Below are 57671 nucleotides of genomic sequence, written 5' to 3'. Positions count from 1 at the left end.
TGGCTTCCGGGGGACTTCCCGTATGATTCGCATGAATTGTATGTGCTCCCGCATATTTAACGAACAATCGTTTTCCATCCTTTTGCACGATACCGAAGGAGAGATTCCCTGAATCCTGCTGATCGAATACGCGAAAGACCGTACCCAAGGGCCGTAACCAATCGAAAGAATGAGACTCTTTTAAGACAAAGGAAACACCATCGATCTCATGTTCAACCTGATCTGTCATCGGACTCCTCCTGTGGTGATATCATCATCCAATCTTGAGGGCTCTGTATAAAAGTAATTCAAATGCGCCTCATCATATCCCTGACCGTTGACTTCCAATGCGTTACGCTCGATGCCGTAGACTTCAAATCCATATCGCTCGTATAAACGTCGGGCTGATTTATTGGTTGTCACTACACTCAGATTAATCTGCTTGATACCTTCCAGATGCCTTCCCCGATCCAGCACCTCGCGAAGCAAGCGTGAAGCCAGCCCACTTCCCCGATATGGTGGAGCAACATAGACGCCCCAGATCATGCCTTTGTGCCTGAGCTTTAGGCCGTACTCTCTTTTGAAACCCATCATTCCCGCCAAGGTTCCTTCTTCTGTGTATGCTCCCAGAATATAATCATCCGGTTCATTATGTATGCGCTCCTGCACTTCACTCATGGGGAGTTGAATGGACAACTCGAACGAAGCCCCGAAGGCTTCAGGATGTGTTTTCAGTGCTTCCAGTCGCAAAGGCCAGTAAATGTCTGCTTCATCCCGCTGAATATTGCGAATGGTATAGTGCTCTTGCTTTCGGCCTTCATTCATTCTTCGACCACTCCCTGCATCTCATAAGGATAATCGATCTGAAGTTTTACATTCGCTGCCGCTTCCTGTCCTGCGAGCAACCCAACAACATAAATCCCCAGATCAATGGACGTGGCTACTCCACCGGCTGTAATTACATTTCCATCTTTTACAATCCGCTTCTGAATCACCTCAGTGACATATGGCTCAAGCAAATTATATGCACGGGGATGTGTTGTTGCTTTTTTGCCAGATAAAAAACCAGCTGCACCCAGCAGCAGAGAGCCTGTGCACACCGAAACCTTCAAAGGCACAGACTCAGCCTGTTTCAGCCAACCTACAAATGCCTCGTCATATCGAAGCTTGCGCGTTCCCATGCCCCCGGGGATAAACACGAGATCATATTCCGACAGGTCAGGCTTCACCCGATCCACCTTCAACGTTAGACCAGACTCATCCGTGACCTGATCTGTCATGGCACAAGTTTCCCACGTCGTTCCTTTGGTAGGTTCAAAGAAATTCAACCGATTGACCACATCATAAAACCCTGCAAAATCAAGGAAAGTCAGTCCATCAAACAAAACGAATGCAATTTTCATTTCATTGGTCACCTCCGCGTTTTAATTTGGAGCATCCTGATTATGTTTCTGATTCCGATCCCGTTCCATTGCTTCCTTCACCCGGTCACGCGCTGGCAGCTTGCTATTGATATGAAAGAGCAGACCCACAATCGCAAGAAGTAAAATAATGACGATGAGTTCAAATATGGCTAACCCCTCCCATTCGGAAATTAAGCAATCGTGACTCGTACCTTATCTCTATTTTAATCCACGGGCGATAATCCGCTCCAGCCACTTCCAGGGTAGCAGTGCTTTACCTATGATGAGCACACGCGAACCTTTTCCGAGCGCATATCGAAGTCTTGGTGCACGCATCCGTGCAATTCGGCCAATCAGATCAGCTACCTCCTGTGGATCAGGTGCCGTCTCGCTCGCATGTTGGGAATAACGAAGAACCGCATCCAGCTTATGTTTATATGGAGAGTCCTCGTTTCTGTGAATTTCCCCCAGACCTTTATTCCAGATCGGCGTGCGATAAGCGCCTGGCTCAACCAGTACCACCCGAACGCCGAACGAAGACATCTCATGCCGCAGACTTTCGGTGAATCCCTCCACAGCGAATTTGGAGGCAGCATAGGGCGCATATCCTGGAAAACCGGATAAACCGCTGACGCTGGACAAGTTAACAATTAACCCCTGCTTCTGTTCACGCATCACAGGCAGGACGGCACGTGTCACAGCGATTAATCCAAACAGATTCGTTTCCATCTGGCGCCGCCAATCGTCCATCGATACTTCCTCAATGAACCCACCCACCGCAAATCCCGCATTGTTCACCAGCATGTCGATTCGTCCATTGGTTTGAAGAACGGTCCCCACCGCTTTGTCCACTGATACAGCATCGGTTACATCCAGTTGTACATATTGCAAACGTTCAGATATCCCAGCCTGCTCAGCCAGCCTTGCCAATTCTTCTTTCCGACTCAGATCACGCATTGTAGCAACAACGCGATACCCCTGCTTGGCAAGGGTGATTGCGGTAAGCATACCGAAACCACTGGAGGTACCCGTAATTAAAGCCACCGGAGCGTTCACTCCTCCCTTGGTCTTCTTCACTGCATCAAGACCCGTGTTGGTTCGTCCCTGCCCGTCCTTAGTTAAATGTTCCTCTGCTGTCACGGTGTGTCCTTCTTTCCTCGGTAAATTACTTACTTCCCGTTCCTACCTATACCGCACGGCCCCTACTGCTTAATCCGCCACTCCATTATGCCGTCTCTCCACCCTGCGCAGCTTCGTAAGTCCCGGTTCAAACGTATACGGTACAAATCTGATCTCAGGTAAGGTGCATTCAAGCCGCTCTCCCAGCTTCATCAGTTCCAGCAGTACATTGGTCTCTACGTGAGCCATCACTGCGCTCCCGCCAAGCCGAAGGGATACCTCCATTGTTCCGTCCCCTTGCTGCACCACACGATAATGTTCAATATCCGGCGAAGCCGCAATGACCGAACGGGTAACGAAATCTGGAAAGACAGGTACCGACTCACCCGTATGTAGTTGTGTAAAATAAAGCGTGTCATCACAGCGGCCTTCAATCCGCTCAATGGCAGTAAACGGGGAACCACAGGCACATGGCAGCGCCGCCTCGGTCAGAATATCATTCAGCCGATACCGGATGATCGGCTGTGATGTTCTGGAGAAGTCCGTAATAATGGGCACAAACCGCCGGGTGGCGGGATCAATGTACTCTTTTTCAATATGCACGATGTCTTCATTCAAATGCAGTGTGCCATAACGACAGGTCGCACCCAGGAACCCTTCTGTACACTGATAGACTTGACTAACGGTTTGTCCGAACACCTGCTCCAGCACCTTGCGATCCAGGGGGTCCAGCACCTCGGCAACCGAGATGATTTTATCCGGTACAGCAGTCAGTTGGCCTGCCACATAGGCATCCGCCAACAGACGCAGCATGGATGGAGGAGCTACCCATACAGTAGGTTGGTATTCTTCCAACCGTCTCACCAAGGTCTCCACACGCTCTAGCAGATCAAAATACTGAAACTGCAATTTGCCACGCTGCACCGATTCATACAGATTACTGTTGGCACGCAGGAAAAACGCAATCTTGGCAGGTTTCCTCAGTCCACCGGGCAGCAACTTAGCCAGCACTGTGCCCGTCCACGCATCCTGCTCCCGATCACTCACCAGAAATATCCCCCGGTTCCCTGACGTGCCCGAAGACAGTCCAACCGTCACGCCTTGAATGGAAGGTTTGAAATCACGCGTTTCTTCACTTTCACCTGCAAGAGCCAGCGCTTCGTCCTTGGTAATACCCACCGTGTTCAGTGTATCGAAGTGCTCCATCATGATTGATTTGTTAATCAACGGAAAGCTTCTCCAGTCGGATGCGTCCACGTCACCCCACCACTTCCGGTAAAACGGAGATCGGGCACGGATCTGATGAACATGCCGAATAACCCTGCGCTCTTGCCAGCGCTCCAGTTGTTCTCGCGTTTTCCACGTTCTCAGCCCACGTGCGAGGGCATAATGAACCACAATACGAAAGGTATTACTCATCGTTCCTGCCCTCCTGTCCCCCAAGCGTCCAGTACATCTCGACAATGGCTTGGCACAATACGAATATGGGAAAACTGCTGATACAGCTGAACCAGCTTGTCAAAATTACGGTGGTATTCCTGTCGATCAGACATAATAATGCCCGCGAGCGCATGAGGTCTGCGCTGTTCACGAAAAGCCCGACTTGACCACACCGCATCCGCGCAGAGAAAATAATCATGTTCTTCTGTACGCAGCAGGAGTCCCATCATACCTTCCGCATGACCGGATACATCCACTCCAAGCAGACTTCCATCACCAAAGATGTCGTAGACCTCTTCAAAAGGGAAAGCTTCCCCCGCTCTTATCCATCGCTCAGGCTGACGCGTAACAGGCATTGATCTGGCCTTAAAATCCTCGGGCAACAACCCGGCAAGAAAACCTGCCCTTACAGCCGCAATTGGACCGAGTGAGCGCACAGCATCATAGGCTCTTGGCAGATAGATGAATTGTGCCTCCGGGAAATCTCGTACACCTGCGATGTGATCACCATGAAAATGCGAGAGGATGATATACCGAATATCCGAAGCTTTCAGTCCAATTCGAGCCAAAAAATGAACGGCACTATCCTCTTCACGATAGACCACAGGTGTAATATGACGATACAGTGCGTTAGGCAAATGAGCCGTTTCCTCGAAAAAGCGGGAACTATATCCCGTATCCAACAGGATCGGTCCATGTACGGGATGAATGATGCAGGCAAATCCTGCCGGGAAATGTACTGGACTCAATCGACCACCACGCAGCGTCAGAAACTCTGGATGTGTACAGTAACCCGCCGCACCCAAATATAATTCTACTGGAGTTGTCGTCAGCATGATTCTGCCCTCCACCAGTCTGCAAATTGTTGTAATCCCTCTTCAATGGACACCCGAGGGACGTACCCCAATTGCTCCCTTGCATCCGTAATATCCAATGTCTGTGGAATAGATAAGGAGCCGACTGTATACCGTGTCAACGCAGGTTCACCCAACGCAGGAATATAGCCATGAACTCGCTCTAGCAACGCTGCCACACCATATGCCATCCGATAAGGAATGTTTCGACAACGCAAGGGCATATCCAGCATGCCAAACAGGCTGCTCACCAACTCACTGAACGCCCTTGGATCGCCATTGGAGATATTGTAGGCTCTACCAAGTGCTTCTGTAGAGGCATCGCGGCACAATAATAAGGCATCCACCACATTATCCACACATGTCAGATCGATTAACGCCTGTCCACCACCGATCATGGGCACGCCCGACTTCGCATTCGCTGCGACAATCCTTGGAAATAACGTCTGATCATACGGACCAAAAATGGCTCGCGGTCGAATGATGATCGACGGAAGCCCCTTCGCATGCCCCTCCATTACAACCTGCTCAGCGAGAAGCTTCGTGGCTGCATAATGATTGGCTGGTTTGGGTGGCAACGGGTCATTCTCATGTACGTTATATCGTGGTATGTAGTTAAAATATATACTTGGAGTCGAGACATGTATGAATCGCTGTACTTTATTATGCAGGCAGCCATCCATGAGGTTTTGTGTGCCTTCTACATTACTGCTATAAAAGTCACGATATTTACCCCATGGCGATGATAGTGCCGCACAGTGAAACACCATATCCTGTCCTGCACACGCTTCGTTTATTACTCCCTCATCCCGTATATCTCCATTCAGGAATCGGATTCCTGCCAACTCAAGTTCTGCACCAACCTTTGGCTGTCGGCCCATGCCAGTGACTTCCCATCCCTCTTTGGCAAGCCGCATCGCGAGGTGCCTGCCCAGACATCCCGTAGCTCCTGTAACCAATGCTCTATTCATTGTTGTTCACCGTTCCATTCTATGTCATGAGTCAAAGCTTCAGTCAGCGAGCACTTCTGCGATCTTGCCAGACGCCATGCGGCTAGCACCACTCCGAATTGTTCAAATACAGGCTGGATATCCTGCCCTACATAGACCACATCCCTGGTTCCACGCCATGCTGCTATCCATGCACGGCGCTTTCCTTTGCCTAAGATCTGCTGTACTCCACTTCCCAGCATGGGAAGCATGAGCATGGCTTTGCTGCCCGGTGCGGGCGTAATCATTCTTCCTTCCTTGACCAACGTCTCCGGTTCAGTCAGTGCACGCACCAAGTCATCTCCAGGGTGAAACAGATGAATCCCACTCGTTGCCCTCGGATTACACTCAATTGCGTATACTTGCCCATCCGGACCTTCTATAAAATCAAACCCAATCTGTCCACTAAAACCCGTTGCCTCAACAAATTGTCTCACCCACGCAAGGGCACCTTCATGTTCTACCTGTTCAAAAAAAACACTCGCTCCCACGCTACCTGTACGATAGCGACTGTCGTAAGTGGCATGTGCAACCAGTTGCCCTTCATGCGCTATGCTGTATGTACACAACATCTGACCAGGAATGTAGGCCTGTGCAACCCAAGGCGAAACAGAGGATAATTCCCCTTCTTCCGGTGGGTCGTTACGGATATGTCGACGGCTCTTTTGGCTTACGTTTCCTTCCTGATCAATCCCTGTCCCAGCGTCATCGGTCATGAATGTTGGCATGCGAACTTTGGCTGCAAAGCGGGAATACACCGGTTTCCACACCCAATCTCCTACTTTTCCCAGAACAGACTGAGCTTCCATCCATTCCTCCCGACTATGGATCAGGCGTGTATCCGGAACCGAAAGACCGAGTGACCCTGCAAGCTGGATAAAATCATATTTATGGTGCAGCTCATGCAGCTGCTCCAGAGTTGTAACTAGAACACGGCAATATGCACGCAGTCTGTCTGCCCCTTGAGCAACATAGAAGACTTCTTCACACATTGGGATCAGCAGGTCAATCTGCCAATCCTGAACCAACCGTTCCAACTCCGCCAGATACGCACCTGTGTCATGACGTGGCGACGGGACCACAGCAGACTGTTCCACTGCACGAGATAATCTGGTTAGATGCCGTACGGCACTCTCCGCAACATACACTTGGTGACCTGCCCGATGAAGCATGCGTGCCAGATCTAGCGTTACGGGAGCCCTTCCGCCTGTAAGCAGCACACGGAGAGAAGCAGCTGTACGATGTCCTGTTTCCCCAGATCTAGTAGTCAAAAATGAGTCCTCCCAATGATAATCCGGCAGCCGTGCCAATCATCAACACCCGATCTCCACGCTGAATACGCTGTTGTCTAATCGCTTCATGCAGACCCATCGGGATCGATGCCGCAATGGTATTGCCGTGATTTCGTGTGATGTCCATAAACCGATCTTCAGCAATGCCAAGCTTCTTGCGAATCAGTCTCATCGCCATGGCACTTCCCTGATGGGGAATAACCAATTGGAAATCCTCCATCTGACACCCAGTCGCCTGCAGCATATCACTGATGAATCCAGGCAGAAGTCTGGAAGCCATGCGGAAGATCGCCTGTCCATCCATATGAAAAAGGTAGGGCTCAGGCTGATCCGCCTTATAATTCGAAGCATGCAGCCGTGTACCTCCACCTGCAATCTCCGAGAAGCGAGCACCTCGGCTGTAGGTTTGAAGGGAAGCATGTACAATCTGCGACGAAGATCCTTCAGGCGAACGTTCAATAATGACGGCGGCCGCTCCATCTCCGAACAGGGCCGCACTTTCTTTATCAGACCAATTTAGTCCGGCTGAGGCAATCTCGGTGGCTACGAGCAATACTCGCTGGTAACGTCCAGCATCTACCATATAGGAGATCACATCGAGTCCGTTCAGGAAACTCAGGCAGGTTGCATCCATATCAAAAGCAGGTACGCCTGAATCTTGCTGCCCCATGGCCTGCTGGATAAATACCGCCGTACTTGGCAACGGTTGTTCCTTCGTGCCACTGGTACACACCAGACAGTCGATATCACTGAATTGTAATCCTGCATCCACCAGTGCAGCTTCCGCAGCCCGCGCGCCCATGAAAGAAGAGGTTTCTTCACCCGAAGCATAATGGCGCACACCTACACCTGTGGCTTTGCTGACCCAGCCCGCAGGCACGTCCAAGCGGCGATCCAGTTCCTCATCGGTGACTTCCTGTTCAGGCAGGTACTTCCCTGTTCCTGCGATCCTTACTCTTCTAAGTTGCATTTCCCCAACCTCTTTCTGTTCATCTGACTGATATATTTAAGTTCAGCTAATTGTATTTACACTTACACTGCGATGACAGAACAACTTTCCGATCGCTGTTATCCCCAGATTTTTTTGATTCCTTTCTTAAAAGGGAAATTCCGGGGATAAGCATATGCTTCCGATGCAGCTTTCTTTCAGAAAGCTTTTAGGCGAACGCTCCGCTTCTTCAAGTTATTTCTGCCCTCTCCGTTATCGTGTAATGTTTAGTTGAACATATATAACAAAAGGGCAGATGCCTCTGCCCTTCCTGTTGTGTTTTCTTTTGTATAAAGTGTCATTTCTTCTTATTCAGAATCTCGGCAAGTGCAGCATCCAGCGTACCGTATGTGAACGCGAATCCTTCTCTCTCCATTCGCTCGGGAATCACCCAACGACTTTTGAGAACCAGTTCCGTCTCGGTCTGAATGAAGCGTGCGCCCAGTTCAAGCATCCAGCGAGGAGAAGGCAGGCCGATCCGAACACCCATCTGTTCTCTCAGACGCGCCATTAGCTCGCGATTCGTCACCGGATGCGGAGAGGAAGCATTGAACACACCATTCAAGTGTGGATGCTCTTGCAGATAGATCACCATGCGAAACAGATCCTCGATATGAATCCAGCTGAACTGCTGCGTTCCTGCCCCTTGCGATCCTCCCAGTCCAAAACGGACGAGGTTCGTCATGGGCACCATCACACCACCCTCGCCCAGCACAATCGCAATCCGCAGTGCAATCTGACGCGTAGACGGCAGACTGAATTCAAAGAAAGCCTGTTCCCATGCCTTGGCAACGTCGACCGAGAATCCGGAGCCAATCTCGCCCTCTTTTTCCGTCATGGGACGATCTTCAGCATGTCTGTATATCGTTGCTGTACTCGAATTAATCCATAGTTCAGGAGGATGATTACAAGCCAGAATGGCTTCGCCGAGAATGCGCGTGGTACGGGTTCTGGATTCCAGAATGACTTTGCGATTCTCATCCGTATAACGGCAGTTCACCGATTTACCTGCCAGGTTAATCAACAATTCTGCTTCTTCCAGTGCCTCTATGATTCCCGCACGATCCTCCCAGGCAATATGACCGGGCTGACGCGAGATAATTATCACCTCATACCCCAGCTTTCTGAACCTTTGGGCAAAATCCTGTCCGACAAATCCCGTTCCACCAGCTAATACAACCTTCTTCACGGTATCCCCTCATTTCCCATACTGGGTAAAGAATTCGTAAGGTATAGATTGGAATGCTTCTATGCATGCAAAATGCAGATATTAGATTAACACCGCCGGTGACCCGTTGGTTTGATTTAATTCGCACCCAGGGCTGCGTACAAGCGATCCCGCTCTTCGATAGCCCATGCGTTTACAGGGTTTTGTTCCAGCTGATATCGGAGTTCATCATAAAAATCATGGATCATGAATCCGTCCGGCAAGTTCCCAAGCATCGCTGAAAAGTTGTACTCGGGCAGTGTTCTCTTTCCTTCACTGATCTGCTTCAACCAATCCATCCACTTTGCAAGAGTAAGCACTTCCTCCTGCCATAACTCAGCCTGTAACCCAAGCGCATCCTGAAGTTGCTCGTACGCCAATGGATCGGCGAAGACGCGGCAGGCCTGAACAGCCAGTTCGTACAACTCGGTCACTGCACGGCGTACCTCATGCTCAAGTTCGACCTCCAAGCCTCCCATGTAATCCTGAACCTGAATGCTCTGTCCATCATCGTATAATAGCGGTGTCTGGGCCAACAGGCGTACAATCTCTTCCATCTCGTGCATTGAAACTCGCTTCTGCTCATAGAGAGCAGGTAATTGATATGCTGTAATGATCATTCACTCCTACATCGTTCTTCTATTAATGACCTATATTATAACATGGTTTGGCAATCATCTATCAGGATAACTTGACTATCCACTACAAGTTGTAGTAGTTTATACGTACTACGTAGTGTAGTAATACGATCGTTATGGACGCATAACGATGTTAAGGAGTGTTCACTGTGAACCAGATTCAAAAATTATCCGAAACAGAAATGGAGTTAATGGTTGTTATATGGTCATGCGCCCCACCGGTCACCTCGACAGAACTATTAGACATATTTGCCGAGAAGGGGAAAGCGTGGAAAGCGCAGACCATGTCTACCTTTCTGTCACGGTTGGTGGATAAAGGCGCACTTACCGTCACGAGACGTGGACGGACCAATGATTATGTACCTCTTCTACAGCCCGAAGATTACAAACTACAGGAAACGCAACATGTTCTTGATGGACTGTATCAAGGTTCAGTCAAGAATTTGGTTTCGGCCATGTATGATGGCGACAAGCTTTCAGACGATGACATTTCAGAACTGAAAAAATGGCTTTCGGAAAAGTAGGTGCAGATGATGAACATCTTTTTTGAAATTCTGTGCAGCCTGACCGTGGCGGGAAGTATCGTTTCTGTTTGTATTTTGGCACTACGACTTATACCCATATCTGTTTTTCCGACCAAGTGGCTCTACAGACTCAGTAAACTGGCTCTCTTGTTTTATCTGTTCCCGGTATCTCTTGGCCTTTCATGGCTTTTGGATATTGCATTCCAAACGACATCAACTATACCGGGTACGAAGAATGCAGCAGCTTCGGGCGTACTTGCAGGAACGTTTATCCCGGAACAAACCATTTCGGTAACCACTGCCTGGTTCTTGTTATGCGGATGGGGCATTGGAGTCATCAGTTTTTCTGCATGGCAGGTGTACTGTTATCGGAGATTTCTGAATGAATTATCTCGTACACGCACCCCAGTCCTCCGTCATAGTGAGGCAGCTATACAGCTACCATTAATCAAAGAGGCTTTGGGTCTGAAAAGCAATATCACGCTTGCTCACAGCACCCTAGTACGTAGCCCTATACTGGTTGGCTTGTTTAAACCAACGATATATCTGCCACCCGAAAATACGGTGAAAATGGACATCAGCATGGTAATTCATCATGAGTTGGTACATCTGAAACATAAAGATCTGTGGGTCAAGGCTGTGACCTTGGGGGTTAGTGCCCTGCACTGGTTCAATCCCCTGATTCATACGATTCGCCGGGACATTCATACCTGGAGCGAGTTGGCCTGTGATGAAGATGTGGTGAAAGAGATGTCCCATGAAGAGCGAAGACGATATGGTGAAACGATTTTAAATGTGATGGCGGGAACAAAGAAAATGCCTGCTCAATTTTGTTCGTCCCTATCGGGTGAAGGCAAACAATTAAAAAGGAGATTGATGATTATGTTTAATGTAAAGAAACTGAAAAAGAAACATTGGATGATAAGTATGGGAGCCCTCCTGCTTATTACAGGAGTAAGTACGTCCACCGCAGTATGGGCATCAAACCATACGGTTAAAGTAGAGGCTGAAGCTTCTGAAACTGTGCCTGTTCCTTCTACTGATGGATCTTCTGTAATCGTAGCTTCTCCCAACAAGGTCGGAATTTCCGAAGCTGTAACTGCTCCTTCCACTTCCGAAACTCCTGAAATCGTGGCTCTCCCTGAGGATGAAGTTTCCGAAGCTGTGCCAGTTCCGTCTGCTACTGTACCTTCTACTACTGAACCTTCTGAGGCTAAAGTTGTAGAATCAGCCACTGTTCCCTTTACGGGTGAATCTCCTGAAATCGTAGCCGTTCCTTCGAATACCCAATCCCCCGAAATGGTAGCTCTCCCTGGGGATAAGGTTTCAGTAACTGTACCTGCTCCTTCAGAGAAATAACCTATACACTAAGGAGCAATAACATCCTTATATGCAAACAGGACGAAGCATAGATCTCCAGCTTCGTCCTGTTTTCGTTTCCTGTCATGTGCATTAGATAATTGTTTTGATCGTAGCAAAATATTCACGGATCATGTTGACGGGTTTCAGATAACCCGGTGACGGGGCCGATATGCCATATTCTGCCGCATAACCGTTCTTGGCAGCGATATACTTGGAGCGGAACATATGATAGTCACTGGTGACAATCATGATCTCAGGGTGTTCTAACCCGGATTCAAGAATGATTTTTTTGGAAAAGGCCAAATTCTCCTGTGTACTTGTGGAGCGATCTTCCATAATGACTTGGGCAGGGTTAATCCCCTGTTCAATCAGATAGTTTTTCATGGCGAGCGCTTCGGGAATCGATTCCCCCGTTCCCTGCCCACCCGATACAATGACGGGTGTCTGAGGGTGACTGCGAATGTAGTCCAAACTTGCATCCAACCTTTGTTTTAGGGTCATTGACAATTCCGTTCCACGGATGCCTGAACCCAGAATAATGACATAGTCCGCTTCTTCCGGATCATTCGCACCAAGCTGTGTGAATACAAGGGCTTCGATAATGACAAAAGAGACGACAGCAACGCTAATTCCGGTAAGGATAATCCGTTTCAGAATAACATGCTTCTGATAGTCAATCCGTCTTAGAACGATAAAAGCCACCGTGATCATTCCAAAAAACATGACTGGGAATCTTTGGCCCCAGAAGGCCAGGAACGCCACAAAACATGCCAACAGGACAAGATCAATGATCAGTCCATTTTTTTGTAAGAACTTTTTTATCAAATCCGTAGACACTCCTTCTTGTACCCGCTATTCCGCAAATCACTTATTATTCAAGCTGTTATTATCGTTAGTTTCGGCCATTGTTCCTGCCAGCACTTCTTCTGTACTCTCTGATTATAATAGTCAGCATCCGTGAAGAATGCACTTTTGCGGACTATAAGGTGATACAAATCATGCAAACCATGCGGAGCACAGATGTTCACCCGGTCCTCTTCATCTAATTGTACGCCTATAGCAGTTACAACTTCTGGCCAATAGCGAAGAGCATCTTCAGTAGAATGATAAGGAACTGTGCCATTGCGCAGATGCATTCTCGCCTGATTTTTGACCGACCACTTTGAATTGCCCGTCTCCTCACGAAGCTGTTGTTCGAGCTGTATGTCTCGCTCCTCACGCAAGTCTTGCGCATCATAATAGACAACATCAATATCGCTGTGAAGTTCACGAAGATCATATCCATGCAGAACATCCCAGATATAATTACGAATATATCCTGCACCTATGTAACTTTGAGGTAAATGAAGACTACGAACTCTCCGCAGGTCATGTATTAATTGCTCGTGTTTGATGATCGTCTGAATGAATAAGTCCTCATGTAACATATCTGCCTCCTGCAGTTTACCTCATTGTCCTCTTATAGAGATAAACTCTCGTTCCAATATATCATGTTTACCTGGCTGCAATAAAATGAACAACGCTTGAACATCCTCTGTAACTACTTCGAATCTCTGATCAATCACATCCAAATAACCCATAAACAACTTCGGTTATCCGAATGTTTATGGGTTACAATGATCGAGTTTGAAACGGTTAAAATTTATTTAATTGGTATCCAAATTTGTGGCGGTTGATTGGGGCCCGGGTATACTTCCAGCTCCGGCATATATGCGTGCTCATAAGGGTTGGATGGAAACCATTCCGAAATAATCTGTTTCCATAGAAGCTGCATACTCTCCGGCATCGGGCCTTTTACTTCAAATACGCTCCATTTGGAAGCGGGCATGGTGAAGCTTGATAATCCTTCCGGTACTTCACCATCGTAAGTTGTAGCAATCCAGTATTGCATCTGTTTCTCCTGTATTTCGCTCTGATCCACAACAACGCCAAGTAATCCTGGAATATCCCCGTTGTTCAGTTCAAATAAACGATCCTCTGTGCCGCTCGTCCACGCTTCCTGCCACATCTTCCCGATGCCTTGCAGATGTTCTTGATCTGCATAGGAGAAAGTTTGCTCTACTCCGACCAACGTAAATTCGGGATGTTCAACGATTTTATATTTCATCGGCTCTGCTCCTTTTAGACTCACTTGAATCACCAGACGATTATACGATTGGACAGTGTTACTATTCTTTCGAGCCTCACTGGGTGCGATCCCATGTTGTCTGCGAAATGCTTTGGAGAAAGATTCCGGTGTGTCGTAACCGTATTTAAACGCCAGATCAATGATTTTGTGATCACTTTGCAGAAGCTCATGTGCCGCCAGTGTCAATCGTCTGCGTTTTATGTACTCAGCTACAGTAACATCAGTTAATAAGGCAAAGGTACGTTGAAAGTGAAAAGGAGAGATATGGGCCTGCGCTGCAATCTGCTCCATCGTCATATTTTCGAGCAAGTGGTCTTCCATATATTGAATAGCGACCTGTAATGAGTTGATCCAGTTCATGTGATAATCACTCCTTGATGTCTAATATAACGGATAAACACCCCAATAACCTGTCATACTGTGCTTTCATTTGTCCGGTTTAAGCGCAGGCGATGTAGTTCATATAACACCTGCTCACAGAATTTGACAATGTAAACGATTTACTATAGCCTACGAGTATAATGATCGTTCTATCTTATTTTGAAGGGAGAGTATCACTGATCATGAGCAGCAAAAAGGAAATGCTTTTGAACGTGGCTGAAGAATTGTTCTACCTTCACGGTTTCCATTCCGTCGGTTTAAAGCGGATTATCACGGATGCCGGGATTGCGATTATGACGCTATACAATCATTTTGAGTCGAAGGATGATCTCATCGTCCAGGTGCTCCTACGGCGCGAACAGCGTTATTTGGAACAGCTCAGGCAATATGCAGACAATAAAGCACAACCCATGTTCCTCAATCTGGCTGAAGGACATGCAACTTGGCTGAAGGAACACGAATCAAGAGGTTGCTTATTTCTACGTGCCAAAGAAGAATTCGGAGGTTATACAGATCATATCATCGTCCAAACAGTGAATGCGCATAAAAGACATATGCGAACGTTAATCCAAACATTGGCGCCTGCTGCAAGTGATCGAGATCTATTGCGCTTCTCCCTGCTACTGGAGGGTTCCACGGCACTTGCTGAGACAGAAAATGTAAATGACGTCTGCCGTGAACTGATCCATATGACGCAAACCAGTTTCAAATAAAGCTATTCCGGGTGAGTTAATATTTCAACTCACTTTTTTATTTCATAAGAAATATAATGATCGTTCTATCTAAAAGGCGGTGGATTAAATGAAAAAAATTATCTTTCCAGGCATTGCACTAATCGCTGTATGTTATGCATTTGGGCGATTCAGTTATGGACTGTTTATGCCGGAAATTTCGGAAGCCTTACAATTAAATGATGCAGCCTCTGGCGCGATTAACTCAGGAACGTATATTGCCTACTGTCTGTCCCTTCTAACTGCACCACTGTTGATTAATCGCAAGGGACATCATTATGTCATTCAATTGGCAGGAATCAGCGCAGTGATCGGATTAACCGGCATTGCCCTGGCTCAGAATGCATGGGTTCTTACATTTAGTATATTTCTAGCAGGTTTGAGTACAGGCTGGGCCTCTCCAGCCCTCGGTAACACGGTTAATGCCGAGCTTGCTCCCGAGCTACAAGCAAGAGGCAACAGCTGGATTAACACAGGGACCAGCTTCGGGATTGTAATATCAGGTCCACTCTACTGGCTGTTCACGGATTACTGGCGTCTAACCTACATCCTGTTTGCTGTAATCGGTGTTGTGGTTCTTTTGTGGAACAGACGTGTTATTCCGGCAACCAAGACACTGCCTTGTACCAAGTCTCTCTGGACATGTATGAAACCTACCAGACCAGGGTCCGCCCTGCTCATGGCTTGTCTGTTGACAGGTTTCAGTTCTGCAATCTACTGGACTTTTGCCCGGAACTTCCTCACAGACGAGAAAGGGGCCTCCGATTCGGAAGCCGTGTTGTTCTGGATTGTGATGGGGGTTATGGGGATACTCGGTGGATGCGCCGGTCGCATTATTGAACGGTTCGAGATTGGGTGGTCCTACCGAATGGGCATACTTTTATTGGCGATCTCACTGGGGGTAATCCTTCTTCCATCCATGACTGCCAGTCTCATCTCTGCGATCATATTTGGCAGCACGTATATTTTCCTGACCAGTGTATTTATCGTTTGGGCGACGAGACTATTCAGTCCAAATGTGTCCATCGGAATTAGCCTTGCCTTTCTCGCGCTGGGTGTTGGGCAATTCCTTGGCTCATCCATGGCAGGTTATACGATCGAAGTGTTTTCCAATACAACGGCATTTCTGGCCTTTGCTGTACTCGGCCTGTTTGGATTGTTAATTCGGGCGAAATGAATGACAGAACAACCTTCTGATCCTGTTATTTTACCCGGCGAACACTTCCGGTCACTCCATGTTGAAGCTGTACGTCTGTAAAAGTAACCGTGGTCCCTTGCCCAATGGGGGATTGGGCTACAATACCAACTTTGATCTCTTCCGGGCAGTCGAGTCCGAAATAACGAACCAGCTTCCACTTCTCTCCATCCTGAGAATAATGGAAAGCAAAGCTCTTGCCTGCCCGGGCTACACGTAAATAAGGCTTGTTAACGTCTACGGGTGCTGATACACAATCATCCGAGTTACCACGAGTAACAACACTAAGAATAGACGGCTGTTCTTCAAAATATTCGAAGCAGACTTTAGCCCAATTCGTATCGTCCACCCTCACCATCAGGCAGCCTGAGTCATACTGTTCTTTCATGTCCACCTGTACTCGAGTGACGATGCTGAAATCTCCCTTGACTATCGTATGTAAAAATGGAGCTGAAGCTTTCACCGGCTCACCTCCCGGATCAATGAAAAAGTCACTGATCGGCGAAACAGTTATCGTTACTTTGCCGTCATCAATGGACCAATCTGCTGGCTCGTTCAGCCATCTCAGGTTGGCGGATAATGTTTGACCTGAACAATGTTCGAATAGATTCGTCATGTGGCACACCCTTTGTGTTGGAGTATAAGTTCTCTAATTTCTCTATTTGTATTCGGTATATGTCATGGTTAATCCTGTAGGTTTTACATCAAGTTCCCATCCTTGATATCAGTTGAAAGAAATCGTCATTATTAACAAGGTAATTTTATCCAAAATATGATAAACTGGACAAACGAGATTACTTCAATAATTTGAATCACAACAGGAGGTCATCGTATGTTTGGTGTTAATGTGAAAAAAGTAGAAGATCAACTGGTCATCCGCTGGCAGTTCTCCAAAATTGAAATTCCCCTCACACATATCACATCGGTCACCCTGGATGATACGTACGGTGGAAGCGAACCATCTGCCATTCGGCTCGGTCCAGTCAATGGCACAAGCGAGAGGATTCTGATCCGTACAGTGAATCAATCGTATATTTTATTCACTTCGAGCGTGACTTTATATCCCAATATCCAAGCTATGTTACACCCGTCAAACTAGATTGTTGCTCGAACCAGATTTTCATGTTTCTCGGAAGAGGGCCCCATGTACATATGCACACCAACAAATGAAGCGTTAGTATTCGCTGTAAGAATTAATGCGAATACTAATGCTTCATTGATTCCAATTTAAGTTGAAAGTGGGGTTCTTATAGCCAACTCCACTTCGGTAACTGATCGAGCGTAATAACCTTTGCGCTATGGTACACTTCCTTCAAAAATGCCACATCATTATGCGTCCCGTCTCTCAGGAATCCACCTGTCCAGGTACAGAACCAACTCCAGTGTACATCCTGTTCCTTCATCTGCTTGGGGTCCGGAATGGAGCCATTCTCGGCCAGTGCAATGATTTTTCTATCCTTCACAAGCTCACGCAGGTTGGCGTAACGCGCAGCCAACGGGCTGTGGTCTCCTGCTTCCGGGTATACATCCACACTGACAATATCCACGACATCATCACCCGGATACCATTCCGGTTTTTCCGAGTTCCAGACCCAGATGAGATTGTTCAGCTGATGTTCTTGAACCAATCGATCATACAACAAACAATATAGCTGTTTGGCAGGTTCGGGGCCTTTCGCTCCCCACCAGAACCACCCACCTTCTGCTTCATGAAGCGGTCGAAATAATACAGGTACACCCGCATCCTTCAACTCTTGCAAGTGAACTGCAATCGCATCGATATCCCGGATCAATAACTGATATGCTTCCGATTCAGTATCAGCAAGCGCATAGGCCAGATCATAGGTTGTGGCATCCGTATAGAACCCCCGCCACCACTCTTTACCTGGTTCATTGATCAGATCCGTCGGTGCGTTCCAGTGCCAGCATAACGTCACAATCCCGCCTTGTCTGTGCCAGTCCATCACATCCCGAATCTCCTGGGAGACCGCACCACGCTCTGTTCTTGAAGGGGAATATTCCATGAGATCAAAGCCAATCACAGCTGGCTTTCGGCCTGTATTTTCATTAACCCAGTTAAGATTGCTGTAATCCTGCTGGCCTGATAACATTCCTTTTCGATAACGCTCGACCAGGAACGCCATCAGCTCTTTTGCTTCAGCTGACGCTGCTTTATTCACCGGAACTCTGCTGATCTCACGCACTGTCATCTCTACACCTCCAATTGGATTTACCATGTTAACCCACTACACCAGAACGTTCAATGCTCTCAACGAAATAGCGCTGAACAAACAGATACAGAATAATCAGCGGTGCAATAGCCAGCAAAATGCCTGTATCCACGATCATCGCCACATAGTTCGGATCAGCCTTGATGCCCGAGTTAGAACCAAAGCCCATCAGTTGCGGAATCAACTGGTTCGCCTGTGCAGGCAAGGAAGCCACCTTCAGGGAGATCAGTGGACTTTCACTCATGAATAACGCCGAATAAAACGTGTCATTGTACTGCCAGACAAACGAGAACAAAATGACCGTAATCAGCGGCGAGATTGCATTGGGCAGCATGATACGGGCAAAAGTTTTGAATCCACCTGCGCCGTCAATCAGTGCAGCCTCCTCGATCTCCTTCGGCATGCCCTTGAAGAACTGACGGAAAATATAGATGAACAGCCCCGCCTTCAGCCCTCCCGCCGTAGCAGCCGTAATCATTGAAGGCCAGTACGTATTGAGCAGGTTAATGCCGTTCTTCCCCGTGAACAACTGGATAATGCCCATAAAGTCAAAGCTACGGAAATGCAGATACATCGGTACCATAAGCGTACTTGTCGGCACCAGAATCGTCAAAATCACCAGCACAAAGAGCACATTACTACCCGGAAACGAAAACCGGGCGAAGCCGTATCCGGCAAGTGCACAGGATATGGCTGTCAGAAGCGTTGTGATGGTAACGAACAATAACGTGTTCGCCAGCAAAGGCAGATAATCCATCACTTGCGCCGCTAGCCGGATATTATCCAGCGTAAAATGCTGAGGAATCATATAGATCGTCGGATTGTAGATATCCTGCTTATCCTTGAACGCAACTGACACTTTGAGAAATAACGGATATAAAATAATAAATGAAATGCCGATGACCAGTGCATATCTGAATATGGAATAGAGAAGGTCCGATGTCTTGTTTCGCACCCGCTGCATGTGGTAATTCTGTTTGGGAACCACCACCATGCGATCTGTTCCTGACGCAGCCATAATCTGAAGCCTCCCTCAACGTTAACCGTCAGTTGTAATGAACCCGCCGTGACAACACCCAGCCCACTACGATCAGTACAAGGCCAATCACCAAGGTATATAACCAGGACATCGCCGAGCTTAAGCCAAAGTTCTGGGTTTTGAATGCGGTCTGATAGATAGCTTGTGTGACCGGACTTCCGGCAAAGGAATCAATAATGGTATAGATGACATTTGTCAGAATCAACGGACTGACCATGGGAAATGTAATCTTCCAGAATGATTCATAGGCTGTCGCCCCTTCGATCTTTGCAACCTCATACATCGATCCCGGTACCGATTGCAGCGCGGCGAGGAAGATCAGAATCTGGACACCAGAGCTGCTAATAATCTCATAGATCCGCATGATGGCTTCTACAATGTAATCCACATAGGCCATCGGCAATCCCACATCCGCCAGCATACGCACAATGGATACCACATTGAACGAAGCCCCGCCATCAGCAGATGCATCGACCGCACTTGCATCTCCCATCAGATTGATTAATCCCGCAGACTCAGCTGCTGCAACTGCACTGGAAGCCAGAATAACCGGCAAAAAGAAGATTGCACGCGCCATCGTTCTGCCTCTGAACTTCTGGTTAAGCAGTGTCGCCGTGAACAAACTGAAAAACAGTATCATCGGCACATTCAGCAGCATTGCTCCAACCGAATCAACCAGAATCCGGTTGAACGTCGCGTCAACCAGAAGCGCATCCTTGAAATTTTTAAATCCGACGTATTCCAGGACGTATCCGCCCGGAGCAACAGACAGGTTACTCAGGCTGAACCTGATGGATTGCAGGAGTGGCGTGGCAAAGAGGAAGATGAAACCGATCAGCCACGGCGATATAAATGCAAGTCCAAGCAGCGCTCTCCGTGACTTCAGCGATAATCGAATAGTTCTCATCGGTTCACTCCTTCCACCACATAGTCCGTCCCGCCAACCGTTGTCCCATCCACGGTTACTGCATCCGCATTGTAATTCACAAGGATGGATGTACCCCCAGTATAGGTGATCCGGACCACGCCATCCTGAATGCGTTCATGCTTCAGGATCTGCTCATTCTCCAGTTCTCCCAGCACTTCATTAGCCTGCTTATACAAAGCAACAGCATCATCCACCCAATAGCCATACTCGGTTGCGTATGCCGAATCATAATTCGTCAGCTTCAGCTTGGATGATGGTTCATAGGTCCATTGAAAATACGGAGCTGCCCCAAGTTCCAGACTGCGCAGTAACTGTTTGCGGAGATCCTGATCCCCCGACGTGTTCATCGGAGATGCTGCGTAGTTCATGTACCCATGAATGACCATCGCATAAAAAGGAACTTCTTCATCGGTAATATTGAACCGACTCGACCCTTCGGGTACATTCACAACATGTTGTGCACTTCCCCAAGCGTAGCTATTTGCTGCGGATACCATCAGGTTCGGATAGGACTGTGCCAACTTGCCAAGTTGCTCCTTCACAATGTTCTTCGCCGTCTCCCGATGAATCACCCGACTATCCCGATAATCTGAAGTCAGGACTTGCCCGAGATCACGAAGGGATAATCCGCCAAGGTCCAGTTGATTGAATTTGTCAGCAAACTCACTCACTACATAAGGCAGCTTGGCCGCTGAGAGCAAATAATAGCTGTCCCTACTCTGATCCATGCGATTAAGTGCAGGATTGTACGGATACAGTTCTGCTGTCTCCTTTGTGACAAAACGCGCTGCATCCGAGGAAGGAGCAAAGCGCATATCATCGTGATAAATGTGCTGGAAAGCCACATCCGGGAACAGAGATCCACCCGACTGCTCCAGCTTGGTGGACAACGCCTGCAATTCGGAACGACTGCCCACTTCACTGTCCAACTTCACCTGGGTTGGCGTATGATGACTGATGCCACCTCCAAACCATCCCTGATACCGCATTTGTACGCGGTTCACACCATCCTGCTGTAACTTTGCTGCCATTTCTGTAGCCTGTTCGTACGTGGTCATGGCTAAAGTGGTCCGATAGGGTACACTCAGAAACGAAGCCTTTTTGTCCACTGCACCAAGCACATCCACATAGAACGGCAACTCCGTCTGTTCTGTGAGCGGCTTCAATACATCCTGCTCGATCAACTGCTGCTGATACAGACGGGCCATACCCGAGTAACTGGCATCTTCTCCATGAAGGAAATGATAACGGACCTGAATATCTCCACGGAAAGGCTCATCGCTAAGTAGCTGAATCTCCTGCATTTTCTGCGAGGTGTACATCTCCAATTCATCCTCACCCCGCAGGGAGAAGGTCGCGTGTACATGGTTGTAGCTATTCTGTCTGCCTCCAATATCTGCGGAGATACTGGCAATGCCATCCCCTTTTTCAATGACTGCAAACCAGGCATTCTCCCCGTTCTTCAGACCAAACACAGGCATATACGCGGATTCACTAACCTGAGGACGACTGAGCGAATTATCATTGGGGTCTGCGCCGTATACGCGCTGTACATACTGTTCTTCCTGGGTTTTCCCGTTGTTCAGGTGGATCAGACTGCCTGAACCGTCAGGTACGAGCATGTAGCCCTTACCCTTCGTATCCGCAGCACCAAAATAAGCGAGCAAATCAATATTCCGAATGCGGTATTGCCCACTTTCCTCTATCTGGCTCAGAGGCACGGTCACAACAAGTGCTCCCTGCTCCAGTCGGTATTCCACAGGAATCACGAAGCTGGGTTTATCCGATACACCTCCGCCTTCGACACCATTCTCCTGATTGTCAAAAGCCAGATCGTCCGCCGTGTAACCCGCCGTCTCAAAGGCTGCCAACATCTTGTTCAGCACAAGTTGCTTCGAGATCTGTCCATCCAGCCGCTCCAGAATATCCGGATTGTTCTTGGTTGGATAATAACGGGCAGATGTGTATCTTGCGACAGTAGCGTCCAGTTTGGAAAGCACTTTCTCCTCCAGGCGCTGCTTGCTAATCAACTTCGGCAGTGCGTCAATGCCAAGCGACGTATCACCAAGCGTATAGTTCACCCGAATCCCCTGATCGATCTGCCCCACAGTGAATTGCTTGTTGCTGATGCTGGAACTGAAATTCGGGAAGTTCTCCAGTGTTCCCATCGCATCCCGGAAAGACACGTTCAGCTGGGAGGACAGCACTTCTTTTTCATATGCGGAAGCGAGACTATCCCCATCCCGTTCTTTCGGGTTGCTATACCAGATCTCTCCACTTTTTCCGTCACGTACTGCAATTTCTGTTGTCTCCTCGTTGTAGTACAGGGCCAATCCCTGATCTTCGGCGACCAGTTGCATACCAGGCACCCCCTGCGAAGAGTCGTCAAGGAATTGCAACGGTTCCTCCGTGACGGGCATGGCTTGGGTTGTTGTATCCAGATAAGCCGCAGCTTCCACGGCTGGAACCCCCCTGTTGTTTATATACAGCAGCCCCGCTGCAATCATGATTACAGCTGCACCACCAGCCAGCACCGTATATAGTCGTTGCCTTTTGTTCACGGATGCCGCCTCCTTTAGGTCCGGAAAATCAACTCACGGTAGATGTTATAACCGAATTCGTACAACTGTTGGAGCATGCTGAAGACGAGGGCACCAAGGAATACGATAATGCCCATCACAATGAGCGTTAGCACCATCGTAATGATTGTTTTAATCACGGTGTACTGATGAACCGTCATCATGCCAATGAACAAAAGCAACACAAACCAGAAGAACGCGATGCTATTAAAAAGATAATAAAAAGCAGTCTCCTCCTGCACCATGAAGCGGCTGATCACGATCATCGGGGCATAGATCAGAATAACCGGAATGAGCGAGTATCCTGTCGCCAGAACGATTTCTCTGAATTTCCCTTCCCCTTCCATCAAGGTCGTTACAGCCCAATTGGCTGTGCACCATAGAAAGAATGGCACTGCAACCGTGGCAATCTCGATGATGCTGTTAATCGTACGAGGATCGATGTAATTGACGAGAAATCCTGCGTACTGCTTTTGCAAAATCATCATGACAATGGTAAGCGCCAATGCTGCAAAAGCAACAAACAGCCGTCCCCGGTTTTCTGACTTGAGGTCCCAGAATGCATCAATGGGGTGAAAAATGAGATGCAGCGGAAACTTAATGAAATCCTGCTTCACGATCAACCTGCCTCCTCCGTCTCCATTTAACCGCCACCCGGGTCAGGATCAGAATGACAATCAGCGCGATCGCAGCGGTCAGGAATGTACCAAAATGTTCCTTCATCATCTCCCGCCGATGCCTCTTGAACGCCACAGAATAACTCTTGCGATCCATCCCAAGTTCGAAGTAACCTAGCGCTTCCTCGTTTTTCTTCTCCATTAATAAGGACTTGCCGATACCAATATAGGCGATGTCATAGTTGGCATTCAGCTTAAGCACTTCTCTCCATATATTCACGGCCTCCGTGTCCTCGCCCCGATAGTGGAGGGCCACCGCTTCATTCACACGGGCACCAAAACGGGTTGGCTCATAGATAACAAGGTTGTTCTTGCCCCGATCCAGAACCAAGTGGTGCTCACCCGATTGTTCAATCGCGACAGGTGTTTTGAGCGTGCCCACCTGATTTCCTTTGCCACCGTATATGTAGAGCAGATGACCTTCATCGTCGTACGTGAACACCCGGTTTTGTGTCGCATCCAATACACTGTACATGCCGTTACCCAGCACTTTTACATCAATCAGTTTGGAGGGACCCGGATTGTTGCGGAACCGGATATCGCCTTTAACATCGTAATAACCAAACCGCTTCAGCACATCTTCACCAGACGGATTCAGCCGTTTGATCGGTTCATTTGAGCCGGGATCGATATTCGTTGCATACACAAATCCTTTGTGGTCGATATCCGCATTGGAGAACTCCGTTGGGACAAACAGGACCATCTGTGCGCGCTGGGCTTTGGTCGATAACATGCGCCAGATATATTCGCCGTAGTCCCGCTCCACTTTGTTCGTACCGACATATCCGATAAATTTCCCACTCTCGTCAAACTGCATAATCCCTTCGTAGACCCCTTGCGCCACAACGTACACTCGGCCTACATGGTCCACCGTTAGTTTCAAAGGCTGGAACTGGAATTGGGTCGACAGAATATCCGACTCAGGCTTCGTGATCGTATGAATCAGCGCTCCTTCTCCATCCAGGACAACCACACGACTGTTGCCCGTATCGGCAACATAGATGTGTTCTTCTTCATCCACAAACAATCCGCCCGGAAGGTTGAAGGTCTCCTTGCTACCATCCATCATGAATCCATCGATGACGCGCAGCAGCTTAAAACTGGTGTCCAATACGATAATTCGGCTGTTGCCGCTATCCAAAATATAGATCAACCCGGAGGGAGAAACGTTCACATCACCGGGGTCTTTGAACTCACTAATGCCAAGGTCACGACCTGATAGGGTACGCTCGGGCAGATAGGCATCCGGTGAGGGAACAGCCTCTTTCCAATAGTTGTAATTGTAACTCTCATACGGCGCCGGGGAGGCCGCCGCAGGCACGGCATTCACCAGCAGCAGAGATACTGCCGCCAGGAGAACAAGCCATCTTTTCACTGTGCGTGCCATATCGTTCCCCCTTAATCCTTCATGCCCGAGCTCGCCATTGTCTCAATGATTCGGCTCTGAGAGAAAATAAATAGCGTGATCGGCACACTCATCAAAATCAGTGCTACCGCAGCACCCGCTCCTGCCCGGGATATGCCGCCCTGAATAATCTGACCCGCTGCATAATGCAGGGTCTTGAGCTGCTCACTGTAGATGTATCCATTCCCATCACTGCCCCACAACATCTGGAACAGCAGAATGATCAATGTAAGCCAGGCTGGCTTCACATTGGGCATCACAATGGACCAGAAGATCCGGTATTCACTGGCACCATCAATCTTGGCTGCTTCCAGCAGCGCATCCGGGATCTGCTCCATGAACTGTTTCATCAGATACAACCCGAGTGAATAGGCAAATGCCGGAATAATGACGGCCCAGTAGGTATCGATCCATCCGAGCCATGACATGATCATATAGTTCGGAATGGCTGTCACCGCTGGTGTGAACATCAGTGAGAGTACGACCACCTGGAACATGAATACTTTGCCTGGAAACTTGTGTTTGGCAAGTGGGTAGGCCGCTGCGGAAGCTAGCAGCACATGGCCTACAATTCCGATACCTGTAATAAATACCGTGTTGAATATATAACGTGAGAACGGCACCCACGAGTCACTCAGCAGATTCAGCAGATCCGTAAAGTTGCTGAACGTGGGATTTCTGACAAACAACGTTGGTGGAAAGGTGAAGATTTCATCTAAAGGTTTGAATGCATTGTTGATCGCATAGATCAACGGCAGTACCATGAAAGCACCGAATACGAGCAGAAGGGCAAACAGGGAGAGGCTTCCCGATAGCGAGCGATTCACCCGCTTTTTGCCTGTCGCAATTGCAGCCATAGCTATTCTCCCACCCTTCGAAGCAGTTTCTGTACCAGCAAGTTGGTGCCCACCATAATCATGAACAGCACGGTGGCAATCGCCGATGCGTAGCCCATCTCAAATCGTGTTGTGCCAAAGTCGATCAAATGGGTCACCACAGTCTCTGCTGCATAGTTCACGCTTGGGAACCCGGCCAGCGCGATCGACACATCGGCCACGGCAAACGAGGTTGTCAGCTGAATGACTGCGCCGAACATCAACTGTGGACGCATCGAAGGCAGGGTAATGTACCATAGTTCCTGCCAGCGATTTTTGATCCCATCTACCGCTCCTGCTTCATATAACGTCCGGTCTACAGTCTGCAAACCGGCGATAAACGCCAGAAATCCGGTTCCCAGACTCAGCCACAGCTGCACGAGAATGAGGATGGGCATAATGTAAGCTTCTGTCTTCAGCCATTGGATCGGCTCCAGCAGAAAACCCCATTTGATCAAGAGCCCATTAGCAATACCATAACGATCTCCCGAGAAAATCATCAGCCAGATAAAATACACATTGCCCGAAATGGAGGGCGCGTAGAAGATCAGCGTCATGAACGCTCTCCATTTCGGAGTTAACTCATTAATGATCCACGCGAAGACAAAACAGGCAATATAACTGATCGGCCCGGTAATGATGGCAAACAGCAGCGTATTCTTGATCGCAATCAGGAATACATCATCCTCCAGAAACAGGCGGGTATAGTTCTGCCAGCCAATAAAACGTGGAAATTCCAGCATGTTAAAGTAGGTGAAGCTGAGTATGATCGAGATGACAACCGGAATCACGGTAAACATGAGGAACAGGAGCATATAAGGTGCAAGCAGAACATAGGAATGTTTGCTGGCCTTCATTTCCTGGAGTTTCCAGCTCCACCACGATTTCATGCCCATCCTTGACGCTTTCTCAGGAGGACTGTTTTGTCCGTCTCGGAGTGATATTTGTGGCACGATTAACCCTCCCTCTGCTTACGGAAGACCAAATTCATTACGTTTGACGCGAATCTCGTCCTGAATATATTGGGTATAATCCATGATGGATTCCCTGGCTTCCACTTGGCCAACAACGGTTTTGTAAAATGCATTAAACAGATGGCGGCCTGTAAAATAACCACCGGGTACTTCAGGAATGCCCTTCACCGTTTCGAATTGTGCCTTGAGATTGGCGTAATCCTCCGCAGGCCAAGGTAGGGAATCCAGTGCCTTGATGTTGGCCGTTGGATAACGGGCAGCCGCACCCATCAGTCCTTCCATCTCCCGTCCGAATTCCGCCTGAATCGGTGTACTGGTCCACCACTTCATGAACTCCCAGGCCGCGTCCTGATCCTTGGCACTCTCCAGCATCATGACAGCGCTGCCTCCACCCGGGACGTCCCGATTCAAGGTACCATCTGCCTGAACGGTTCCCGGGACAGGAACGAATCCCCATAGTCCGCGAATCTCCGGTGCAAATACAGACAACTGGTTGTACATGGTGTAATCCGTTAGTCCAATAGGCATCTGTCCTGTCCGGAAACGGTTGGCAAAATCATATTCCCGCTCCAGCTTGTAATCGGTATAGAATTCGGTCCACTGCTTGAAGGTCTCGATTCCGATCCGGGAATCCAGATCCGATTCCTTGTCATCGTTACGATAGAAGGCGCCGCCGTTCTGGAGCAGCATCGTTGCATACTGCGAGTTCGGCGGAATATTGACACCCTGCATATTCGCCTGGGTCACAACCGGCATGCCGAATTCCATGTGATTCTTGCTCAGAATCGCGAGTAAAGCCTCGACATCCTCCCAGTTCTGAGGCACTTCAAGTCCGAGTTCTTCGAGCACGTCTTTACGATAAAACAGCATGTTAAAGGTCTGTGTTTCCGGTAGGGCATATACGCCAGAATCATAGGCATACGGTACAATTGCACTTTCCCTGAACTCCTGTTCCACGGTGCTATAATCACTGAATTGCGTCAGATCTACAGCCGAGTTCCGCATCGCAAAGTTCACCGGCAGATCATTACCGATCTGCATCGCTACATCCGGTCCTTCACCAGACAAAGTCGCTGGCAGCAAGGTTCCCATGTTGACCAGCTTCAGATTCACGTTAATGCCACTGTCTGGTGTGAAGGTCTTGTCAATCATCGCCTTCATCGTATTCGCCTGGTCTCGTCCGCTACCAATCCAGACCGTTACCGTGCGCTGATCTTCCGATGTCGCTACATTGCCGATCTGGTTATAATCAATGAAGAACGAATGATAGAATATCTTCGCTTCATGACCGAGCTTCGCGAGTGGCCCCATACCCGTTCCGGGAATATCTTGGTCGATCGAAGTGACGTACAGTGCGTCGATCTCAAGGGGTTGCTCTCGTGCCTGCTGCACCCATGTTCCGAGACCACCCGTGTTGGTTTTATAAGCCGCAAGCCGTCTTGGAATGGTATCCGGCTTGTCAATCATCTCGTCCAGTTGCAACGCCATGGTCTTGATCAGTGCTTCCTGATCGCTAGACTGTCCTGACAGAAGACGAAGCTGTGCGGCCACGTCTTTGAGTCGTTTACTTTCCCCGCTGAACACTTCCAGCAGGTTCGGAATCTGTTTTTCCACCCGATAATCCCGGAATTCATCAGGCTTCGTGCCTGTAATCATCAGAATACGTCGGTACATGGAGTTCAAGTTGTACAGACTGTCCTCCACATTGCGGATAAGAGATGCAAAATCTCCGAGGCTGTTCTCCAGCCGCAGCATATGTTTTCCTTTGTCCAAGTGAAACTTGTATGCTTCCTTGCCGCCCATGACGTCAATGCGATAATCACTCTGATAACGGAAAGGGGCTTTGGCCATCTCTGCAAACGGAACTTCACCATCAATGGTGAGCTTGCGTGTGGAGTAGATGCCTTTGACAAAATTCTGCTGTCCGGTAAAACCGATATGATACAGTCCACTCTCCGGCACATCCACTTCCCATTCGATCCATTGTCCTGGCAGACGCCAGTTAAAGCCGCCAATCGTATTAATGCGTACCTGGGAAGCGCTGTAAGGAGATACAGCAGAACTTGACCTTTCGCTGGTCGGGTATAACGTAGGTGAAGATTTGGCAATCGCGGCTTCTCCTTCAATGCGAATAAGTACATCCTTCGGCTGCCCGGAGGAATCCGACTGTTGTGCACCTGCAGTTTCCGCGTAAGGAACAGCTGTCTTCTCATTGAAAAGACGAATGGACCGAATCACCATGGGTTCACGCGATGATTTTAGTGTTAGCGTGTGTTCCCCTTTTTCCAAATAAAACTTGAATGGAGTCTGTTCGTACCCGTCTGAGTCCTGAAACGTTTCTTCCATCCAGCGTGGTTGCTCCACTTGTCTCGGGCGAAGGTCATTACCTTGATTGTCCTGCTCAACAACATCTTTCTCATTGGCCCACACCCGGTCAAACTGCAAATAGGCAGCTTCCGCAAAAGGGAGTTCACCATCAATGTACAATGCACGCTCAATGGCCGAACTCTTGCCTTCAACGGGATAATAGGTGGCGGACAGGTTATACAGCCCGGTCTCCGGCACGTTAATGGTCCAATCGACTTGTCCGGTCTCTCCGGTATGGAGAGATACACCATCCATTCCCTCATAATTAGTCAGTTTGCGGACGTCCTCACCTTCGGCTTTTATGTAATCTGCTGCTTCAATGGTGATGTCCACATTCGGCTGTGTAGCCTGATCCGTTCCGGATCGATACTGTTCGTATCCCTTTTTCTGCCGGGTCTGCTGCAAGACTGCATCCACTTCAATGGCAGGCAGACTGCCAGGCGGAGTGTTTGCACTCTTTCCATCAGCGCCGGAAGTTACATATAGAATGATACAGGCTGCCGCCACGATGATTACTGTGGACAATATCCATGTCATACGTTGTAGAATTCCAGCCATCCTACGAGTCCTCCTCATCAAGGCTGATGCCAGCAATGCCGATTTGGTGGTTCAGGAAAAAGGGACTTCGTGCAACATTGCCGACACGAGCCCCTGCCTGAATCGTTTGCTGGTGATAAGTGTGATTATTGTTTGCCGAGTTTATCAATGGCAGCTTGTGCCTGTGCTTTGTATTTCTCGGCTGTTGCTGTCACGGAAGCGTTGTTTTTGATGATATCATTCACGTAATCTCCAAATGGGTAACCCGTGTAAGCATCATCCAGTAAAATGCGGCCCGTTCCAGCGATGTGCTCGCGAATGATCGCAATATCCTTCTCATCGGTATAACGACTCTCCAAATAATCTTGACCTGGATACTCTTCGATCTGCGGGATGTCGAAGGTCTCTTCATAGATTTGGTAGACGATCTTCGGATCCTCCACACCTTTCGGAATGAACTTCGCCGATGCCGCGTTGTTTGCATACGTTACCTCTTTGCTACCCTGTGGCCCATTCGGAATCGGCACAACGCCGACAGCAAAGGTGAGATCGCCCAACTGCCATTCAGCAGCAGTGAACAGAGCTACGTCTCCATCCTTGAACGTATTGCTTTCCTCCCAATTGGTTTTGTCGCCGGTTTTGACCTTCACGACATTTTCCACGTTATACAGGCGTTTGACGAATTCAGCAGCTTCAATCGTTTTCGGATCGGATAATCCTTCTTTGCTATTTGTATCATCCACGATGGTTCCACCGTTGGCTGCAGTAAAATGACGAACGACATCAAGGGCCCAGCCAGAAAATCCGTATACATCTGTTTTGCCGTCGTTATTGGTATCTTTGGTTGCCTGTTTGGCAAGTTCCATGAATTTGTCCCAATCCCATTTGCCTTGGTTATACAGTTCCTGCGGATCAGGCAAAGATAATTTTTTGAACAAGTCACGGTTATAGTGAAGTCCCAGACCAATGCTGGTCGGAGATTCGAAGGCATATTCGTTGCCTGCAATGGCAGGAAATTTTGCAATCAGATTAGCCTCTTGGTTGATGTTATTCTCAGGTGTAGTGAATTCGGAGATGGGCAACAGTTGCCCTTTGAGGATGGCGGGTAGTGCGGATTTGTACTCCATCTGAACGATGTCGGCGAACGGTTCGCCAGCCAGTGCAGACGTTGTGAATTTGTTCATGTATTCTTCAAAAGGTACGTTAACAAACTCCAGTTTTACGTTGTATTTCTTCTCGACCTCTGCAATTTTATCAAGTCTGGCCTTATCGGAGGCCGTCTCTCCCGCCGGTTTCAAGTCCCACCAGGCCGCGACCTTGATGACACGCCCACCCAGATCAGGCACATTCGCCATAACTTCTTCCGCTACGTCTTCTTTCTCTGTTTCAGCGACTTCGGTGCTGTTGCCTGAATTCGTTGTTCCCTCTGCATCAGTCCCCGTCTGCGTTGTCCCCCCACCACTGCAAGCGGATACAAAAAGAATCACAGCCAATAACATCAGAGGTAGAACATTCCATCTTCTCATCATGATTTTAACAACCTCCCCGAATGTGTATGCCAATCATGGTCCACTCTAAATCATTAACCCCGCTCATCAACCAATCGAAAATAAAAGACCACCACCATTTGTTATTTTCTTGTTTGTTTTTGACAAACAAAATTTAACACAGCAAAATGTAAGCGTCAACATTTTTGTTGTTAACATTTTCTAATTATTCTGATAAAATGCTTATAAAGCTATATTTTAGCTGTATTACAGCTTATTCAATATCCTGGACTCTAAGTACACACTTATTAAAACCATGTTATAACTTTGTTTATTTTGTTATTTTTATAAAATAACAAAATAATAATTAAGCAGACAAAATTCGTCATTCTATCTGAAAATATGCTTACCGTCATGTTGAACGTTCATCCTAAAATACTGTACATCACTAACATTTTGAATTCTCTGTCCGTTATTAGATTAAGAGAAATACATCATGTTATACTAGAATCAGTTGGATATCGCTCCAAATAAGGAATACGGCAGAACTACGAGTGTAAGGATGGTATGATGAAGACAAAGGTAACAATTCAGGAGATTGCACATTTTACGGGTTTGTCGAAATTCGCGGTGTCACGAGCTTTGTCTGGAAAATCGGGAGTTAGCGATCAAACGAGGGATGTCATTCTCAAGGCCGCTGGCAAACTTGGATATTTCAAAGATAACAGCATGTTGTCTGGTGACCTGTATAACAACCATGAACTTCAGGAACCGAAGAACACACGTTCAAGCGGAACGATCTTGATTTTGTTCCCCAATGTTCGGTATCAAAATCAAGACTCCGTATACTGGGGACCCGTCTTTAACGGGATTTCTTCCAAGCTGAACCAAAAAGGGATTAATATTCTGACCTTGACGGAACCCTCAGCAGACCAGCTATTTACCCTGCTCAACCCGGATGCCATTCGAGGAATCATTACCGTTGGCTCTATCTCTACCCCGATTCTGCTTGAAATCAAACGGCTCAGTATTCCGGTTGTGATGGTGGATCATCTGGACCCTGTTTTTCACAGTGACAGCATATTCACCGATAACTTTGCATCCATGCGAGAGATCATGCTCTATTTGCTCCGCAAGGGCTTCAAAACATTCCAGTTTGTTGGCAATATCGGGGATGCTCATAGCTTCTATGAACGCTGGATTGCGTATACTTCTGTGCTCATGGGTCATGGGATGGAAATACATCAGATTCCCGAGTTGAGTAATCAGGCATTGGATGAGTTCCGCCAGACGTTCACTTCGGTGATCAGTGAGGATAACCTGCCTGAAGTTTTTGTATGTGCGAATGATTTCTATGGGCTATACACCATAGAAGCCCTTGAGAGTATGGGTATTCGTGTACCCGATCAGTGTGTTGTCACGGGATTTGATAATCTATACGACAATATCCCATTACTTGCCACAGTTAATGTGAACAAGGAGTTGCTCGGTGCGCGTGCAGTGGATCAGATGTTATGGCGCATTGCGAACCCAGAGAGCAGCGTAGAGAAAAAGCTGATTCTTGCTGACGTTATTATTCGTGAACAGTTCAGCCGGCATAGCGGCTAATAAGGTAGGATACATGGTGGTACATATGTGAGATGGAATAACACTTATGCCACACAGAACAGCAAGCCAAATACCCCTTTAACCGTGTAATCATACGGCTTTTGGGTTATTTGGCTTGATTATTTTATGTTGGGCCGTTCTACGTATCCGTGCGCACATCATCCCAGTCCTGATCCAGGTAACAGATCAGCCAGTTCAATGCACGGTGACGTTCATAGGCCACCCCACCATTCAAACCAGCGGGAGGCGTTCTGTCATTTACCCGACTATCCACACACACCCAGTTGTAACGGTAGATCAGATCTGCTTCATCCAGAATCTCACTCTTGTTACGCAGGGATGCATCCGTGAGAAAGTCCGTAAAGCTATCCTTCTGCTGTAAATAACCGACATCCTTCCCTACGTTACACAACTCCGTTGGTGCGCCCAGTTCCTTCACGTAACCAAGCGCCCACAACATCACGTGGTACGCTTCATATCCCCAGGAGAACGATATGATCTCCTGCTGCTCTGCTCCGTGCTGATCGATAAACCTCTTCTCTACGGGTGAGAAAAAGGATTCAGCCTCATACTTGTCAATTACTTCCTGAACCAACGCTGCCGTATCTTCCGCACTTTCGCCTGCTCCCAGACACTCACCTTTAAGAGCGGCAAGACATAGGGCAACCGCACGGCGCGCGACCTCCGCTTCACTCCGAATCGTCGTGTGCTCGTCTCCGGCTCTTGCGGGCAAGTTCGCATTAAACGGAACCCCTTGTTCGGTTAAGCGTTGCTCTGACCGCACTTTACGTTGAATTGCAGACTCGGACTGGGGTGTATCGCCATCCAGGAAGCTGGTGTGTGCTGTCACGGTGTAATCCTCCACCTCAGAATCTCCATTTACATCCAGCAATAGCTGGCCTTGTGCATTGAGCAGAGATCCACCTCCCCAGAAGATAACAGCATCCAGAGAGTCCGCCAATCGCAATAACTCGCCGAAGAATTCTTCCGATATGTCCTCTTCCGTCTCAATACCAACCACCATATTCAATGTGGAACATTTGATCAGTACCTTTTCCTGGAGCGAAGCATTGCGCCCTTCAATCTGACTCAAAAAACCAAGCATCCCTTGAATCATTGTCGTAAATTCCTCAGGATGTGTCTGGCTGGTCATGATATTAAAGCCTTTGGTTTTCTTACTGAGCCATTTTTTCTGCGTCACTTGAATATGGGTCTTGTCTTCCCGGCGTTCAATCGTACCCTCAGGATAAATGGATAGAATCACTGCAAACAGCTGATCCAGGTCAAATTGAGAGCTATATATCGCACAATTTCTCATGAAGTTCACCCTCTCTATATATAGTTCAACTAATGAATATTTACACTGGCACTCCGATGGCAGAATAACTTTCCGATCGCTGTTATCCCCAGATTTTTTTATTCCTTTTTTTTTGGAAAGGGGAAATCCGATGATAGCGTATGCTTCCGATGTAGCTTTCTTTTAGAAAGCTTTTAGGCGAACGCTCCGCTTCTTCAAGTTATTTCTGCCCTCTCCGTTATCGTGTAAATGTTCAGTTGAACATATATGACTAATCCTTATACGGATCGAATTCATTACCTCCGGCCATGGCGACACCAACGGGACGCAGCACATGGTTGATTTTCAGCGTATTGGCATGTGCGTTCAGTACGTCTTGCAGTTTTTTGTACACAAACGGACTTTCGTCTGTGCCCGCTCCCCGGAGCTCAACGCCATAGGCACGAATTGCTTCATGCATCTGTGCTTCACTAATCTCACCGCCCATGCGTGTGCGCAGCTTGTAGTTCATTTTGCCAGCCGCCTGCGTTCGGCTCATCGTACGCCCTGCTCCGTGCACAGTGCTGCGGAATGATTCGGTATTCTCTTCGCTGTGGATCCCCTCCACAATTACCGAGATATCTCCCATGCTTCCACCGACAAAACCGAGCTGCCCGGGTGCCAGCGGCGTTGCGCCTTTGCGGACCACGACTACCTCTTCACCCATGTGCTGTTCTTTCCAGGCAAAGTTGTGATGGTTATGAACGGCATATTCAGCACTTGCCCCGAGAATTCCAAGCACCTGTTCAATGACATAGTCTCGTCCTGCATAGGCATACCGGCCCGCCAAAGTCATTGCGTCCCAATACATATCACCCATTTCGCTATTTAGGTCAAACAATGTAGGCGGCTGATCCATCGATTCACCAGGAGCTTTGCCACTGAACTCGCGTCCTGCAGCGAGGTTAAGGAATCCACTCGCCACTTTGTGACCGAACCCGCGACTGCCAAAATGATTCGCGATCCATACCTTTCCCGTTGTCTCTTCTACAAAAATATCCACAAAATGATTGCCACTGCCTACAGTTCCAAGCTGGTTGCGTGCGAGTGTCTTCAGCTTATGTTGTAATCCCGGTTCAATGGTATCAAACAGCTTCCAGCTCGCGTCGTCGAACAGCTCATGATCCACGGGTGTTGGATTATTGCGGCCCACACCGAAAGATATGGTCGAATTGATGTCATCCATAATCTTTACAATCTGATCCCGAATATCGTCCCACATCAGATTTGTGCGCACAGCCTTGTTGCCACAGGCAATATCGTATCCGACACCTGACGGACTGATCATATTCCGGTAAGCGACAACACCACCGATGGGTTGCGAGTAGCCTTTGTGATGGTCGGCCATCAGAGCCACACCCAGTACATCTCCATGTTGCGAGCAAGTCACCGCCTGACTTACGGCGTTCTCCAGCGGCTCCCCCCAGACTTTAATGTTATCCACGATTCTCATACTCTATATAAACCTCCTGTCTTATCAAACACTTTGTATATATTACCAAAATTTATGCCATATGGGCAGTAAATCAATTCCTGCTGGATGATACACATTGCCATTTCGATTGCAGTATCCTCTACCAATCGCTGTACGTTATTGTGTAACTTTAGATTAGTTTTTTTTCACAGATTGTATTTTATACCAAACAAAATGACATATATATATTGCAAAAAGACTCAAATAATATTATCATGAAGCTCATAAGAAATATTTACCACATTATTTTCAATCTCTATGAAGGAGAGGTCAATCATGAAATGGTTTAAAACAAATGGCAATCAGGATGAGCGTATCGTCAATCTGAAAAACAAGGTGTATAAGGAAGCTTACACTTTAATCATGTGGATCTGCGGCATCTCCATCCTGATCAAAAGCTTTCTCAGTTGGGAGACTTACTCCATGCTGACGGAAGTGATCGTACTTCTCGCAGGAAGTATCTATTTCGGAATTCGTTCCGTCATGCTGGGCATTTATTCGGATGAAGTTGAGGTCCATGACCAGACGAGCAAAATTTCATATAGCCTGCGCAACATAATTACGGGTCTTGTTATCGGTTTTTCTATGGCCTTGTTCCTGGGCATCCGAAGTTCTGTTTTGTTTGCCGAAACGGCGAATGAGAAGTGGTGGTTTTTCTTCCTCGTTTTTATTATTTCACTGCTGCTTTATATTCCGCTCTTTGCAGGATTCAATGTCATCGTTCATCACTTCGCAAACAAGGCGAGTCAAAAAGCCGCTCGAAAAGATCAGTGGGATTCATAGAAAGGATACAAGGGTGAATGGGCATGAAAAATATACGATTAAAAGTCGCCCGGGTCGAAAAGGATCTATCGCAGGACGATCTGGCACGGATCGTTGGTGTATCGAGGCAAACCATTGGTCTCATTGAACTGGGAAAGTATAATCCGTCCCTCAGCTTATGTATTGCCATATGCAAGGCACTCTCAAGAACACTGAATGACCTGTTCTGGGACGAAGAGCAGACATAAGCCGGATGGTTCCATTACGAAATCATTTATTATCACGCACATGATGCAGGAGGCATTATTTTGATCTATTTCAGGAAAAGAAAAATGGGTGCTTTACTTGCTCTGACTACCGCCATACTGGCATGTTCGCTCTATCCAACAGGGCTTGCAGGTGCTGCAGCATCAGCTACCATGGAGACCATTCAGGGGCAAGTAACTCAGGTACAATCCGCAAAAACATCGGATGAGAAAATTGCAGAATGGAACGAATGGGCTAGAGATCACACATATCGACTGGATAGCATCCAGCCTGTGTAGACAGGTCAGGAGCCCGATTCCTTCTCGGATCTGGAGATGCTGAAACCTCTACTCTATGACAAGCGAATTGTGTTTCTGGGTGAAAGCTCCCATGGGGTTGCCGAATTTAATCTGGCGAAGACCCGGCTGATCCAGTTTTTGCATCAGGAAATGGGATACAACATTCTTGCCTTTGAAAGCGGTCTTTCCAACACATCGCTTGCTAATACCATGGTAAAACAGCAACTTCCCGAACAAACGATGAAAAACTCCATCTTCGGCGTCTGGTGGTCCAAGGAAATCATGCCTTTATTCGATTATCTCAAAACGAGCGCACAGACTGAACGACCCCTGATTCTAACCGGTTTCGATATGCAACTGCAATTCCCACTGTTGGACGGTAACTGGCTGAAGGATAAAGAGCTCGCCAAGCGACTCGCACAAACGGAACAAAAGATGTCCAATTTCTCTGCCGGAACGGATCTGAAAGCCTATCGCGCTGAGAAAAATGAAATTATCAAGGTATACAAAGATGTCCTTCAATCCCTGAAATCCAAATCTAACCAGGCCTATCTGCAAATAGAATACCCGGATCAACCGAAACTTTCCATGCTGCTGGAGCGAAGCCTCAGTGATCGAATTCGTGTAGCAAGGGAATATGTCGATCTTTCGATCCGTGCAACGGCTGAAATGAATGAAGGAAAATATGAGTCGTTTTTTGATTCCATGGAGTGGCGTGATCAGGCGATGCATGACAATCTCATGTGGCTCGCTACCGAAGTGTATCCCAACGAAAAATTTATTGTATGGGGACATAACGATCACATAAGAAAGGCGCATAGCGAAGTCATGGGCTCGCCCTATCCCATAACCATGATGGGAGAAAAACTTTCGGAAGAAATGAAAAAATCAAGTTATGTTTTGGGATTGTATGCATCCAGCGGTCAAACGGCCGATAATTCCGGCGGACTTCATGCCGTTGAGCCGGCAAAACCCGGTTCCATTGAAGGCATCATGTCAGCAACGAATACACCCTACAGTTTTCTGGACCTGCGGTATCAGAACAGGGAAACAGGCAACTCATGGATGTTCGAACCACGATTTGCATACAGCTGGGGCATGATCCTGAGAGTTTTGTCCCACGCGATCAGTATGACGGCATTTTAATGATTGATGATGTTCATCCACCGCAATATATTCGATCATCCTCATCCGGCTCCAAAGAACAAAGCAAGGAATAAATACAAAAAGAGAGCTGCCAGCTCTCTTTTTTTTGTTTTCCAACTCACGTGTCTCTATTTACCTTGGTCGACTGCACCATAACTCCACGTCGATGTGTTAGCTAATAACAATCGCTGTTTTCGGTCACGAAAACAGGAAGAATAGTCAATTAAGATGCTTCCGGTAACCCTGAACCTTCTCATCCTTGAAACCTAACTTCTCATAAAATATATGTGCTTCCTTACGCTGATCACCAGACACCAGAATCATGTAACCACAACCCATATCTTTGGCAATCCGCTCAATCTGGAGCATTAACCTCTGCCCAATGCCCTGCCTGCGTACCTGATCCGATACAATCACATTCTCCACAACCATGAACGGTTTGCATGGACCCACCAGATCCATACACTCAATCCCCATAACGGACCCGACCAGCCTGTCATTGTAAAATGCTCCAAGCACATGATAATGACCATTCTGTTGTATGTAATGAAACATCTTTTTCATCTGTTGCTCATTGGTAGGCGTTCCCATCAACTCATTGTATAGCTGGCTTAGTGCCGGTAAATCTTCAAGTTTGATTCCTTTAATGGTAATCATCATAACCCTCCTGATTTTTCCTATTTCGCATGCTTTGTCTTAAGTAAGGTCCTTTTTAAAATAATAATGACTGTGTCCAGTCGGTGCATTCTCGATCGTTGTGATCAATTGGTAGCCATGTTTCTTGTAAAATTCCGGTGCTTGATAGGAGAAAGTGTTCAACATGACAAAATCACAAGATTTCTCTCGTGCAATTCGCTCAACTTCAAGCAACAACTGTGAACCATATCCCCGATGCCGTTGTTCAGAATCCACCCAAAGAATATCAACCTCCAGCCAGTTCCAGCAAAGTGTACTAAGCACACCTGCAACAATCTCGCCAGTCTCATTTTTGATATTGAAATTCAATTCTTCGTACCGATGCCTTAATTCCTCGCTCACATGTGCAGCATTATATGCGACTAATTGCTGGCGAACATACTCTGAATCCTTTGAAGTACTTGGATTGATATTGATTTGGGACATCCTCTTCTCCCCCTATCATCATTACTCACAGCCTCATTCATTTCTTGCATATTTTAACATAAAGTTATCCTTTACAAAAATAAAAAAACGTACCTTCCATAGCGGAAGGCACGTTGATGTAACTTGCATTTGTTCACATATGCTGTTTTAAAATACGCTACTCTATTTCTCTCAGATCAACGTACACGTGACCTACACCAACTTTGCCCAGAAGGTCCGTAACCTTCAACTCTATCCGAATTGGCTCACTACTCGTCCCCAGTGCAGTAATGTATAGTTTCTGTCCATCCATTCTGACATCTGCCAATTGTGGATCAGGGGAGTCAGCCAGTAGGATGAGGGTCGACCTAGCGTCATCTTCATCCTCAAACATAAAGGACAGGTCGATCTCAATCTCATCTCCATGAACATAAGCGATATTACCCGCAGGTGCCTCCACCAGCACAGGGGCAGCATCATCAAAATTATACATGTACACACGTTGCAGCAACGTGTGATGCATTGTGAAGTCAGGCTCTTCTCTCAGGGGGATGGAATTGTTCCTCACATCCAAGTATTGCAGATCAGATAGTCCGGCAATTCCAGCTGGCAGATGAACAAGCTCATTACTGTTCAGATCTAGTTTTTGCAGGGAGTTCAGCCCTGTCACATCGGAAATACCCGCATTTCTTGCATACAATCCTCCATTAGTCTGAATGAGAGCTGCCGCCAATTCATCTTTGGTCAGCGGATCATCCACATCATTTTGCAACCAATTGCGTTGTGAAGCCGTAGTTCATGGGTCTTCCTATATTCCTATATTCCTACCTTCCTGTCTGTAGCAACTTATAGTTTACTAGAATATAATTCAATCCCGATAACAGCGTAACTCCTGTTGCCAGCCATAATAAAATCACATCAACCCGCACCTCAGTTAGCAAACTAAACGGAACATGGTTCAACAAAATCGCAATGATGGCTGCCACCTGAAGCACCATTTTGATTTTTCCATACCGATCGGCTGCGAGAGCAATGCCCTGCTCTGTTGCTACCATTCGTAACGCTGTAATCACAATTTCACGTCCTATAATGATTACAGCAATCCATGAACTGATCATATTCTCCTGAACCATCATGACGAGCGCTACCGCAATCAACAGTTTATCCGCCAGTGGATCGAGCAGCTTTCCCAGATTCGTGATCTGATTATATTTCCTCGCCACATATCCATCCAATTTATCCGTACCTGCTGCTACTGCAAATATAATTAGTGCAATCATCACGTTTTGCTGATTGAGAAAACAGATCATAAACAATGGAATCAACGCGATTCTAGCCAACGTGATTTTATTTGCCAGATTCATTAGATATCTCCACTCCTCACATCCATGTTGGCTAACTGACCTTTTTTCCATTTTCGAATTCGGGTCCGAAAAGATTTAAAAGGGGCTACCGAATTAATCTGGATCCACTTCACCATAGCCCACCCAGGCTTGGTACCCGTCCACTGTCTCATCCCTTGTACAAATAACTCCTCTTCGCTAAGGGAGTTAATCCAGTTCTGCCATTGTTGTTCTGTCTCCCGAAACAAAGAGCGCAGCTCCTCCAGCGTATAACCTGAATACTTTTCGTAAAATGATTCATTTAACGGCCCCAATTGGTTCCATTTATACCCTGGTGCAGGCATATGACATTCATGTCCCAACTGTTCCTTTCGCTCCCAATCCATCACCAGGTTCATCCATCCCAGCTGGTAGGCGACCATCTGGGCAGGGGTTTTATCCACACCTTCAACCCACTTATCTTTGTCACTGTTATGGATGTCATTGAATTCTCCCTCAAATAATACATAGGTGCGTCGAATCGTCTCACTTAATTCTTTCTTCGAGGCATATAGAATTCCAGGCACGCTGCTCCACTCCCCTCGTTCCACAGTTTTACACGAATCAGAAGCATGGACTCTATCATCATTTCGACTCAATTCCATAATCATCCTTTTTTTAGTTCGCTCTATTCATTTCTGTAAGACAAAGGGCAGTCTGTAAACAATACAGCTGCCCTTTACTCAACCTATTTTGCTATATCAGCATACTCCTGAACCCAATTCTACAAGGCTTCCTTAATCACCCGTTTATAGTACCACACAGACAACAGGCCAAAAATCGAATATAACAATGTATAAACTATCATGACAATGACCGTAGGTGTCGCCAGCTCCGTACCAAAGAAAAACCAACCTGATTTCACGGCAAAGTAACTATGACTCAATCCCACCACAAGCGGAATACCGAAGTTAAACAACTGCTTGATCTGAATTCCCCTCAACAGATTGCCTTGCGTAAATCCAAGTTTACGAAGAATGGTATAATTACCCTTCTCCTCTTCGCTCTCGTTCATTTGTTTAAAGTACAGGATACATCCCGATGTAATCAAGAACGTCAAACCAAGGAAACCAACAATGAACATAATCAGTCCCATATTATTACGTTGGTTATTTCTGAACTCAATCTGGGAGAAGCTCGGTGCTTCCAACTGCAGCTCCTTATATACGGCATATGCCTCTTCAGCCTGCCCCTCTTTCAGAATACGTACACCATAGTAGTCAGCCCACTCGGATTTTTGCAGCTCGGGATCGAGATCCTGTCTCAGCTGTTGGTATACCGTTTCATCTACTACCGCTACAGGCGTGCCCCTAGTATAATACGCAGGAAGAACTCCCTGTTTGGTGGTTCCGATCAGTTGTTGGTCCAACGTTCGCTTCAACCCATGCAAGACGATTGGACCTGTCTCCTGAATGTAAATCAACTGCTTAATAGCATTTCCATATCCCATGAAGATCACTTCACCTGGTTGCAGATCTATGTTATCTACCATGTTGTCACTCAACACACTGCTGAACAGGTACTGTTCCGTCATGGACTCATCCATCACTTCATGAGCATCAATTTCAATATAAATAGGCTGTCTATGATTCTCCTCATATGGAATCTGTTTATGTTCCAACTCCGTTACAAAGCGATTTTTCACCTCAACCTGAGCAAATGAAAAATCCTCCGGCAAGCTTTCCTTCGCCTGAGCCTCTGCCGAATAATACGAAATGTAACTGAGTGACAGCATACCAATAGCAAGCGCCGACACGGTTGTAATAATCGTGAGCAACAATGCATTAGATTTCATGCGGAACATGATTGAAGATAAAGACAACACCTCATGAATAGTAAGGTATCCGTTTTTACTTTTGCGAATCAGATTAAAAATAAAACTTACCGAACCCTTATAGAACAGGTATGTCCCCAGTATGACCGAGAAGAGAATCAGGATCATCGTATACATCAACTGCTGCATGTCCATTGCCTCACCGCTGAACAGCCGTGCAGACATGAAGTATCCATACACAATCAGGGCAATGCCCAAGACGCCAATAATCATCTGTCCGACAGACATCTTCTGCACCTGCTGCTCCGAAGTGGCAGACACCCGAAAGAGTGAGAGAATGCTCTGTCTCTTGATAAAAGTGTAGTTCATCAGCATGATGAGCAGATACATTATCGTAAAGACAATCACCGTTTGCATCAGTGCCATCGGAGAGAAATACAGTTTCGTAATCGCATCCACACCGAGAATTTTGAACAATATCATCAATACCAGCTTGGACGCAAGAAACCCAATTAACACACCGATAGCCATGGAGCCAAAATAGAGGATACTGTTCTCCGCACTCAAAATACCAAAAATTCTGCCTTTCGTCAGTCCAATCAATTGGAATAATCCAATTTCTTTGCTGCGCCGCTTGATAAAGATCGTATTGGCATAGAGCAAAAAAATGCCGACAATGACGATTAACAGTACTGAAGATGCACCTATGGCCGCCGCACCTTTTGTTGAAGCAGCCACCTCATCCATGGAAGGATCATACTGTAACGTCACAAAGGAAAAATATAAGGCCACACTGAACACAAGCGCAAATACATAGAGATAATAATTCTTTAGATTTTTCCTGAGATTGCGGAAGATGATATAATTCAAGCTCATTGCTGTACACCACCCAATACGCCCTGGGTTTTGATAATATCGTTGAAGAACGATTGCCGGGACTCGTCTCCTTTATTCAACTGGGTGTAGATCTGACCGTCTCGAATAAAGATCACTCTGCTGCAATAACTTGCGGCAACCGGATCATGGGTAACCATAATAATAGTCGCTTTTCGTGCGCTGTTCATATCACTTAACTTGCCGAGCAGATCCGAAGCGGACTTGGAATCCAGCGCTCCTGTCGGCTCATCCGCAAAAATGATACTCGGCTCGTGGACAAATGCTCGTGCTGCCGAAGTCCGCTGCTTCTGACCCCCTGAAATCTCAGATGGATACTTGTCTTTCAGTTCATATATCCCCAGTTCACGGGCGATCTGTTCAAACTTCCGGTGTGCCTCCTGCTTTGGAATGTTCGTGATGGAGAGCGGCAATAATATATTTTCCTTCACCGTTAGCGTATCCAGCAGATTGTATTCCTGAAAAATAAAGCCCAGATGATGTTTGCGGAACTCAGCCAGCTGTTTCTCCTTCATTCCGGTAAATTCCTTGCCCTCAATATCAATCGTGCCCTGGCTCACCCGATCAATGGAGGAAAGTACATTAAGCAGCGTCGTTTTACCCGAACCCGAAGGCCCCATAATACCAACAAACTCTCCCTTGCTCACTCCAAGATCAATGCCCTTCAGCACTTCCTGTTTATTCAGTTTATTACCATAGACTTTATGAATTTTTTTGGCTTCCAGTATCCACATATCCCACTCACTCCTCTTAAATCTTCTGCAAAAATGCTCATGTCTATATCATAATCGGGATGTGCAGTGTTATCGTGTGATTCACCGAACAAAACCAAAAAGCATGTGACATTGTTGTCACACGCCTGCAAGATGCACCATGTCGTTTTTTCGCGGAAAAGTAAGTGTGACGGTTGTGCCCTCGCCAAGAGAAGATTCTACATGAATGTTCATATGAAGCGTCTGGACCACTTGACGAACCAAATATAGTCCCATCCCGGTTGCCGCCCCATCCATTCTGCCTCGGGTAGACGTAAATCCTTTATCAAATATACGCTGCAGATCTTGTGTCTCAATCCCTCGCCCGTGATCCTGAATGATCAGTACAATATGTCCATCCTGTTCCCGCGTTTCGATGAGGATATCCGATGAATCACTATACTTCACCGCATTGCTCAGCAACTGCCGGAGGATGAAGCCTAACCATTTGCTGTCTGTGAGCACGCGCGATACCATCAAAGACATATCAAAGCCAACACCCTTGGAAATGCACCACGATTTCAACGCTCGTATCTCGCTATTCAATACCGGTTCAAGTTCCGTCTCTTCGATGAACAAGTCATTGTGCATAAATGGAATACGCTTCTGATGAAGTTGCTGATCCAGTAACTGATGGATTCGTAACCATTCATATGTCATTTGGCTCTGTAACTTGTCATCTGGCAAGCGCTCGATCATCAGTTGCAACGCTGTCAGTGGGGTCTTCACCTCATGAATCCAGGATAACATCTCGTCCTTCTCCTGTTCTAGAGCGATAAAATGGTGTGACGTCTCCTTACGGTACCGCTGTGTCTGGGAACTGACCGCCTCATGTACAATCTGCTCATATGGACTTTCGGCGATATCGAGTTCTCTCAGATCATAGGTATGATCCCAGAGGCTCAATTTTCTATAGAAACGGGTCTCTTTCAGGTATCTCGCCCAGATAAAAACAAGACATACCACCACATTCAGTCCTACGATATACATCACAGATTGGAATGGAATGGACGAGTCCAGGTAGGCCACCAATAAAATAATAAGTTGCATGCTTATCAGTAGCCATAACCAACTAGCCCTTTCTCGTATGTACTTTCCGATCATGCTTCTGCCTCTTCCGTTGCCATGTATCCCTGACCTACTTTGGTTTCAATGTACTGCTCCAAGCCGATGGGTTCTAGTTTCTTCCGTAACCGATTAACGTTAACCGTCAGCGTATTGTCACTCACGAAATGCTCATGATCCCACAAGCTCCGGATGAGGTCCTCACGGGAAACAATCTGATTTTTGTGCTCGACCAGCACTTTAAGGATGAACATCTCATTTTTGGTTAACAGAACAGATTCATCCCCGCAGGTTAGTGTATTTTTCACATATTCAATAGCAGCACCGCGCCAGGTTCGGAGTTCAGTATGCTCTGTGTTATAGTTATACACCCTCCGCAAAGTCGCTTGGATCTTGGCAATCAATACATCGAAGTGAAAAGGCTTCTGGATAAAATCATCTGCACCCAAATGCATGGACATGACCATATCCGCAGGATGATCCCGTGAGGACAAAAAGATAATCGGCACATTGGAGTGCGAACGAATGATCCGGCACCAATGGAACCCGTCATATTGGGGTAACTGAATATCAATAATGACCAGTTGCGGCTGAATTACGCTGTACTCCTGCAATACCTTTCCAAAATCCTGCACACCATACACGTCATACGACCATTGGGACAAACGTTCCTTGATTTCAGTGAATAACGATTCGTCGTCTTCAATGAGCATAATTTTAAACAAGAGATTCACCACGTTTCTGATCTTCTAAGGTTGAATAAGGTAATCAGGCCCCATTGTTGCAGGATCACCTTTACCGTTACGAATCGTACTTCCGATCGCTGTTACCAGTGTACAGGGAAATTGGGCTTATATCAAAAAGGTATCCTTACTTATTACTTCACAAGAAAACAGGCAAAACGAAGTATACGATATTAACTCTCGGTGGAGTGTATAACATGGCTTGCATCACTGTGTTCATCGATCCGCACGATCAACTGCTTCGCTACATCTTGTGGCGATCTTAATTGTCCTGTTTCATATACTTGATTGAACATACCCGCAAGGGCGAACTCCTCTGCACTTTTGCCTCGTGCAACAGCCTGCAATTCCGTATCGACCATCCCCGGATCAAAAGCAATAATCTCAACAGGGTTCTGTTGCCCCGTTTGCTCCAGAGATACGCATTGGGTGAACATGTTCACGCCTGCCTTGGATGTACAGTACACTGCCATTGAAGGCGCGGGATAACTTCCCGAACCCGATGAAAGATTAACAATTTTACGTCTGGCGGACAGGTGATTTGTTTGTTGAATAAAAGATGAACTCAATATCATTGGCGCTGCGAGGCTGATGTTAAGACTCTGACTTATCTCTGCCGCACTGCACTGATCGATAGGTCTTAGTGGCTCCAGCATCGCTGCATTATTAATGAGTCCAATGAATTCAGCTTCCTGAGACGGAATTTGGTCCAATATGCGTGTAATCAAATCATCGATCCCATTCAGTTCGGCAAGATCGTACTGAACATGGCGGTAACGTCCGCTCCATTCCTCGCTTGATTCCAACAGATCCGAACCCCCGCGTGAAATACCGTAAACGTAATCCCCCTTAGCCAATAATAACTCTGCAAGTTGTAAACCAATCCCTTTGGATGTGCCTGTAATGATAAAGTGTCTTCTTCCTGTTTCTGTTCCCATTTCGATACTCCCCCTCCTCTATCTTCAATCGATCATATCCCCATATAAGCTTATGAATCTTTCTTTCTCCACAACGTGGCCCAGAGAAAAGGTACACCAAAACATAGTTCATGCTGCTCCATCGTCTTCATCGCACGGAACTCCACACATTCAAAGCCATCTTCCAGCATGTAGCGAAGCTTCTCCTCCGTGAATGCAAGACCACCTCGCATCGACTTCTCTTGATACACCTGCCAATCATTCATAACGATCTCTGGCCCACCAATATCTCCATAACCAGGAGCAAAACAAGTCATTCCAAAGTATCCTCCAGGCCGGAGTGCATTGTGGATCATTTCTATGTAAGGAATGCGCTGATGTGGTAACAGATGATGCAGACAACCCGAGTCGTAGACAAGATCATATTCTTGCTCTGGGGACAATTCGAACACAGATCGACATTCAAAATGCACGTCCAATTGCTCTTCTGCCGCCCTCTCCTTAGCCCAGGCAATCGCTGTCTCCGAAAGATCATAAGCATCTACCTGATAGCCTTGGCGGGTTAAATACAACGCATTTCTGCCCGGGCCACACCCCAGTTCCAGTGCCTTGCCACCGCTTAGCACACCTGCGTTCAGATGCGCTACCAGATTTTCATCCGGTTTGTTTGGGAAAAAGGGTATTGGTCTGTTCCGATCCTCATAGAAAGGTTCCCAAAACTGCTTGGCAGATCTGAAGTCCGCATCGAGCATATCATATAGATCCTGTACACTTTTAATCGTCTTTTCCACAACCACATTCCTCCTTAAATTCTCCATTCAAACCTTCATTTTCGACTATTCATTCCTCGTCATTTTCATTAAATCAGCCACACTCTATTATAACATTTTTACCCAGTAGTTCTCTATTTTTCTTGTGCTTTTCTACTTAAAAACAGAAGCTTTTTTCCAACAAAAAAACGACCGACATGAATGTCGATCGTTTACAATCATTGGGGTTTTAAGTTGTAACTTACTTCGCCCGTTCCAAGACTGCAAAGTAATTTCCTTCATTATCAGCAAAGTTGAAGACACGCCCGGTTGGCATCTCAACAATCTCTCCAACCGTTACATGTTTACCAGCCAAGTCGGCATATAATTTATCCAGATTTTCAGTGAAGAACATTAACGAAGGTGTTCCCAGGTTTACACCCGCCGACATCCGTTCAACGAACTCCTTGTCATGGAGAATAATACTCGTCTGCGAGTCTGGGGTAGGCGCGATCTCAATCCATCTCATGCCCTCGTCAAGGGTTACTTCATCGACAATGTGGAATCCAGCTACTTCGGTCCAAAAAGCCAGTGATTCATCTTGATTATTGACATACAACATAACCTGGCCGACTTTGCTAAACATGGATCAATCACTCCTCTGATCATCTAATCTCTTAACATCCTGCTTATCATCCCTCAAATTCCAATAGAGTATAACATGCAGGACAGCTTTTTTGATCATCTTTCTTTGCAAGTACTAACTCCACATTAGAATTATTGCGTGGCTTTTAACTTCTTCGTAAGATAAAGTACAACATCGTCGTCCATAATCGTTTCTTCACCCGGCTGAATGTAATGATCATGTTTGTGTACACCGTGACCGTCTGGTATGTACCCGCGATGGGCATATAGAACTTGCGCTTTGCCATAATCGGAAAACATACCTACACCAATGCCTGCTACATCCGTTCTTTCCAGAATAACTTCCTCTGCTCGGTCCATCAACCGTGAACCAATACCTTGGCGCTGGAACTTCATCAGCACATTAAAATCGTTAATTTCGGGAATGCCTTGTTCCCTGAAAGACGGGTAGCTGGAATTCCACAATACATTCACGTATCCGGCAAATTCTCCATTCAACTCGGCTACCAAGGTTACGCGTTCCCCATTCTGTTGTTCAGCCAAGTAATGAAGATACTGCTCAGGGGATCTCCCCCAACCCTGCTCCTGAAACGCCTTTGATATGATTACAGGATCGTTCTCATTTAATAGTCTGATATGTACACTCATTGATGAATCCTCCTTAAAAGATATTTCTAATAGCTATATTCCCAATCTATCCCGAAGCGATGTGATGTGAGCAACATGGTGTTTGCCATGCCAAGCATACATGCCCAGATTGTAATCCAGTCTTGTCGTTTCTTCCGATGAGGGATGATAAAATTGTTTGGCATAATCTGCATCTGTCAGCGCGTTTAACAGGAACACCCAACGACGATGGAGGGCATCCAGAATCTGAAGCGAGAATTCGACATCCAGGTCTCTTGAATCACTCAGTTCAGCCCAGCGCTCTTCATAATAAGGCCGAATCGTTGGTGTATCCTCTGTCAGCGCCAACTTGAAACGAATCATACTGTTCATATGGCTGTCTGCCATGTGGTGAATAACCTGTTTGAGCATCCATCCGCCTTCTCGATACGGTAGACTTAATTGCTCTTCACTCAATCCCTTTACCGCTTCTCGTGCGCGTTCAGGCAACTCAGCAATGTCCTGAATCCACTGCTCTCTCTGCGCGGGCGTAACTTCGCCCGTGTGTACAAATGGTCCTATCGGAAATCTTTCATCCATCCATTATTCCTCCTTGTTTGTATGATTCAAAATAACTTCAAACAGGATCTACAGGGCATATTCCATAAGCCAACAGTCTCGCATCTGTCCTTCGTGCTGCTCATGTTTCTCCAACAGCTTAATCTTTTGGAAACCACATTTCTCATAACAGGATATCGCTCTTAAGTTCCAAGCCTGAGGGTCCATAACCACTTTACGGGCTTGTTGTTCATTAATCAGATAAGCCAGCATGGATTGCATCAATTGTGTACCAATGCCTTTATTCCAGTAGTCTGCCTCACCAATAAACTGATCCGTTCCATAGATGATCTCATCCGTGTCTCCATAACCATACTCCGTTCGTTCTTCTTCCTCAAGCTCATAGAACTGAATGTATCCAATCGGATGTCCTCCATATTCAACGATACAACGAGTAGCATCATCTTTCTGATTGTAGTAATGCTCTCTCACCTGTTCCAGGTCATGCGGCCGATCACGCCCTTCATAGTATTGAAGAACTTTCGGATCTGACAGCCATTTCACCAAATGGTGTTCATCTTCTGTTTCCAAGAAACGTACGGTGATTTCATTCGATTCATATACATTCATCATTCGGTTTACTCCTTATTGATCTCCAGATTCTCACCCGTAACCCAACTCAGATCCTTCCCTAACAAATGCTCGTTGTGAACATAATACACCAAGGGATTCTCAAGCGGTTGAGTCGTTCCATCCGAAGATCTGAGCGTTAACCGCAACTTGTAGCTCCCTATCTCATCAGGTATCGCAAATCCTATCAGATTATCAGCTGATTTCATGGTTTTCCCCTGCGCCTTCAGATACTTTTCCAGAATGACTTGATCAAGATAGGAGCTGCCGACAGACGAAGGCATGTACCACGCATCATCTTGTTCTTCAGTGAATGTGACCCCTTCCCATCCAGGGACAACAGGATACACCATATGTCGATCCCTGTCTTCTCTTTTTCGCGTTATCTCTAACTCTACCTCAACTGCGTCCGTATCAATCTGCCTGATTGTACCTGCCATCACAACATCCTGTGCACTTACACTTGGAATAACATAGCTGTATATGAGCAGAGTCACCAAGAGGATTATCGTTATTCCCGTAATCCAAAATATTGTACTTTTACGCATCTGTCTGATCCTCCCGTCTGGTTAATCATACTTCTGGAGTAGCTCCTTCTCTGTTAAAGATTGAGTTAACCTATCCAACTCAGGGGATGCCGTCCAATCACTGGAGGTATTCAATCCATGCTTGATGGTATGTATCGCGCTATGTGCAGACATGTATATATTATGGTGGATTCCAGGTTGGACAATGATGTGCTCTCCTGCACGCATCACTCGAATCGAAAACATCTGATCGTCTCCATAACTGGCATACGCAATCCATCCGGTTTGCACCACATAAAACTCCGTTAAGTTGATATGTACATGACTGTTTTGCCATGCTCCGTGGGGAGAGGCAACAGTTCTACAATAATAACTGCCATCTTCTGCTATCATTTTATATTTTTGTTCCCCGTTCGCCATCTGTTCGAAGCTGGTTTTGACACCCGTTTCACCATATTTCTGTTCTGAAAATTCTATGTTCAATCCGCTTCACCTCCTGACAAAAAATCCCTTTATTTAAACATTCGACATAGGTACGTCGATTCTCCTGTTTGGATATGTGATATATCTTTGCTAAAATATGAAACGCTTCTCTTCCAGCTTCCGTATTAAGGTCGAAGCCGTATGTATCCCATATAATAAACCATCTGATCTGGAGGTTGAGCGCATGTCATTTTTCAAGAAAATGTTAGCCAGTGTAGGTGTTGGAGCAGCCAAAGTGAATACAGAATTGCATACACCAGAGGTCACGCCTGGAGGAATCATCTCGGGGGTTGTGTACATTGAAGGTGGAGATGTGGAACAGAACGTAGATCGAATCTATCTTTCAATCAAAACCCATTACATACGGGAGCACGATGATCGTAAAGTAAAAGAAACAGCCGTTATAGCCAAATATTTGCTCACCGAAGGTTTTACATTACAGCCTGGAGCCAAATTGGAGAAAGACTTTTCATTTGATCTGCCAGAAAATCTGCCGATTACACTACATCGTGCAGAAGTTTGGGTAGAAACAGGGCTCGATATTTCAAGTGCTGTAGACCCCTCAGACCGTGACAGACTGCATGTTGTTCCTAGCAAAGACATGAACACCGTGCTCGATGCAATTGATATCCTTGGTTTCAAGCTCCGTGAAGTGACCAATGACTATGCACCAAAGCTGGGCGGTAATCTGCCATTTGTGCAAGAGTTTGAATTTGTACCAACAAACAAATTCCGTGGGCATCTGGATGAGCTGGAAGTCATGTTCTATCCGATGGGCGATTCGCTGGAGCTGTTATTACAGATCGATCGCCGCGCTCGTGGGCTCAGTGGAATGTTCTCCGAAGCCATGGGCACGGATGAAAGTTTTGTCCGCCTGCATCTGTATGAACGACATCTGGCGCGAGGGGCGCATTCTGTCGCTCAAGGACTGGAAGAAATCATTTCCAAACATATCTGATTGTCATCTGTACCAACAGCACTTTGGCACATCCGTGTCGAAGTGCTGTTTTTTTGTACTACGATAACTCGATCTCAATTATGTATAGAAACTTTTGTACAGGAGTTAATGGGTATATTAGATATAAAAGGAGGGAATATGATTGTCTACACAACCCAACAATTCTCAGATGAACGAAGATCGAATCATTGTCATCGGTGCAGGGCTCGCAGGTTTGAGTTGTGCCTTTGAACTTGTAGAACATGGAAAGTCTGTACTGGTCCTCGAAGCTGCCCCCTATGTAGGCGGACGCACAGGGAACTGGAATGAGCGGGGAATGGAGGTGGAGTCCGGGTTCCACAAATTCATTGGATATTACAAAGCACTGCCAGATCTGCTTGAACGTGCTGGCATTGACCTTGATGATATGTTGGTATGGGAAACCACGATGGAAGTCCGTCACCCAAATGTCGATGAGCATGGTGAATTTGGACTTGACGTTATTCATGCTCCCCTCAAAACACTATCAGGTGTGCTGGGAAACAATAATTTCATCACGCCAGCCGACAAGGCTTCACTTATTCCTTTTTTAGCTGCTGGCTTCAAGGAGTGTGTATCCAGCCCTGAGGAACTCGATTCAATATCGGTGCTTGATTTTGCGAATCAGCATGGGGTAAGCGAACAGGCTCTGCAACGAATCGTTGAACCGTTATCTTCAGGCATTTTTTTCATGCCACTTGATAAATATTCTGCGTATGCCTTCTTTGGCCTGTTCCTGCCGGGTATTCCTCGGATTCATAAAATGCGAATTGGTGCCTTTACTGGCGGCATGACGGATGTCATGTGTGCGCCTCTGGCTGCTACCATCACGCAAAAAGGAGGACAAGTACGAATCAACGCCCCAGTAATCCGACTACTCTATGATTCGGAGGGTCTGAAGGGTGTTGAACTGGAAAATGGTGAACAGCTCTCCGCTACACGTGTTGTTGTAGCTACCAATATCCGACGTTCCCAACAATTACTTGAAGAGCACTTCAGTGAACATGAATGGTTTCAGCCCTTTTTGAGTCTGGATGCCATGCCACACGTTACAGCACAGTTCGAATTAGAGCTGCCGCTCCTGCCCGAGGACCGTACAACCTTTGGGCCAGGCACCGACATCGGTTCATTTGGGGAGCAATCCCGAACAACGTTTCGCGGGCGGCCTGGCAGAGCTTCAATCATTCTGGTTAATCCCGACGAACTCATTGATCTGCCTGATGAGGAAGTATGGGAGCGTACCAAACAAGGGTTGGTCGATATCGGACTGGCCGAAGGTGTGTCTTCCGTAACGGATTACCGGATTGTTCGGGGGAATGAGAATTTTTATCGGATCTCACCAGGCAATGAGCCCAAGCGACCCGAACAAGTGACTCCAATTCAAGGGTTATACCTCGCTGGGGATTATACTAAACAGCCCATGTTCACCACAATGGAAGGTGCTGTGATATCTGGTCAGAAGGCTGCGGCCGGCATTCTTAATATATGAGGATAACGAAAAGCAGCCCTATTATCAGTGAACTGACAATAAGGGCTCTTTTTAGTGTATAAAGAAATATGTGTTACGAGATTACTATCGACTAGGGGCGCTGCTTCCGCTGCTGGAATTGTGAGCGGATAACATAATAAGCAGTTCCAAACAGGATAACTGCGCCTATGCCAACGATTATCATGGAAGAATCCCACCGAACAATAGTTCCAAAAGCAACCTTGGATTGCAGTGGGGTACCCGAAGAAGCGGTGTTTGTCAGATCAGGTACGTAATTCATGGTCATGATCATGCCTTGAACGACATTCCAAGCTGCAAAACCAATGATGAATAACAGGGTAACCAGAACGGATTCCATCGCTAATCGTTTGTTCATACTTGTCATTTATCTCCTTTTCCCGATTCAATTAGACAAGATGTGCTGCATTTCCTGTTTTAAACGATCTTTATTTTCATCCACATATTGATACAGAAAGTCGAAGCTTTCTTCGTTATCCGATTGCATGCTCAAATTCGCGGCTTCCAGTTCAATCTGCTGCAATACCTCATGAATCTGTTCCCCGTGTGTTTGCAGGCTTGTCGTGATATCGTCTTCAGACAGGCCATTCACATTATCTCGTAATTGCCCGTGCGTTACGCCGCTTTCGGACAACATCTGCTCTATTTTCTTCAGGATCACGACATCTGCATCATTGCCGATCCGCTCCATCGCTGCTATTGTCTCACCGAGATACTGTCCGCTGATATTCTCAAGGAAACCGGTCATCCCGTTCATGGACAGCTCGGTATCCAGATCAATGATTAGAATGATATCTTGCAATACTTGCGGAAGTTCCGGCCCACTTTCTCGAATCGTCGAAAATTCAGCCCGATACAGGTCCATGGCAACACTCCCCACCACTTCTTCACCCGACATCTCTTCAAGCTGATCGAGTGATAACAACTCCTGCAACTCTTCTTGTAACTTATTCATCTTTCTCTGCCTCCTGTATCTCTCTGTCTAAATAGTTTGAACGTGTTTTTTACACTGGACCACTGCGCGGTCAGAATAAACTTCCGATCGCTGTTATCCCCAGATTTTTTCAATCCCTTTATTAAAGGGTAAAATCCGGTGATAAAGGCGAACGCTCCGCTTCTTCAGTTTTTTTCTGCCCTCTCCGTTTCGTGTAAATTTCAAGTTCAACTACGCCGACACGTTATTACATCATAGCAGAATACGCTATATAAGTTGAACTTATGGAAGTTACATGTTCGTGCAGAAGTCATTTTACAGGGAATATCGTCAAGTTAACGTGCACTTGACCTCTGGAAAATGTTCCGCTGTTATGATCTTGGCATCACGAGTCTTGGGAGGGGTAATGATGCGCCTGGCCTTGTTCACAGACACCTATCTTCCGGAAACCAATGGTGTTGCTGGCACGCTCCACCGCTTGAGTAACCATCTGAACCGCAGAAGAATTGAACATCTGCTGTTTACTCCGAACTCCGTCATTGAAGGAAGCCATGAGACTCAAGTTCGATCGGTTGCCAACATCCCTTTTTTTCTGTATCCCGAATGCCGCATTGCTCTACCCAACAGAGCAAACACACACAAACAGCTACAAGCCTTTCAGCCCGATCTGCTGCATATCGCTACGCCTATTAATATGGGGCTGCTTGGCCTGAGGTATGCACTCAAACACCATCTTCCGCATGTTGTCTCCTACCATACCCACTTTGATCGTTATCTCGAATACTACCGGTTAAAAAGTATGATTCCGCTCTACTGGAAATATATCCAATGGTTCCACCGCGCCTGTGATGCAACACTGACTCCATCGCAGGAAACATTAAACACCCTGCAAGCCCAGGGCATTCAACGTCTGAAACTTTGGTCTCGCGGGATTGATTGCAACCTGTACTTCCCTGATAAACGCAGCTCGGATATCCGTGAACGATACCACATCACCGCTCCCCTTATTCTACTCTACGTTGGACGCATTGCCCCGGAAAAAGATATCGCTACGCTCACGACTACCATGCAGCAGCTGCCCCAGGAAATGCAGTCCCGTGTACACTGGATTATCGTTGGCGACGGCCCATCTCTCCCCAAAATGCGTCTGCAATCCCCATCCAATGTCACCTTTACAGGATATATGCATGGCGAAGAACTTGCTGTTATGTATGCTTCGGCAGATCTGTTTGTGTTTCCTTCCTCTACGGAGACATTTGGCAATGTGGTACTGGAAGCGATGGCTTCCGGACTCCCTGTGGTGGCGGCCAATGCCGGAGGTGTAAAGGATCTGATATCCCACCACCGTAACGGTGTATTATTCGAGCCAGGTCAGGCTGATGCACTGATTCGGGAGATATGTCTCTGGGGAAATCACGTGAACCAATTGAGGATAATGGGACTGGAAGGCAGAAAGCTGGCTGAGCAGCGGTCGTGGGAGCATATTTTTGATACACTAATCGGGGATTATGAGGAGGCTATCGAACATCGGAACAGACGAACGAAAGATCGAATTATTACAGCGTAGTCGGACGAAATCAGCTTCTTCCAACAACCCATAATAACCGCCTCTGCCCTCTGTTAAGTTAAACTGGTTCGCCCCGTTCAGGCCGACCGTAGCAGCATTTGCACGCTACTACAGTCGGCCTGAAACATGTTTCCAATACACTTCATAACAAAACCTACATCTTGGAATGGGTTGAGCTGTTACACGGTATGTAGACACATAGAGCCTCATTTATTGGAATTATTTAAAATATTTCGAATGATTGTATATGACAGATTGTCAAACCAAGTGCGACAGTTCCTCTGTGAAAGATTCGTGAGCGGTTCTCCAACCCAAGCATTTTCGTGGTCTGTGGTTTATTAGATCTAGTGAACTGGCAAGATCTTCATCCTCGACTTGAGCGAGATCGGTGCCTTTCGGGAAAAACTCTCGAAGCAATCCATTCGCATTCTCATTGGAACCGCGTTGCCAAGACGAATATGGATCAGCAAAATAAACGTGCAGGTCATGGCTTGTTTCCAGATTGGCATAGCATGTTATGAACAAACACTCTAAAAAGCGACCTATTGTAAATCATCACCATAAGATATCATTATTTTAGCCCGGTATCGGTTAGTATTAATCCACATTTACAGGCTCGATCACTTCGAATAAAAATGGATTACCATTTAAATATTCTCTTATGTATGCTTGGGCATACTTTTGTTCATCGATTAAACTGGTTGTTTCTCTTGGATCAGAGGCGTGATGGCAGCAGTTCTCGATCATGAACATGACAAAAAAACATTCCAGATCCCGAATATAGTCGGTTTCCAACTTCCTAATACTCTCATAACCTTGGATAAGCATCCATCGATGCTTTGGCCAAAGCTCCAATATGGTGCCTGCCATATCGTAGAGATAATATCCGTACCCACATCTTCCAAAATCAATCGGATAGGGTTGATTATCCTCAAAAACCATATTACCGGTATGTAAATCAGCATGAATGAGCCCATAGTTATGTTCACTTGGATGCATCGTGGTAAGTTGGGATACAACCTTCTCAGCTGCATCTTGATACAGCTTCCATCCCTCTTCGGATAAAAAACGCTCATAGTAACGTTCCAACTTAGCCATTTCACGTTTAAAACTTTCTACTCCCCAAGTAGGTCTTACAAAATCAGAAGGTGGATTGAAATCCTTTGCTGCTTCATGGAGCCTGCTCATCAATACACCTATATTATATGCTTGACTATCTGTAAATTCACCTACAACTTTTTCACCCTCTATCCATCGCATCATTGTTATATAAGGGCGCCTATATCCTGTCTCTGTTTCGATGTCCAATACATAAATACTATCACAATTTGCCATCCCTTCTGGTACTTTTAGATCTTTCGATTTGTTCAGTGCTTGTAACAGTAGGAGTTCCGAACGAATTTCCTCTCTGCTTAATCGGTCCGAATGAATGCGAAGTAAATAATTGTTATCTGTACTGGTTTCAATTTTATACGTGATCGTATCGCCGGATAGTTGAATAAACTGGATGTTATCCCATTCTACGTCATACTTTCGAATTGCAGATAAAGCGACTTTCCTTGCTCTGATTAATAACGCCCGCCGTTCTTCATCAGTATCAAATCTAAAAAATTCATTCATTTGTTATCCCCCTGCAATTTTTATGAAGTAAATTAACTACT

60 protein-coding genes and 1 pseudogene (1 of these 61 only partly in view) are annotated in these 57671 nt (G+C 46.7%); 13 read left to right on the top strand and 48 right to left on the bottom strand.

Features of this window, described 5'->3' with window-relative positions:
• From MHB43_RS08835 to MHB43_RS08785, 11 genes are all read right to left on the bottom strand, one after another.
• Positions 1-229: the beginning of a serine/threonine protein kinase gene (locus MHB43_RS08835; RefSeq protein ID WP_405131777.1), read on the bottom strand. It extends 647 nt beyond the left edge of the window; 229 of the gene's 876 nt are visible here — the first part of the coding sequence; it begins with the start codon at positions 227-229; its stop codon lies beyond the left edge, outside the window.
• Entirely contained in the window at positions 226-804 is a 579-nt protein-coding gene (locus MHB43_RS08830; protein WP_405131776.1) for a GNAT family N-acetyltransferase, read from the bottom strand. Before MHB43_RS08830 ends, MHB43_RS08835 begins: the two co-directional genes overlap by 4 nt.
• Positions 801-1382 (bottom strand): DJ-1/PfpI family protein, encoded by a 582-nt coding sequence (locus tag MHB43_RS08825; protein ID WP_405131775.1) that lies wholly within the window; start codon positions 1380-1382, stop codon positions 801-803. The genes MHB43_RS08830 and MHB43_RS08825 overlap by 4 nt, the downstream gene beginning before the upstream one ends.
• 219 nt (positions 1383-1601) lie before the next feature.
• Positions 1602-2522, bottom strand: a complete 921-nt coding sequence (locus tag MHB43_RS08820) for an SDR family oxidoreductase (protein WP_405131774.1) — start codon at positions 2520-2522, stop codon at positions 1602-1604.
• Positions 2523-2591: 69 nt separating this feature from the next.
• Positions 2592-3920: a F390 synthetase-related protein gene (locus MHB43_RS08815; RefSeq protein ID WP_405131773.1), complete on the bottom strand. Its 1329-nt coding sequence runs from the start codon at positions 3918-3920 to the stop codon at positions 2592-2594.
• On the bottom strand, positions 3917-4777 hold the full coding sequence (locus MHB43_RS08810; RefSeq protein ID WP_405131772.1) for an MBL fold metallo-hydrolase: 861 nt from the start codon (positions 4775-4777) through the stop codon (positions 3917-3919). Before MHB43_RS08810 ends, MHB43_RS08815 begins: the two co-directional genes overlap by 4 nt.
• The gene (locus MHB43_RS08805; RefSeq protein WP_405131771.1) at positions 4771-5766 is read right to left on the bottom strand and encodes an NAD-dependent epimerase/dehydratase family protein; all 996 of its coding nucleotides are present in this window, start codon (positions 5764-5766) and stop codon (positions 4771-4773) included. The genes MHB43_RS08810 and MHB43_RS08805 overlap by 7 nt, the downstream gene beginning before the upstream one ends.
• Positions 5763-7055 (bottom strand): ATP-grasp domain-containing protein, encoded by a 1293-nt coding sequence (locus MHB43_RS08800; protein ID WP_405131770.1) that lies wholly within the window; start codon positions 7053-7055, stop codon positions 5763-5765. Before MHB43_RS08800 ends, MHB43_RS08805 begins: the two co-directional genes overlap by 4 nt.
• Positions 7045-8046, bottom strand: coding sequence for a beta-ketoacyl-ACP synthase III (locus MHB43_RS08795; RefSeq protein WP_405131769.1), 1002 nt, complete (start codon positions 8044-8046; stop codon positions 7045-7047). The genes MHB43_RS08800 and MHB43_RS08795 overlap by 11 nt, the downstream gene beginning before the upstream one ends.
• Before the next feature lie 316 nt (positions 8047-8362).
• Positions 8363-9253, bottom strand: coding sequence for a TIGR01777 family oxidoreductase (locus MHB43_RS08790; protein ID WP_339183400.1), 891 nt, complete (start codon positions 9251-9253; stop codon positions 8363-8365).
• Positions 9254-9369: 116 nt separating this feature from the next.
• Positions 9370-9891 (bottom strand): hypothetical protein, encoded by a 522-nt coding sequence (locus MHB43_RS08785; RefSeq protein WP_339183398.1) that lies wholly within the window; start codon positions 9889-9891, stop codon positions 9370-9372.
• A 167-nt stretch (positions 9892-10058) separates the two neighbouring features.
• Between MHB43_RS08785 and MHB43_RS08780 the strand changes: the two genes are divergently transcribed.
• Both MHB43_RS08780 and MHB43_RS08775 read left to right on the top strand, forming a co-directional pair.
• Positions 10059-10433, top strand: a complete 375-nt coding sequence (locus tag MHB43_RS08780) for a BlaI/MecI/CopY family transcriptional regulator (protein WP_221822817.1) — start codon at positions 10059-10061, stop codon at positions 10431-10433.
• A 6-nt stretch (positions 10434-10439) separates the two neighbouring features.
• Positions 10440-11792, top strand: a complete 1353-nt coding sequence (locus MHB43_RS08775; protein ID WP_405131768.1) for a M56 family metallopeptidase — start codon at positions 10440-10442, stop codon at positions 11790-11792.
• Between the two features lie 93 nt (positions 11793-11885).
• On the opposite strand, the gene MHB43_RS08770 is transcribed toward MHB43_RS08775, so the two are convergent.
• The 3 genes from MHB43_RS08770 to MHB43_RS08760 form a co-directional block, all read right to left on the bottom strand.
• Positions 11886-12620 (bottom strand): YdcF family protein, encoded by a 735-nt coding sequence (locus MHB43_RS08770; RefSeq protein ID WP_405131767.1) that lies wholly within the window; start codon positions 12618-12620, stop codon positions 11886-11888.
• A 50-nt stretch (positions 12621-12670) separates the two neighbouring features.
• The gene (locus MHB43_RS08765; RefSeq protein WP_405131766.1) at positions 12671-13222 is read right to left on the bottom strand and encodes a nucleotidyltransferase family protein; all 552 of its coding nucleotides are present in this window, start codon (positions 13220-13222) and stop codon (positions 12671-12673) included.
• A gap of 215 nt (positions 13223-13437) precedes the next feature.
• Entirely contained in the window at positions 13438-14283 is an 846-nt protein-coding gene (locus MHB43_RS08760) for an effector binding domain-containing protein (RefSeq protein WP_405131765.1), read from the bottom strand.
• A 203-nt stretch (positions 14284-14486) separates the two neighbouring features.
• Here MHB43_RS08760 and MHB43_RS08755 point away from each other — a divergent pair, with 203 nt between their 5' ends.
• Positions 14487-15017, top strand: coding sequence for a TetR/AcrR family transcriptional regulator (locus MHB43_RS08755; protein WP_405131764.1), 531 nt, complete (start codon positions 14487-14489; stop codon positions 15015-15017).
• An 88-nt stretch (positions 15018-15105) separates the two neighbouring features.
• Positions 15106-16212 (top strand): MFS transporter, encoded by a 1107-nt coding sequence (locus tag MHB43_RS08750; protein WP_405131763.1) that lies wholly within the window; start codon positions 15106-15108, stop codon positions 16210-16212.
• Positions 16213-16237: 25 nt separating this feature from the next.
• Here the strand turns inward: MHB43_RS08750 and MHB43_RS08745 are convergent, their stop codons facing one another.
• Positions 16238-16846, bottom strand: coding sequence for a DUF1349 domain-containing protein (locus tag MHB43_RS08745; RefSeq protein ID WP_405131762.1), 609 nt, complete (start codon positions 16844-16846; stop codon positions 16238-16240).
• A gap of 216 nt (positions 16847-17062) precedes the next feature.
• Here MHB43_RS08745 and MHB43_RS08740 point away from each other — a divergent pair, with 216 nt between their 5' ends.
• A complete protein-coding gene (locus MHB43_RS08740; protein WP_339183382.1) occupies positions 17063-17329 on the top strand; it encodes a hypothetical protein in 267 nt (88 codons plus the stop codon).
• Positions 17330-17477: 148 nt separating this feature from the next.
• Here the strand turns inward: MHB43_RS08740 and MHB43_RS08735 are convergent, their stop codons facing one another.
• The 10 genes from MHB43_RS08735 to MHB43_RS08690 form a co-directional block, all read right to left on the bottom strand.
• Positions 17478-18440 carry a glycosyl hydrolase gene (locus tag MHB43_RS08735; RefSeq protein WP_313771482.1) on the bottom strand — a complete coding sequence of 321 codons (963 nt, stop codon included), beginning with the start codon at positions 18438-18440 and terminating at the stop codon, positions 17478-17480.
• A gap of 28 nt (positions 18441-18468) precedes the next feature.
• On the bottom strand, positions 18469-19479 hold the full coding sequence (locus MHB43_RS08730; RefSeq protein WP_221822787.1) for a carbohydrate ABC transporter permease: 1011 nt from the start codon (positions 19477-19479) through the stop codon (positions 18469-18471).
• A gap of 28 nt (positions 19480-19507) precedes the next feature.
• The gene (locus MHB43_RS08725) at positions 19508-20407 is read right to left on the bottom strand and encodes a carbohydrate ABC transporter permease (protein WP_076209260.1); all 900 of its coding nucleotides are present in this window, start codon (positions 20405-20407) and stop codon (positions 19508-19510) included.
• Positions 20404-22989, bottom strand: a complete 2586-nt coding sequence (locus MHB43_RS08720) for a DUF5696 domain-containing protein (RefSeq protein ID WP_339183377.1) — start codon at positions 22987-22989, stop codon at positions 20404-20406. Before MHB43_RS08720 ends, MHB43_RS08725 begins: the two co-directional genes overlap by 4 nt.
• Positions 22990-23003: 14 nt before the next feature.
• Positions 23004-23624, bottom strand: coding sequence for a YIP1 family protein (locus tag MHB43_RS08715; RefSeq protein WP_339183375.1), 621 nt, complete (start codon positions 23622-23624; stop codon positions 23004-23006).
• Entirely contained in the window at positions 23605-25071 is a 1467-nt protein-coding gene (locus MHB43_RS08710) for a gluconolactonase (protein ID WP_405131761.1), read from the bottom strand. The genes MHB43_RS08715 and MHB43_RS08710 overlap by 20 nt, the downstream gene beginning before the upstream one ends.
• Before the next feature lie 11 nt (positions 25072-25082).
• Positions 25083-25946 carry a carbohydrate ABC transporter permease gene (locus MHB43_RS08705; protein WP_339183371.1) on the bottom strand — a complete coding sequence of 288 codons (864 nt, stop codon included), beginning with the start codon at positions 25944-25946 and terminating at the stop codon, positions 25083-25085.
• 2 nt (positions 25947-25948) lie between these two features.
• On the bottom strand, positions 25949-26860 hold the full coding sequence (locus tag MHB43_RS08700) for a carbohydrate ABC transporter permease (protein WP_047842211.1): 912 nt from the start codon (positions 26858-26860) through the stop codon (positions 25949-25951).
• Positions 26861-26935: 75 nt separating this feature from the next.
• Positions 26936-29863 carry an extracellular solute-binding protein gene (locus MHB43_RS08695; protein WP_405131760.1) on the bottom strand — a complete coding sequence of 976 codons (2928 nt, stop codon included), beginning with the start codon at positions 29861-29863 and terminating at the stop codon, positions 26936-26938.
• Between the two features lie 125 nt (positions 29864-29988).
• Positions 29989-31371: an ABC transporter substrate-binding protein gene (locus MHB43_RS08690; protein WP_405131759.1), complete on the bottom strand. Its 1383-nt coding sequence runs from the start codon at positions 31369-31371 to the stop codon at positions 29989-29991.
• 525 nt (positions 31372-31896) lie between these two features.
• Here MHB43_RS08690 and MHB43_RS08685 point away from each other — a divergent pair.
• Entirely contained in the window at positions 31897-32937 is a 1041-nt protein-coding gene (locus MHB43_RS08685) for a LacI family DNA-binding transcriptional regulator (protein ID WP_405131758.1), read from the top strand.
• 139 nt (positions 32938-33076) lie between these two features.
• On the opposite strand, the gene MHB43_RS08680 is transcribed toward MHB43_RS08685, so the two are convergent.
• On the bottom strand, positions 33077-34255 hold the full coding sequence (locus MHB43_RS08680) for a DUF4272 domain-containing protein (RefSeq protein WP_405131757.1): 1179 nt from the start codon (positions 34253-34255) through the stop codon (positions 33077-33079).
• A gap of 250 nt (positions 34256-34505) precedes the next feature.
• The gene (locus tag MHB43_RS08675) at positions 34506-35726 is read right to left on the bottom strand and encodes an RtcB family protein (protein ID WP_405131756.1); all 1221 of its coding nucleotides are present in this window, start codon (positions 35724-35726) and stop codon (positions 34506-34508) included.
• A 297-nt stretch (positions 35727-36023) separates the two neighbouring features.
• Here MHB43_RS08675 and MHB43_RS08670 point away from each other — a divergent pair, with 297 nt between their 5' ends.
• Genes MHB43_RS08670 through MHB43_RS08655 form a run of 4 tightly spaced genes read left to right on the top strand, consistent with a single transcriptional unit; the run spans position 36024 to position 38200 of the window.
• Positions 36024-36530, top strand: a complete 507-nt coding sequence (locus tag MHB43_RS08670; protein ID WP_339183357.1) for a DUF6773 family protein — start codon at positions 36024-36026, stop codon at positions 36528-36530.
• Positions 36531-36553: 23 nt separating this feature from the next.
• On the top strand, positions 36554-36757 hold the full coding sequence (locus MHB43_RS08665; RefSeq protein WP_175399435.1) for a helix-turn-helix transcriptional regulator: 204 nt from the start codon (positions 36554-36556) through the stop codon (positions 36755-36757).
• A gap of 60 nt (positions 36758-36817) precedes the next feature.
• Positions 36818-37054, top strand: coding sequence for a hypothetical protein (locus tag MHB43_RS08660; RefSeq protein WP_405131755.1), 237 nt, complete (start codon positions 36818-36820; stop codon positions 37052-37054).
• A 36-nt stretch (positions 37055-37090) separates the two neighbouring features.
• Positions 37091-38200, top strand: coding sequence for an erythromycin esterase family protein (locus tag MHB43_RS08655; protein ID WP_405131754.1), 1110 nt, complete (start codon positions 37091-37093; stop codon positions 38198-38200).
• A 219-nt stretch (positions 38201-38419) separates the two neighbouring features.
• On the opposite strand, the gene MHB43_RS08650 is transcribed toward MHB43_RS08655, so the two are convergent.
• The 17 genes from MHB43_RS08650 to MHB43_RS08570 form a co-directional block, all read right to left on the bottom strand.
• Positions 38420-38860, bottom strand: coding sequence for a GNAT family N-acetyltransferase (locus tag MHB43_RS08650; protein ID WP_339307546.1), 441 nt, complete (start codon positions 38858-38860; stop codon positions 38420-38422).
• A gap of 36 nt (positions 38861-38896) precedes the next feature.
• Positions 38897-39322: a GNAT family N-acetyltransferase gene (locus tag MHB43_RS08645; RefSeq protein ID WP_221822766.1), complete on the bottom strand. Its 426-nt coding sequence runs from the start codon at positions 39320-39322 to the stop codon at positions 38897-38899.
• 157 nt (positions 39323-39479) lie between these two features.
• On the bottom strand, positions 39480-40061 hold the full coding sequence (locus MHB43_RS08640; protein ID WP_339307544.1) for a leucine-rich repeat domain-containing protein: 582 nt from the start codon (positions 40059-40061) through the stop codon (positions 39480-39482).
• 64 nt (positions 40062-40125) lie between these two features.
• Positions 40126-40665 carry a CDP-diacylglycerol--glycerol-3-phosphate 3-phosphatidyltransferase gene (gene pgsA, locus MHB43_RS08635; RefSeq protein WP_221822764.1) on the bottom strand — a complete coding sequence of 180 codons (540 nt, stop codon included), beginning with the start codon at positions 40663-40665 and terminating at the stop codon, positions 40126-40128.
• Entirely contained in the window at positions 40665-41210 is a 546-nt protein-coding gene (locus MHB43_RS08630; RefSeq protein ID WP_339183350.1) for a ClbS/DfsB family four-helix bundle protein, read from the bottom strand. Before MHB43_RS08630 ends, pgsA begins: the two co-directional genes overlap by 1 nt.
• 197 nt (positions 41211-41407) lie before the next feature.
• On the bottom strand, positions 41408-43333 hold the full coding sequence (locus MHB43_RS08625; RefSeq protein ID WP_221822762.1) for an ABC transporter permease: 1926 nt from the start codon (positions 43331-43333) through the stop codon (positions 41408-41410).
• Complete coding sequence (locus MHB43_RS08620; RefSeq protein WP_339183347.1) at positions 43330-44085, bottom strand: ABC transporter ATP-binding protein; 756 nt, start codon at positions 44083-44085, stop codon at positions 43330-43332. The genes MHB43_RS08625 and MHB43_RS08620 overlap by 4 nt, the downstream gene beginning before the upstream one ends.
• 117 nt (positions 44086-44202) lie before the next feature.
• Positions 44203-45207: a HAMP domain-containing sensor histidine kinase gene (locus MHB43_RS08615; RefSeq protein ID WP_221822760.1), complete on the bottom strand. Its 1005-nt coding sequence runs from the start codon at positions 45205-45207 to the stop codon at positions 44203-44205.
• Complete coding sequence (locus tag MHB43_RS08610; protein ID WP_221822759.1) at positions 45204-45893, bottom strand: response regulator transcription factor; 690 nt, start codon at positions 45891-45893, stop codon at positions 45204-45206. The genes MHB43_RS08615 and MHB43_RS08610 overlap by 4 nt, the downstream gene beginning before the upstream one ends.
• A gap of 191 nt (positions 45894-46084) precedes the next feature.
• The gene (locus MHB43_RS08605; RefSeq protein ID WP_221822758.1) at positions 46085-46849 is read right to left on the bottom strand and encodes an SDR family NAD(P)-dependent oxidoreductase; all 765 of its coding nucleotides are present in this window, start codon (positions 46847-46849) and stop codon (positions 46085-46087) included.
• Between the two features lie 50 nt (positions 46850-46899).
• Positions 46900-47646, bottom strand: coding sequence for a class I SAM-dependent methyltransferase (locus tag MHB43_RS08600; protein ID WP_405131753.1), 747 nt, complete (start codon positions 47644-47646; stop codon positions 46900-46902).
• 193 nt (positions 47647-47839) lie between these two features.
• The gene (locus MHB43_RS08595) at positions 47840-48223 is read right to left on the bottom strand and encodes a VOC family protein (RefSeq protein WP_405131752.1); all 384 of its coding nucleotides are present in this window, start codon (positions 48221-48223) and stop codon (positions 47840-47842) included.
• Positions 48224-48354: 131 nt separating this feature from the next.
• On the bottom strand, positions 48355-48870 hold the full coding sequence (locus MHB43_RS08590; protein ID WP_405131751.1) for a GNAT family N-acetyltransferase: 516 nt from the start codon (positions 48868-48870) through the stop codon (positions 48355-48357).
• A 33-nt stretch (positions 48871-48903) separates the two neighbouring features.
• Positions 48904-49428 (bottom strand): YfiT family bacillithiol transferase, encoded by a 525-nt coding sequence (locus MHB43_RS08585; RefSeq protein WP_405131750.1) that lies wholly within the window; start codon positions 49426-49428, stop codon positions 48904-48906.
• Between the two features lie 48 nt (positions 49429-49476).
• Entirely contained in the window at positions 49477-50016 is a 540-nt protein-coding gene (locus MHB43_RS08580) for a GNAT family N-acetyltransferase (protein ID WP_405132408.1), read from the bottom strand.
• A gap of 8 nt (positions 50017-50024) precedes the next feature.
• A complete protein-coding gene (locus MHB43_RS08575) occupies positions 50025-50564 on the bottom strand; it encodes a hypothetical protein (protein ID WP_405131749.1) in 540 nt (179 codons plus the stop codon).
• Positions 50565-50585: 21 nt separating this feature from the next.
• Complete coding sequence (locus tag MHB43_RS08570) at positions 50586-51026, bottom strand: hypothetical protein (RefSeq protein ID WP_405131748.1); 441 nt, start codon at positions 51024-51026, stop codon at positions 50586-50588.
• A 184-nt stretch (positions 51027-51210) separates the two neighbouring features.
• On the opposite strand from MHB43_RS08570, the gene MHB43_RS08565 reads away from it, so the two are divergent.
• Positions 51211-51984, top strand: coding sequence for a sporulation protein (locus MHB43_RS08565; RefSeq protein ID WP_405131747.1), 774 nt, complete (start codon positions 51211-51213; stop codon positions 51982-51984).
• A gap of 142 nt (positions 51985-52126) precedes the next feature.
• Complete coding sequence (locus MHB43_RS08560; protein WP_339183330.1) at positions 52127-53491, top strand: FAD-dependent oxidoreductase; 1365 nt, start codon at positions 52127-52129, stop codon at positions 53489-53491.
• A gap of 91 nt (positions 53492-53582) precedes the next feature.
• Here the strand turns inward: MHB43_RS08560 and MHB43_RS08555 are convergent, their stop codons facing one another.
• Entirely contained in the window at positions 53583-53867 is a 285-nt protein-coding gene (locus MHB43_RS08555) for a hypothetical protein (RefSeq protein WP_339183328.1), read from the bottom strand.
• A 27-nt stretch (positions 53868-53894) separates the two neighbouring features.
• A complete protein-coding gene (locus tag MHB43_RS08550) occupies positions 53895-54464 on the bottom strand; it encodes a hypothetical protein (protein WP_339183326.1) in 570 nt (189 codons plus the stop codon).
• A 385-nt stretch (positions 54465-54849) separates the two neighbouring features.
• On the opposite strand from MHB43_RS08550, the gene MHB43_RS08545 reads away from it, so the two are divergent.
• Positions 54850-56010, top strand: a complete 1161-nt coding sequence (locus MHB43_RS08545) for a glycosyltransferase family 1 protein (RefSeq protein WP_339183324.1) — start codon at positions 54850-54852, stop codon at positions 56008-56010.
• Positions 56011-56268: 258 nt separating this feature from the next.
• On the opposite strand, the pseudogene MHB43_RS08540 reads toward MHB43_RS08545, so the two are convergent.
• Positions 56269-56523: pseudogene (locus MHB43_RS08540) on the bottom strand (IS30 family transposase); the annotation flags it as partial.
• A gap of 84 nt (positions 56524-56607) precedes the next feature.
• Positions 56608-57630 carry a phosphotransferase gene (locus MHB43_RS08535; RefSeq protein ID WP_339183322.1) on the bottom strand — a complete coding sequence of 341 codons (1023 nt, stop codon included), beginning with the start codon at positions 57628-57630 and terminating at the stop codon, positions 56608-56610.
• Positions 57631-57671 lie beyond the last annotated feature (41 nt).

It is taken from the genome of Paenibacillus sp. FSL H8-0317, from assembly GCF_045040685.1.
Taxonomy (GTDB): Bacteria; Bacillota; Bacilli; order Paenibacillales; family Paenibacillaceae; genus Paenibacillus.
Note: the sequence above shows the minus strand (reverse complement) of the source record. Positions and strands in the feature narration are given on the sequence as shown.

Bases quoted from the DNA above. Each gene is read 5' to 3' on its own strand.
- MHB43_RS08830 (WP_405131776.1), bottom strand. From the start codon at position 804: ATGAATGAAGGCCGAAAGCAAGAGCACTATACCATTCGCAATATTCAG.
- MHB43_RS08825 (WP_405131775.1), bottom strand. From the start codon at position 1,382: ATGAAAATTGCATTCGTTTTGTTTGATGGACTGACTTTCCTTGATTTT.
- MHB43_RS08815 (WP_405131773.1), bottom strand. From the start codon at position 3,920: ATGAGTAATACCTTTCGTATTGTGGTTCATTATGCCCTCGCACGTGGG.
- MHB43_RS08810 (WP_405131772.1), bottom strand. From the start codon at position 4,777: ATGCTGACGACAACTCCAGTAGAATTATATTTGGGTGCGGCGGGTTAC.
- MHB43_RS08805 (WP_405131771.1), bottom strand. From the start codon at position 5,766: ATGAATAGAGCATTGGTTACAGGAGCTACGGGATGTCTGGGCAGGCAC.
- MHB43_RS08795 (WP_405131769.1), bottom strand. From the start codon at position 8,046: ATGCAACTTAGAAGAGTAAGGATCGCAGGAACAGGGAAGTACCTGCCT.
- MHB43_RS08785 (WP_339183398.1), bottom strand. From the start codon at position 9,891: ATGATCATTACAGCATATCAATTACCTGCTCTCTATGAGCAGAAGCGA.
- MHB43_RS08775 (WP_405131768.1), top strand. From the start codon at position 10,440: ATGATGAACATCTTTTTTGAAATTCTGTGCAGCCTGACCGTGGCGGGA.
- MHB43_RS08765 (WP_405131766.1), bottom strand. From the start codon at position 13,222: ATGTTACATGAGGACTTATTCATTCAGACGATCATCAAACACGAGCAA.
- MHB43_RS08760 (WP_405131765.1), bottom strand. From the start codon at position 14,283: ATGAACTGGATCAACTCATTACAGGTCGCTATTCAATATATGGAAGAC.
- MHB43_RS08755 (WP_405131764.1), top strand. From the start codon at position 14,487: ATGAGCAGCAAAAAGGAAATGCTTTTGAACGTGGCTGAAGAATTGTTC.
- MHB43_RS08750 (WP_405131763.1), top strand. From the start codon at position 15,106: ATGAAAAAAATTATCTTTCCAGGCATTGCACTAATCGCTGTATGTTAT.
- MHB43_RS08745 (WP_405131762.1), bottom strand. From the start codon at position 16,846: ATGACGAATCTATTCGAACATTGTTCAGGTCAAACATTATCCGCCAAC.
- MHB43_RS08740 (WP_339183382.1), top strand. From the start codon at position 17,063: ATGTTTGGTGTTAATGTGAAAAAAGTAGAAGATCAACTGGTCATCCGC.
- MHB43_RS08735 (WP_313771482.1), bottom strand. From the start codon at position 18,440: ATGACAGTGCGTGAGATCAGCAGAGTTCCGGTGAATAAAGCAGCGTCA.
- MHB43_RS08730 (WP_221822787.1), bottom strand. From the start codon at position 19,479: ATGGCTGCGTCAGGAACAGATCGCATGGTGGTGGTTCCCAAACAGAAT.
- MHB43_RS08725 (WP_076209260.1), bottom strand. From the start codon at position 20,407: ATGAGAACTATTCGATTATCGCTGAAGTCACGGAGAGCGCTGCTTGGA.
- MHB43_RS08710 (WP_405131761.1), bottom strand. From the start codon at position 25,071: ATGGCACGCACAGTGAAAAGATGGCTTGTTCTCCTGGCGGCAGTATCT.
- MHB43_RS08705 (WP_339183371.1), bottom strand. From the start codon at position 25,946: ATGGCTGCAATTGCGACAGGCAAAAAGCGGGTGAATCGCTCGCTATCG.
- MHB43_RS08700 (WP_047842211.1), bottom strand. From the start codon at position 26,860: ATGGGCATGAAATCGTGGTGGAGCTGGAAACTCCAGGAAATGAAGGCC.
- MHB43_RS08695 (WP_405131760.1), bottom strand. From the start codon at position 29,863: ATGGCTGGAATTCTACAACGTATGACATGGATATTGTCCACAGTAATC.
- MHB43_RS08690 (WP_405131759.1), bottom strand. From the start codon at position 31,371: ATGATGAGAAGATGGAATGTTCTACCTCTGATGTTATTGGCTGTGATT.
- MHB43_RS08685 (WP_405131758.1), top strand. From the start codon at position 31,897: ATGATGAAGACAAAGGTAACAATTCAGGAGATTGCACATTTTACGGGT.
- MHB43_RS08680 (WP_405131757.1), bottom strand. From the start codon at position 34,255: ATGAGAAATTGTGCGATATATAGCTCTCAATTTGACCTGGATCAGCTG.
- MHB43_RS08675 (WP_405131756.1), bottom strand. From the start codon at position 35,726: ATGAGAATCGTGGATAACATTAAAGTCTGGGGGGAGCCGCTGGAGAAC.
- MHB43_RS08670 (WP_339183357.1), top strand. From the start codon at position 36,024: ATGAAATGGTTTAAAACAAATGGCAATCAGGATGAGCGTATCGTCAAT.
- MHB43_RS08665 (WP_175399435.1), top strand. From the start codon at position 36,554: ATGAAAAATATACGATTAAAAGTCGCCCGGGTCGAAAAGGATCTATCG.
- MHB43_RS08655 (WP_405131754.1), top strand. From the start codon at position 37,091: ATGCTGAAACCTCTACTCTATGACAAGCGAATTGTGTTTCTGGGTGAA.
- MHB43_RS08650 (WP_339307546.1), bottom strand. From the start codon at position 38,860: ATGATGATTACCATTAAAGGAATCAAACTTGAAGATTTACCGGCACTA.
- MHB43_RS08645 (WP_221822766.1), bottom strand. From the start codon at position 39,322: ATGTCCCAAATCAATATCAATCCAAGTACTTCAAAGGATTCAGAGTAT.
- pgsA (WP_221822764.1), bottom strand. From the start codon at position 40,665: ATGAATCTGGCAAATAAAATCACGTTGGCTAGAATCGCGTTGATTCCA.
- MHB43_RS08625 (WP_221822762.1), bottom strand. From the start codon at position 43,333: ATGAGCTTGAATTATATCATCTTCCGCAATCTCAGGAAAAATCTAAAG.
- MHB43_RS08620 (WP_339183347.1), bottom strand. From the start codon at position 44,085: ATGTGGATACTGGAAGCCAAAAAAATTCATAAAGTCTATGGTAATAAA.
- MHB43_RS08615 (WP_221822760.1), bottom strand. From the start codon at position 45,207: ATGATCGGAAAGTACATACGAGAAAGGGCTAGTTGGTTATGGCTACTG.
- MHB43_RS08605 (WP_221822758.1), bottom strand. From the start codon at position 46,849: ATGGGAACAGAAACAGGAAGAAGACACTTTATCATTACAGGCACATCC.
- MHB43_RS08600 (WP_405131753.1), bottom strand. From the start codon at position 47,646: ATGGAGAATTTAAGGAGGAATGTGGTTGTGGAAAAGACGATTAAAAGT.
- MHB43_RS08595 (WP_405131752.1), bottom strand. From the start codon at position 48,223: ATGTTTAGCAAAGTCGGCCAGGTTATGTTGTATGTCAATAATCAAGAT.
- MHB43_RS08590 (WP_405131751.1), bottom strand. From the start codon at position 48,870: ATGAGTGTACATATCAGACTATTAAATGAGAACGATCCTGTAATCATA.
- MHB43_RS08585 (WP_405131750.1), bottom strand. From the start codon at position 49,428: ATGGATGAAAGATTTCCGATAGGACCATTTGTACACACGGGCGAAGTT.
- MHB43_RS08580 (WP_405132408.1), bottom strand. From the start codon at position 50,016: ATGAATGTATATGAATCGAATGAAATCACCGTACGTTTCTTGGAAACA.
- MHB43_RS08575 (WP_405131749.1), bottom strand. From the start codon at position 50,564: ATGCGTAAAAGTACAATATTTTGGATTACGGGAATAACGATAATCCTC.
- MHB43_RS08565 (WP_405131747.1), top strand. From the start codon at position 51,211: ATGTCATTTTTCAAGAAAATGTTAGCCAGTGTAGGTGTTGGAGCAGCC.
- MHB43_RS08555 (WP_339183328.1), bottom strand. From the start codon at position 53,867: ATGAACAAACGATTAGCGATGGAATCCGTTCTGGTTACCCTGTTATTC.
- MHB43_RS08550 (WP_339183326.1), bottom strand. From the start codon at position 54,464: ATGAATAAGTTACAAGAAGAGTTGCAGGAGTTGTTATCACTCGATCAG.
- MHB43_RS08545 (WP_339183324.1), top strand. From the start codon at position 54,850: ATGATGCGCCTGGCCTTGTTCACAGACACCTATCTTCCGGAAACCAAT.
- MHB43_RS08535 (WP_339183322.1), bottom strand. From the start codon at position 57,630: ATGAATGAATTTTTTAGATTTGATACTGATGAAGAACGGCGGGCGTTA.